Source organism: Aequorivita todarodis (assembly GCF_028561335.1).
GTDB classification, from domain to species: Bacteria; Bacteroidota; Bacteroidia; order Flavobacteriales; family Flavobacteriaceae; genus Aequorivita; species Aequorivita todarodis.
Genome location: NZ_JAQQTG010000009.1, coordinates 1 through 57,671, shown reverse-complemented (window position 1 = coordinate 57,671; position 57,671 = coordinate 1). Strand labels below are relative to the sequence as shown.

The 57,671-nt window shown below is 42.4% G+C and carries 42 protein-coding genes (1 of these 42 running past the window's edge); 35 read left to right on the top strand and 7 right to left on the bottom strand.

Annotated elements, in window-relative coordinates; translation table 11 throughout:
* From POV26_RS04115 to POV26_RS04065, 11 genes are all read left to right on the top strand, one after another.
* Positions 1-193, top strand: partial view of a DNA-directed RNA polymerase subunit alpha gene (locus tag POV26_RS04115; RefSeq protein WP_272855217.1) — the end only. The gene continues 800 nt to the left of window position 1, outside the view; only the last 193 of its 993 coding nucleotides appear in the window; the start codon falls outside the window, past its left edge; the stop codon is at positions 191-193.
* A gap of 65 nt (positions 194-258) precedes the next feature.
* The gene (gene rplQ, locus POV26_RS04110) at positions 259-789 is read left to right on the top strand and encodes a 50S ribosomal protein L17 (protein WP_272855216.1); all 531 of its coding nucleotides are present in this window, start codon (positions 259-261) and stop codon (positions 787-789) included.
* 201 nt (positions 790-990) lie between these two features.
* Positions 991-1,965, top strand: a complete 975-nt coding sequence (locus tag POV26_RS04105; RefSeq protein WP_272855215.1) for a T9SS type A sorting domain-containing protein — start codon at positions 991-993, stop codon at positions 1,963-1,965.
* 162 nt (positions 1,966-2,127) lie between these two features.
* Positions 2,128-3,249 carry a glutamine-hydrolyzing carbamoyl-phosphate synthase small subunit gene (gene carA / locus POV26_RS04100; protein ID WP_272855214.1) on the top strand — a complete coding sequence of 374 codons (1,122 nt, stop codon included), beginning with the start codon at positions 2,128-2,130 and terminating at the stop codon, positions 3,247-3,249.
* Positions 3,250-3,330: 81 nt separating this feature from the next.
* Positions 3,331-4,617, top strand: a complete 1,287-nt coding sequence (gene eno / locus POV26_RS04095) for a phosphopyruvate hydratase (protein WP_272855213.1) — start codon at positions 3,331-3,333, stop codon at positions 4,615-4,617.
* 187 nt (positions 4,618-4,804) lie between these two features.
* The gene (locus POV26_RS04090; RefSeq protein WP_272855212.1) at positions 4,805-6,091 is read left to right on the top strand and encodes a citrate synthase; all 1,287 of its coding nucleotides are present in this window, start codon (positions 4,805-4,807) and stop codon (positions 6,089-6,091) included.
* Between the two features lie 63 nt (positions 6,092-6,154).
* Positions 6,155-7,069 carry a dimethylarginine dimethylaminohydrolase family protein gene (locus POV26_RS04085; protein WP_272855211.1) on the top strand — a complete coding sequence of 305 codons (915 nt, stop codon included), beginning with the start codon at positions 6,155-6,157 and terminating at the stop codon, positions 7,067-7,069.
* Between the two features lie 179 nt (positions 7,070-7,248).
* Positions 7,249-9,438, top strand: a complete 2,190-nt coding sequence (locus tag POV26_RS04080) for a S9 family peptidase (RefSeq protein WP_272855210.1) — start codon at positions 7,249-7,251, stop codon at positions 9,436-9,438.
* 28 nt (positions 9,439-9,466) lie between these two features.
* Entirely contained in the window at positions 9,467-11,035 is a 1,569-nt protein-coding gene (locus POV26_RS04075) for a peptide MFS transporter (RefSeq protein ID WP_272855209.1), read from the top strand.
* Positions 11,036-11,069: 34 nt separating this feature from the next.
* Positions 11,070-12,860, top strand: coding sequence for a peptide MFS transporter (locus POV26_RS04070; RefSeq protein ID WP_272855208.1), 1,791 nt, complete (start codon positions 11,070-11,072; stop codon positions 12,858-12,860).
* A gap of 84 nt (positions 12,861-12,944) precedes the next feature.
* The gene (locus POV26_RS04065; protein ID WP_272855207.1) at positions 12,945-13,478 is read left to right on the top strand and encodes a thioredoxin family protein; all 534 of its coding nucleotides are present in this window, start codon (positions 12,945-12,947) and stop codon (positions 13,476-13,478) included.
* A 27-nt stretch (positions 13,479-13,505) separates the two neighbouring features.
* On the opposite strand, the gene POV26_RS04060 is transcribed toward POV26_RS04065, so the two are convergent.
* The 4 genes from POV26_RS04060 to POV26_RS04045 form a co-directional block, all read right to left on the bottom strand.
* Entirely contained in the window at positions 13,506-15,551 is a 2,046-nt protein-coding gene (locus POV26_RS04060; RefSeq protein WP_272855206.1) for a ComEC/Rec2 family competence protein, read from the bottom strand.
* A gap of 82 nt (positions 15,552-15,633) precedes the next feature.
* On the bottom strand, positions 15,634-16,218 hold the full coding sequence (locus POV26_RS04055; RefSeq protein ID WP_272855205.1) for a C40 family peptidase: 585 nt from the start codon (positions 16,216-16,218) through the stop codon (positions 15,634-15,636).
* A 44-nt stretch (positions 16,219-16,262) separates the two neighbouring features.
* Positions 16,263-17,381 (bottom strand): lipid-A-disaccharide synthase, encoded by a 1,119-nt coding sequence (lpxB, locus tag POV26_RS04050; protein WP_272855204.1) that lies wholly within the window; start codon positions 17,379-17,381, stop codon positions 16,263-16,265.
* A gap of 85 nt (positions 17,382-17,466) precedes the next feature.
* The gene (locus tag POV26_RS04045) at positions 17,467-18,444 is read right to left on the bottom strand and encodes a D-alanine--D-alanine ligase (RefSeq protein ID WP_272855203.1); all 978 of its coding nucleotides are present in this window, start codon (positions 18,442-18,444) and stop codon (positions 17,467-17,469) included.
* A gap of 211 nt (positions 18,445-18,655) precedes the next feature.
* Here POV26_RS04045 and POV26_RS04040 point away from each other — a divergent pair, with 211 nt between their 5' ends.
* Positions 18,656-19,288, top strand: a complete 633-nt coding sequence (locus POV26_RS04040; protein ID WP_272855202.1) for a PASTA domain-containing protein — start codon at positions 18,656-18,658, stop codon at positions 19,286-19,288.
* Complete coding sequence (locus POV26_RS04035; RefSeq protein ID WP_419180005.1) at positions 19,260-20,321, top strand: RluA family pseudouridine synthase; 1,062 nt, start codon at positions 19,260-19,262, stop codon at positions 20,319-20,321. The genes POV26_RS04040 and POV26_RS04035 overlap by 29 nt, the downstream gene beginning before the upstream one ends.
* A gap of 231 nt (positions 20,322-20,552) precedes the next feature.
* Here the strand turns inward: POV26_RS04035 and POV26_RS04030 are convergent, their stop codons facing one another.
* Positions 20,553-22,310 (bottom strand): T9SS type A sorting domain-containing protein, encoded by a 1,758-nt coding sequence (locus POV26_RS04030; protein WP_272855201.1) that lies wholly within the window; start codon positions 22,308-22,310, stop codon positions 20,553-20,555.
* A gap of 162 nt (positions 22,311-22,472) precedes the next feature.
* On the opposite strand from POV26_RS04030, the gene POV26_RS04025 reads away from it, so the two are divergent.
* The 11 genes from POV26_RS04025 (at position 22,473) to POV26_RS03975 (ending at position 36,646) form a co-directional block, all read left to right on the top strand.
* On the top strand, positions 22,473-23,111 hold the full coding sequence (locus POV26_RS04025) for a DUF998 domain-containing protein (RefSeq protein ID WP_272855200.1): 639 nt from the start codon (positions 22,473-22,475) through the stop codon (positions 23,109-23,111).
* A 584-nt stretch (positions 23,112-23,695) separates the two neighbouring features.
* Complete coding sequence (locus POV26_RS04020; protein ID WP_272855199.1) at positions 23,696-25,837, top strand: S46 family peptidase; 2,142 nt, start codon at positions 23,696-23,698, stop codon at positions 25,835-25,837.
* A 146-nt stretch (positions 25,838-25,983) separates the two neighbouring features.
* A complete protein-coding gene (locus POV26_RS04015; protein ID WP_272855198.1) occupies positions 25,984-26,955 on the top strand; it encodes an alpha/beta fold hydrolase in 972 nt (323 codons plus the stop codon).
* A 342-nt stretch (positions 26,956-27,297) separates the two neighbouring features.
* Positions 27,298-28,371, top strand: coding sequence for an AOC03_06830 family ribosome hibernation factor (locus POV26_RS04010; protein ID WP_272855197.1), 1,074 nt, complete (start codon positions 27,298-27,300; stop codon positions 28,369-28,371).
* A 262-nt stretch (positions 28,372-28,633) separates the two neighbouring features.
* The gene (locus tag POV26_RS04005) at positions 28,634-29,515 is read left to right on the top strand and encodes a DUF808 domain-containing protein (protein WP_272855196.1); all 882 of its coding nucleotides are present in this window, start codon (positions 28,634-28,636) and stop codon (positions 29,513-29,515) included.
* Between the two features lie 267 nt (positions 29,516-29,782).
* A complete protein-coding gene (locus POV26_RS04000) occupies positions 29,783-31,003 on the top strand; it encodes a hypothetical protein (protein ID WP_272855195.1) in 1,221 nt (406 codons plus the stop codon).
* A 14-nt stretch (positions 31,004-31,017) separates the two neighbouring features.
* Positions 31,018-31,542 (top strand): hypothetical protein, encoded by a 525-nt coding sequence (locus POV26_RS03995; RefSeq protein ID WP_272855194.1) that lies wholly within the window; start codon positions 31,018-31,020, stop codon positions 31,540-31,542.
* Positions 31,543-31,554: 12 nt separating this feature from the next.
* A complete protein-coding gene (locus POV26_RS03990; protein WP_272855193.1) occupies positions 31,555-32,511 on the top strand; it encodes a DUF6175 family protein in 957 nt (318 codons plus the stop codon).
* Positions 32,512-32,523: 12 nt separating this feature from the next.
* Positions 32,524-33,459, top strand: coding sequence for a hypothetical protein (locus POV26_RS03985; protein ID WP_272855192.1), 936 nt, complete (start codon positions 32,524-32,526; stop codon positions 33,457-33,459).
* Between the two features lie 139 nt (positions 33,460-33,598).
* Positions 33,599-34,138 (top strand): hypothetical protein, encoded by a 540-nt coding sequence (locus POV26_RS03980; RefSeq protein WP_272855191.1) that lies wholly within the window; start codon positions 33,599-33,601, stop codon positions 34,136-34,138.
* 102 nt (positions 34,139-34,240) lie between these two features.
* Positions 34,241-36,646, top strand: coding sequence for a TonB-dependent receptor (locus tag POV26_RS03975; protein WP_272855190.1), 2,406 nt, complete (start codon positions 34,241-34,243; stop codon positions 36,644-36,646).
* Positions 36,647-37,337: 691 nt separating this feature from the next.
* Here POV26_RS03975 and POV26_RS03970 read toward each other — a convergent pair.
* Positions 37,338-37,646, bottom strand: coding sequence for an STAS domain-containing protein (locus tag POV26_RS03970; RefSeq protein WP_272855189.1), 309 nt, complete (start codon positions 37,644-37,646; stop codon positions 37,338-37,340).
* Between the two features lie 367 nt (positions 37,647-38,013).
* Between POV26_RS03970 and POV26_RS03965 the strand changes: the two genes are divergently transcribed.
* The 9 genes from POV26_RS03965 to POV26_RS03925 all read left to right on the top strand — a co-directional run bounded on the left by POV26_RS03965 (position 38,014) and on the right by POV26_RS03925 (position 49,508).
* Positions 38,014-39,651, top strand: a complete 1,638-nt coding sequence (locus tag POV26_RS03965; RefSeq protein WP_272855188.1) for an ABC-F family ATP-binding cassette domain-containing protein — start codon at positions 38,014-38,016, stop codon at positions 39,649-39,651.
* A 110-nt stretch (positions 39,652-39,761) separates the two neighbouring features.
* On the top strand, positions 39,762-40,514 hold the full coding sequence (locus tag POV26_RS03960; protein ID WP_272855187.1) for a DJ-1/PfpI family protein: 753 nt from the start codon (positions 39,762-39,764) through the stop codon (positions 40,512-40,514).
* A gap of 153 nt (positions 40,515-40,667) precedes the next feature.
* Entirely contained in the window at positions 40,668-41,258 is a 591-nt protein-coding gene (locus tag POV26_RS03955) for a DUF4251 domain-containing protein (protein WP_272855186.1), read from the top strand.
* A 247-nt stretch (positions 41,259-41,505) separates the two neighbouring features.
* On the top strand, positions 41,506-44,226 hold the full coding sequence (locus POV26_RS03950; RefSeq protein WP_272855185.1) for a galactose-binding domain-containing protein: 2,721 nt from the start codon (positions 41,506-41,508) through the stop codon (positions 44,224-44,226).
* 200 nt (positions 44,227-44,426) lie between these two features.
* The gene (locus tag POV26_RS03945) at positions 44,427-45,905 is read left to right on the top strand and encodes a potassium/proton antiporter (protein WP_272855184.1); all 1,479 of its coding nucleotides are present in this window, start codon (positions 44,427-44,429) and stop codon (positions 45,903-45,905) included.
* Positions 45,906-45,967: 62 nt separating this feature from the next.
* Positions 45,968-47,209, top strand: a complete 1,242-nt coding sequence (locus tag POV26_RS03940) for an alpha/beta hydrolase (RefSeq protein WP_272855183.1) — start codon at positions 45,968-45,970, stop codon at positions 47,207-47,209.
* A 21-nt stretch (positions 47,210-47,230) separates the two neighbouring features.
* Positions 47,231-47,770, top strand: coding sequence for a DUF3124 domain-containing protein (locus POV26_RS03935; RefSeq protein WP_272855182.1), 540 nt, complete (start codon positions 47,231-47,233; stop codon positions 47,768-47,770).
* 269 nt (positions 47,771-48,039) lie between these two features.
* On the top strand, positions 48,040-48,801 hold the full coding sequence (gene yaaA / locus POV26_RS03930; protein ID WP_272855233.1) for a peroxide stress protein YaaA: 762 nt from the start codon (positions 48,040-48,042) through the stop codon (positions 48,799-48,801).
* A 47-nt stretch (positions 48,802-48,848) separates the two neighbouring features.
* Positions 48,849-49,508, top strand: a complete 660-nt coding sequence (locus POV26_RS03925; protein ID WP_272855181.1) for a uracil-DNA glycosylase family protein — start codon at positions 48,849-48,851, stop codon at positions 49,506-49,508.
* A gap of 142 nt (positions 49,509-49,650) precedes the next feature.
* Here the strand turns inward: POV26_RS03925 and POV26_RS03920 are convergent, their stop codons facing one another.
* A complete protein-coding gene (locus POV26_RS03920) occupies positions 49,651-52,941 on the bottom strand; it encodes a VCBS repeat-containing protein (RefSeq protein WP_272855180.1) in 3,291 nt (1,096 codons plus the stop codon).
* 180 nt (positions 52,942-53,121) lie between these two features.
* Here POV26_RS03920 and POV26_RS03915 point away from each other — a divergent pair, with 180 nt between their 5' ends.
* Together POV26_RS03915 and POV26_RS03910 are read left to right on the top strand one after the other, a co-directional pair.
* Positions 53,122-56,583 carry an HYR domain-containing protein gene (locus tag POV26_RS03915; protein WP_272855179.1) on the top strand — a complete coding sequence of 1,154 codons (3,462 nt, stop codon included), beginning with the start codon at positions 53,122-53,124 and terminating at the stop codon, positions 56,581-56,583.
* A complete protein-coding gene (locus POV26_RS03910; protein WP_272855178.1) occupies positions 56,540-57,670 on the top strand; it encodes a T9SS type A sorting domain-containing protein in 1,131 nt (376 codons plus the stop codon). Before POV26_RS03915 ends, POV26_RS03910 begins: the two co-directional genes overlap by 44 nt.
* The last annotated feature ends 1 nt before the right edge of the window (position 57,671 follow it).

Here is a 57,671-nt window from a genome sequence, read left to right as displayed (position 1 = left end):
GGTTCGTGCGCTAAACTGTTTGAAAGCCGCAGAGGTTGATACTTTGGGAGACCTTGTTTCCTTCAATAAAAACGACTTGATGAAGTTCCGTAACTTCGGTAAAAAATCGCTTACAGAGCTTGAAGAGCTTGTAAACGTGAAAGGCCTAAACTTCGGGATGGATCTTGCAAAATATAAATTAGATAAAGATTAGTTAATACGTCATATTTTGCTCCCCAAAATGGGTTGATGCAAGATGATGATTAAAACAAAAACGTCATGAGACACGGAAAAAAACACAATCACCTCGGTAGAAAAACTGCCCACAGACACTCCATGTTGGCCAATATGGCTTGTTCCCTTGTAGAGCACAAACGCATCAACACCACTGTTGCAAAAGCAAAAGCGTTGAAGCAATTTGTGGAGCCATTGGTAACAAAGTCTAAGGAAGACACCACGCACAACCGTCGTTTGGTTTATGCGAAATTGCGCCAAAAGGATGCAGTTGCGGAACTTTTCAGAACGGTTGCGCCAAAAGTTGGTGACCGTCCGGGAGGTTATACCCGAATCATTAAATTAGGTAACCGTCTAGGTGATAACGCTGATATGGCAATGATAGAGCTTGTTGATTTCAACGAACTTTACAACGCTGGCAAAGCTACCAAGAAGAAATCTACCCGTAGAAGTCGTCGTGGAAGTGGTTCAGGAACTGAAGCTGCCGCTGCTGCGCCCGCTGCAAAAGCCGCTCCAGCAAAACCTACCGAAAAGGCAGGCGGGGCTGAAAAAGAAGCGAAGAAAGAAGAGGAATAAAAAAAATTCTAATTCAATAAATAACAAAGGGATAAGCGTTTTCGTTTATCCCTTTTTTTGTTTCTTATTTTTTGGAATAGTTGCAAATTACTATTATAATAATTACAAAAAAACTTTTTTTTAACTTTCAAATAAAAATTTTCAACACACATTTGCGCGCTATAAATCAAGGGTTTAAAAACTTAAATTTTTTAAAAAATTATGATAAAGAAATTACTAACGCCCATATTTCTGCTTTTTGGAATTTTTATAAATGCGCAGAGCGTTTATAATTTTGAAGCGGAAAACAGTGCATATCAGAATTTAATAGGAAGCACATCGCTCAACAATGGAGAAGTTTGGGACGACCCCGAATACGCCATTCCATTGGGCTTCAATTTTACGATTAGCACACATACTTTTAATACCATATTTATAGTGGAATGGAGTGCGGGCGGTGTTCTCTCCTCAAAAGTTCAAGACAATGGAATTCTCCCACTCTTTGTGCCCATAGGCCAAGATATTGTTAGCAAATATAACAGTAGCGGAATTTCAACATCTCCTTTGTCATATAAAACTGAAGGGTCGGCAGGAAACAGAATCCTGAAAATTGAATGGCAAAATTTAGGCTTTATTGATGATTCTACTCAAAATGATTTTATGAACATACAAATGTGGTTGTATGAAAGTTCAAATATTATCGAATATCGTTATGGGCCAAATTCAATAAATAACCCAAGCGAATCTTTTGAAGGAGGAACAGGACCGGATGTTGGACTGTTAACTTCTTTGGATATTGATAACGATGAATTGTTGGATGTTGGATTTGTTTTAACGGGAAACACAGCAAACCCAACCGTTTTAGTGTTTCAGGCTGGCGATGATTATGATGGAGGAGAACTTCAAGGTGCCATCCCCGATGGAACAGTTTACCGTTTTAGACCACAACCACTTTCCGTTGAAGATTTCTCACAAAATGATTTCCAAATCTATCCAAACCCGGCTTCGGAATATTTGCATATCAAGACCCAATTGAGCAATTACAATTGCAGTATCTACAATTCCCTTGGCCAAAAAGTAAATGCCACTTTATCTGAAAATAAAATTGACATTTCAAACCTTTCCAACGGAATATATTTCCTGAAGATTGAAACCGAAACAGGCGCTGGTACTAAAAAATTCATAAAGCAATCCTAAGGATCAACCCGTTGTATGGTCAGAAGTTTTCAGAAGTAATTCACAAAGGGATAAGCGTTTTCGTTTATCCCTTTTTTTTATACTATTTTTGCAAAGAATTTTAAAAATTTGAAATTGTCACCCTGAGCTTGTCGAAGGGTGAAACCTGAAACCCTTCAAATAATGAAATACCAAACACGAAAAAAAGCACTTATTTTATTGGCAGACGGAACCATTTTCTACGGAAAAGCAGTTGGCGGCAAAGAAGGCTCAGCCTTTGGCGAAGTTTGTTTCAACACCGGAATGACGGGTTACCAAGAAATTTTTACTGATCCTTCCTATTTCGGTCAAATTATGGTTGCCACCAACGCCCACATCGGGAATTACGGCACCAATAAAGACGAAGTAGAATCTGAAGGCATAAAAATAGCAGGCTTGGTGGTGCGCAATTTCAGCTACCATTATTCGCGCCCCGCAGCTGATGATTCCTTGGAAGAATTTTTAAATAGAAACAACCTGCTGGCCATAAGCGATGTGGACACACGCGCCCTGGTAAGCTACATTCGAGACAATGGCGCGATGAACGCTGTTATTTCCACGGAAGTTGACAATATTGAGGGATTGAAAAAACAGTTGGCGGCCGTACCCGATATGAACGGTTTGGAGCTCGCTTCAAAAGTTTCCACAAAAGAGCCCTATTTCTTCGGAAACGAGAACGCCAAATACAAAATCTCCGCTTTGGATTTGGGAATTAAAAAGAACATCCTGCGCAGGCTCGCCGAACGCGATTGCTACATAAAAGTCTTCCCTTTCAATGCAACTTTTTCTGAAATGGAAGCCTTCAATCCCGATGGATATTTCATCTCAAATGGGCCCGGCGATCCCGAGCCGCTGCACAGCGCAATAGAAGTGGTAAAAACTATTTTGGACAAGGAACAGCCTATGTTCGGCATTTGTTTGGGCCACCAAATGCTGGCGCTGGCCAACGGGGTCTCAACCTATAAAATGCACAACGGCCACCGCGGAATCAATCATCCCGTGATGAATTTGATAACCGGCAAGGGCGAAATTACCTCACAAAATCACGGTTTTGCGATTAATAGAGAGGAAGCCGAAGCCAATCCAAATATTGAAATAACCCACCTACACTTGAACGACAACACCGCGGCTGGAATTAGATTGAAAAACAAACCCGCTTTCTCAGTTCAATATCACCCTGAGGCAAGCCCCGGACCGCACGATGCTTCGTATCTTTTTGATGAATTTATCGAAAGTATTGAAAAACATAAACTACAAACCGCTTAAAATTTTCCAGACCCCGAAGGTTTCAAAAACCTTTGGGGTCTTTACAATTAACTATTAACCAATAACTATTAACTTTTACCAATGAGCATCATTATCGACATCAACGCCAGACAAATTTTTGATTCCAGAGGAAACCCAACAATCGAGGTTGACGTAATCACCGAAAACGGTTTTATGGGTCGCGCCGCAGTCCCTTCGGGAGCCTCGACCGGTGAGCACGAGGCAGTGGAGCTTCGCGACGGCGGAAAGGATTATATGGGCAAGGGCGTGTTGAAGGCTGTTGAAAACGTTCACGGCAAAATAGCCGGGACCCTTTTGGGCATTTCTGTTTTTGAACAAGAGTTGATTGATAAAACAATGATCGATTTGGACGGCACGAAGAATAAATCAAAACTCGGGGCCAATGCAATTCTCGGTGTTTCCTTGGCTGCTGCAAAGGCCGCGGCTGCCGAATTGGGTATGCCGTTGTACCGCTACGTAGGCGGGGTGAGCGCCAAAACGCTTCCCGTGCCTATGATGAACATTATAAACGGTGGCTCGCACAGCGATGCGCCCATCGCATTTCAGGAGTTTATGGTGATGCCCGTAAAGGCGAAAAATTTTACGCATGCCATGCAAATGGGTTCCGAAATTTTCCACAACCTTAAAAAAGTATTGCACGACCGCGGATTAAGTACGGCGGTTGGCGACGAAGGCGGTTTCGCACCAACCTTGGACGGAACGGAGGATGCTTTGGAAACCATCGCAAAAGCTACCAAAAAAGCCGGATACAAATTGGGCGACGATGTAATGATTGCCCTGGATTGCGCTGCCGCGGAATTTTATGTGAAGAAGAAATACGACTACACAAAATTTGAAGGCGAAAAAGGGAAAGTACGCACTTCAAAGGAACAGGCAGATTATTTGGCTGAATTGTGCGAAAAATATCCCATCATTTCAATCGAGGACGGCATGGACGAAAACGATTGGGAAGGCTGGAAATATTTGACTGAAAAAATTGGCGATAAAGTGCAATTGGTGGGTGACGATTTGTTTGTAACAAACGTGGAAAGGCTTTCAAAAGGTATTTCAGAAAAAATAGCCAATTCCATTCTTATAAAAGTGAACCAAATAGGAACACTCACCGAAACCATCGCCGCCGTAAATATGGCGCATAATGCCGGTTATACTTCCGTAATGAGCCATCGAAGCGGGGAAACCGAGGACAACACGATTGCCGATTTGGCGGTCGCATTAAACTGTGGCCAAATAAAAACGGGTTCCGCTTCGCGAAGTGATAGAATGGCAAAGTACAATCAATTGCTGCGAATTGAAGAGCAATTGGGCGAAGTTGCCTATTTTCCTCAGCAAAATGCTTTCAAAATATAAAAAGCGGTACTTTTTCGAAAAACCATATCCATTATTTTTTTCTTCGTCTTCTCCGTTTCCCCTTTTGGGGGTTAGGGGGCTCGTATTAAGGATTTTTTAACCTAAGATTCCCGAGAAATGTTAAAAAAATAACTTGAGATTTTGTACTTTTACGTTTCTGAATAAATTAAAAAACACACGATATTTTATGGCAAAGATGGCGACCCTCGAAATAGATGGTAAAAAATACGATTTTCCAATTGTAGAAGGAACTGAAAATGAGTTAGGAATAGATATAAAAAGCCTTCGTGGCGACACGGGCGGGGTTGTTACCTTAGATCCTGGTTACAAAAATACGGGGGCCTGCGAAAGCGCCATCACTTTTTTGGATGGGGAAAAAGGCGTATTGCGCTACCGCGGCTATGCCATTGAAGAACTTGCTGAAAAAGCACATTTCCTGGAGGTTTGTTACCTTCTTATTTTTGGGGAATTGCCAACCAAAACCCAATTGGAGAAATTCCACACCGATATAAAAGCACAATCGCACGTTGATGAGGACGTGAAACGTATCTTGGACGGTTTTCCAAAAGCCGCTCACCCAATGGGCGTGCTGTCTTCCTTGACTTCGGCGCTGGTTGCGTTTAATCCTTCTTCGGTAAACGTGGAAAGCGAAGAAGATATGTACAAGGCCATCGTTAAAATCCTTGGGAAATTCCCTGTTTTGACCGCTTGGACCTATAGAAAACGCATGGGCCTTCCACTGGATTACGGTGGAGATTCCTTGGGCTATGTGGACAATTTTATAAAAATGATGTTCAAAAAACCAAGCGGGGAATACACTACCAACGAAACGGTTTTGGAAGCTTTGGATAAATTATTGATCCTTCACGCAGACCACGAGCAGAACTGTTCCACTTCAACGGTGCGAATCGTCGGCTCCTCACATGCCGGGTTGTTCGTTTCAATTTCTGCGGGAATCGCGGCGCTTTGGGGGCCACTTCACGGAGGGGCAAACCAAGCGGTTATTGAAATGCTTGAAGCTATTAAAGAAGACGGTGGCGACACCAAGAAATTTATGGCAAAGGCAAAAGACAAAAACGATCCGTTCCGATTGATGGGCTTTGGCCATAGGGTTTACAAAAACTTTGACCCACGCGCCAAAATCATTAAAAAAGCGGCGGATGATGTTCTGGAGAACCTAGGAATTGACGACGAAATTTTGGACATCGCAAAAGCGTTGGAAAAAGAAGCACTGGAAGACCAATATTTTGTGGATCGAAAATTATATCCAAACGTAGATTTCTATTCGGGAATTATTTACCGCGCTTTAGGTATTCCTGTTGAAATGTTTACCCCAATGTTCGCCTTGGGCCGCTTGCCGGGCTGGATCGCACAATGGAGAGAGATGCGCCTGAACAAAGAGCCAATAGGCCGTCCGCGCCAGATTTATGTTGGCGAGACCCTAAGGAGCTTTGTGCCCGTGGAAAAACGATAAAAACTTATTTTTAATATATTTGAAAGCACTTCCGTATAGAGGTGCTTTTTCTATATTTGCCCTATGATCCATTTAAACATCAACGACGAAATTTCAAGATTAAGAGCGGTAGTGCTGGGCCGTGCCGATAGCAATGGCCCCGTGCCAAAGCTGGAGGATGCCTACGACCCAAAATCGGCAGAACACATAAATGCCGGCACCTATCCAAAAGATGAGGATATGGTAAAGGAGATGGACGCCGTGGCCGAAGTCTTCAAAAAATATGACGTGAAGGTTTATAGGCCGCATTCCATAAAGGATTATAACCAAATTTTCTCGCGGGACATAGCTTTTGTGATTGAGGATAAATTCATCATTGCAAATATTCTTGAGGACCGTTCCATGGAAATTGAGGCCATTGAGCACGTTATCAAGCAGATTGACCCTTCAAAAATCATAGAATTTCCCGAAAATGCCCATATAGAGGGAGGCGATGTGATGCCTTGGGGCGATTATATTTTTGTGGGTGCTTATTACGGCGAAGATTACCCCAGTTTTATTACCGCCCGTACCAATTTGAAAGCCGTAGCACATCTTCAGAAACTTTTTCCGCATAAAAAGGTAAAATCCTTCAACCTTCGAAAGAGCAATACGGTTGCAGATGAAAACGCGCTGCACCTGGATTGCTGTTTTCAGCCTTTGGGAAGGGGGAAGGCCATCATCCACAAGGAAGGTTTTTTGATTGAAGAAGAATATCAGTGGCTTATAGATTTCTTCGGAAAGGAAAACTGTTTTCACATAACCAAGCGCGAGATGTATGATATGAACAGCAACATCTTCAGTATTTCGCCCGATGTGGTCATTTCAGAAAAGAACTTTACCCGCCTGAATACGTGGCTGCGCGAACAAGGGTTTACGGTTGAAGAGGTCCCGTATGCAGAAATCTCCAAGCAGGAGGGGCTGCTGCGCTGTACGACTATGCCCTTGGTGCGGGATTAAGGTATTTTTTCCGCTTTTAAAAAACGCTATTTTTCGAATTACGGGAAGTGTGAAATTTGTGAGCCATTGTAACTAATTGTTATTGTTATTAAATCGCACTTCAAAGGCTTATTTAACAAAAATTCCGCCCCCTCTTTCACAAAAAATTAGTAAACTTGGCGTATTAAAATTTTAACACTTTGAAAAGATTTAACTCCCTACCTTTTTTACTGCTGTTTTTAACGGCCTTTTCTACCCTTACCGCCCAACAAAAAAACATAACCTTAGAAGATATTTGGAAACCCGGCTCCGGTGTTTTCAAAACCGAAAGGCTCGATGTGCTCCGCTCCCTAAATAATGGAAAGGAATATGCCGTTTTGAATTACGATAGGCAGAACAAGGCCTCAACAGTAGATGTGTATGATTATAAAAGTGGCGAAAAAGTACGCACACTTTTAAACAGTACAGATTTAAAGGGAATAAATTATATTATTTCCTATGAATTCAACAAAGACGAATCCAAGATTCTCTTTTCAACTGAGTTGGAGCAAATATATCGTCGTTCCTCGCTTGGCACCTATTATGTTTACGACGTAAAAACGAAGGATTTCAGCCTTGTTTCAACCCATAAAATACAAGAACCCACTTTCAGCAATGACGGTAGCAAGATAGCGTACGGTTTTCAAAACAACCTTTACATAAAGGATCTGAATTCGGGCGAAACCAAGCAGATTACCACGGACGGTAAAAAGAACAGCATCATCAACGGCATTACCGATTGGGTTTATGAGGAAGAATTCGCCTTTGTCCGCGCTTTTGAATGGAGCGTAAATGGCGATAAACTGGCCTACATAAAATTTGATGAAACCGATGTGCCCGAATATACCATGGATATTTATGGCAATAATTTATATCCTTTTGCCGAAACCTTTAAATATCCTAAGGCCGGCGAAAACAATTCCAAGGTTTCACTTCAGCTGTATGACCTTGGCAGTGGGAAAACTTCCGCAGTAGATCTTTCAAAATACAACAGTTATTACATTCCTCGGTTGCTTTGGACAAAAGACAACAACTTTTTGAGCGTACAATTAACCAATCGCCATCAAAATATATTGGATTTGGTTTTTGTGGATGCTTCCAACAATTCCTCAAAATTGATTTTAGAGGAAAAAGATGCCGCGTATGTTGACGTTACGGACAATCTTACCTTTTTGAACAACAACAGTTTTTTCTGGACCAGCGAAAAAGATGGCTGGAACCACATTTACCAATACGATAAAAACGGAAAGCTTTTGAACCAGGTAACCAAAGGTCCTTGGGAAGTTACCACCTATTACGGTTTTGACCAAAATACGGGACGGGTTTATTACCAAAGTACCGAAAACGGCAGCATCAACCGCGATGTGTATTCCATTTTGCCTTCGGGAAAAAATAAAGTCCGTTTATCCCAAAAAACCGGAACCAATGATGCCGATTTCAGCGCGGATTATAGTTATTATATCGGGTCTTTTTCAGATGCTACAACGCCTTATGTTTTCACGCTTAACGAGGCCAAAACGGGAAACGTGCTGCGCGAGATAAAGAACAACAACGATTTAAAGAACCGATTGGCTTCCTATAAAATTTCGCCAAAGGAATTTTCAACCATAAACATCAATGGCGAAGACTTGAATATGTATGTGATTAAGCCGTTGGATTTTGACGAAACAAAACAATATCCGTTGTTTCTTTTTCAATATTCAGGGCCGGGTTCGCAACAGGTTGCCAATAGTTGGATAGGCACAAATGATTACTGGCACCAAATGCTGGCAAATGAGCAGGGCATTGTCATTGCTTGCGTGGATGGTCGCGGAACAGGTTTTAAGGGAAGGGATTTCAAGAAAATGACCCAAAAGGAATTGGGCAAATATGAAGTGGAAGACCAAATAGCCGTTGCAAAAAAACTGAGCGAACTGCCCTATATTAATGCTTTTAGAACCGGAATTTGGGGCTGGAGCTATGGTGGGTTTATGGCTTCCAATTGCTTGTTTCAGGCGCCCGAGGTTTTTGAAATGGCCATTGCCGTTGCCCCGGTAACAAGCTGGCGTTTTTACGACAGCATCTATACCGAACGCTACATGCAGACCCCGCAGGAAAACCCCTCGGGCTATGACGAAAACTCGCCCCTCTCGCACGTACAGGGATTGGAGGGCAAATTCCTCTTGGTACACGGCAGTGCCGATGACAATGTGCACGTGCAGAACACCATGCGCCTGGTGGAAGCCCTGGTACAGGCCAACAAGCAGTTTGACTGGCGCATTTATCCAGACAAGAACCACGGTATATACGGTGGCAATACCCGCTTGCACCTTTATACCTTAATGACCGACTTCATCAAAAATAATTTATAAAAATCAACACTAACTAATAATAAATCTTATGTCAACAGCTATTAAACAAGCGCACCAAAAAGAACTATTTGGCCAACCGGTAGGTCTCTATATTTTATTTCTAACTGAAATGTGGGAACGTTTTTCCTATTATGGGATGAGAGCACTTCTTGTTTTGTATATGACAGCTTCCGCACTTGGAACGGATGATAGGGGAGTTGGTCTTGGTTGGACTGAAAAGGAGGCTTTGGCACTTTATGGATGGTACACAATGTTAGTGTACGTTATGTCAATTCCAGGAGGAATGATTGCAGATAAACTGTTGGGGCAGAAAAAAGCCGTATTGATAGGAGCCATCATTTTGTGTTTAGGACACGGAGTGCTTGTGCTTACCGATACTTGGGCATTTTATACGGGTCTGGGATTGGTTATTTTGGGAGTAGGATTGTTAAAGCCTAATATTTCAACAATGGTGGGCGGTCTATACAAAGAAGGAGATATAAGAAGAGACAAGGGATTTAGTATTTTTTATATTGGCATAAATACAGGAGCCATGTTGGCAACGCTTGTTATAGGCTTAGTTGTTGCTGAATGGGGCTGGCATGCAGGTTTTGGGCTTGCAGGTGTAGTAATGTTATTGGGGTTAATCAACTATTTGTTCGGGCAAAAATATTTAAAAGAAGTTGGTAATCTCGTCTCAACCAAAGATGATGTAAATGAAATATCCTATGGCCAATTATATTCAAAGTTATTTGTTTCTCCCAAGCAATTGATAATTGGAGTAATTCTTTTGTTGATTTCTGCATATGGGTGGTATGAATTGGGTTGGGCTTATGGCTTATTGTTCCTCTTTTTAACCGCCATAACCGCTTTGTTAATGATGATTTATAAAGAACTGGACTCTCAAGTTTTTAAAGATAGGTTTTTGGTATTATTATTATCCTTTATAATGGTAATCGTGTTTTGGGGTGCATTTGAGCAAGCAGGAGGCCTAATGAACTTATATACGGATTCAAAAACTAACAGGGTTTTATTGGGATGGGAAATCCCTACCGTAATGTTCCAAAGTTTAAACGCGGGCTTTATTATTTTATTTGCTACGCTCGTAGCTTCTATTTGGGCAAAAAGGAAATTAAAAGGCAAAGAAGCGTCGTCCCTTTTCAAAATGGCAGTGGGTATTATTATTATGGGCTTTGGTTTTGTTTTTATGGTTTTTGCAGCAATGCAATTTGAGCAGTCTGGCACATCAAGTATGATATGGTTAGTGCTCGCATATTTTTTCCATACTATTGGAGAACTGTGTCTTTCGCCGGTAGCGCTATCTTTCATCACAAAATTATCACCCATAAAATATGCTTCGCTAATGATGGGAGTTTATTTCGCTGCAACTGGATTGGGAAGTAAGGTGGCTGGAATCGTGGGAGAATCTGCTTCAGATTTTGGAGAATACGCCGTATTCTTGGGCATATTTGTATTTACAATTATAATAGGTTCTCTGTTTATCATCATCCTAAAACCTCTCAAACGTCTTACCCATGGTGCGGAAGACAATGAACGCGAAATGTTGGAGCAGGAACCATATGAACTTGCCGACCCAGATATCAACAAAGCCAACTAATTCCAAAAAAACAATTTAACCAAAAAATATACCGATGAATACCGATATAGAAAATCTTTTTAAGGACAAGGTTTTAGGGCATCCCGCGGGACTTTTTATCCTTTTCTTTACCGAAATGTGGGAGCGGTTTTCCTTTTATGGAATGCGCATCCTTTTGGTGCTCTTTTTGACCGCGCCGTTACTTAGCGACAATCCCGGTTGGGATTGGCCGCGCGAGCATGCATTGGCATTAATCGGTACCTATGCCTCGTTGCTGTATCTAACCCCAATCATTGGTGGTTGGATAGCTGATAAAATTACCGGGTACAGAATGGCTGTGGTTTTGGGCTGTGTCATTATGACCTTGGGCCACGCTTCCATGGCGTTGGAGACAACCGCCTCATTTTATTTGGGGCTCACACTTTTGGTAATTGGAACAGGTTTTTTTAAGCCGAATATTACTTCCATCATTTCAGAAATGTACAAAGGCAAGGAATCCAAAAAAGACGGGGCTTATACCATCTTTTATATGGGCGTGAACGCTGGCGCTTTCTTCGGGATGATGCTTTGCGGTTACTTGGCTGAAAACTACGGTTGGTCCTATGGCTTTGGGCTTGCAGGTGTTTTTATGTTCTTCGGGATGCTTCAATTTTTATTGGCAGGTAAAATATTCGGCGGCATTGGGGCAAAACCTACCAAGGTTCACGAAGTTGAAATACCGCAAAATATAAATGAAAAAGCACCAGAAATACGTGAAGACGGAGTAGAAGTGGCACCCATAAAGCTGAACCCATTCACAATGTTTGACTATGCTTTAATTGTGTTATCGTCTATTGGTGGATTGCTCTATCTTTTCAACGATCCGTTGGAAAAAATTTATGATACATCGCTGGTCCCTTTTGAACTTTGGGGAATGAACGGAACCAATATTGTAGTGCTGGCCGCTTTGGCAATGTTCCTCATTTTGTTGGTTACCCGTATTGCGCGTTATTTACCGATTGTTAGAGATAGACTGATTGCCGTTTCCATCTTTGGGCTCTTTACGGTTTTCTTTTTCGCCTTTTTTGAACAATCCCTTGGCTCCATGACACTTTTTGCGCAGGATTATACAGACAGGGACCTAACAGGAAATTCTGCCATGATTTTCAAAGTTATAGATGCACTGTTAACGACCGTTCCGTTAATTATTATTTCTTGGGTAATTTATTTATTGGTCAAGAAAACACATCATAGAATTGCGCTGTCCAATATAGCTTTGGTAATCGCTTTTATCGGTATCTGGGGGCTTGTAATTTATAGATTGTACGATAAGTTCAATCAAACCGAATTACAAGTGGATGCCACGTGGTTCGGAATATTGAATTCCTTTTTCATTATTACACTTGCTCCTATATTTTCAAAATGGTGGGAGAGTAAGTACAACCCCAGTGCGGCCGTAAAATATGGAATCGGCCTCATACTCTTGGGGCTGGGCTTTGCCATTCTTTCGTATGGCGCATCAGACATTCCTCCGGGAGCGATGACGGCAAAAGTGAGTATGGTTTTCCTTATTTTGGCGTATTTATTACACACAATGGGAGAACTTTGTCTTTCTCCATTGGGGCTGTCCTATTTAAGTAAGTTGGTGCCGGCACGTATGATTGGCTTTATGTTCGGGGTTTGGTACCTGGCCATAGCCGTTGGCCAAAAAGCGGCAAATACAATGGGCGGGATGATCGATAAAATTTCAGCGGAATATTCCATGGGGACTTTCTTTTTGATCTTTACGTTAATCCCCATTGGGGTTGGCGTTATTTCGATGTTGCTGAACCCGGTACTAAAAAAATTAATGCACGGTATTCGTTAATACACAATACATTATATATAAATAGCGTTCCTTTTTTGTGGAACGCTATTTGTTTTATTATTTTAGAATTTTAAAAAGAATTAAATGAGAAATATTTTACTGATTGTTTTTTTATTTACCATTGGCTCTGTTAATTCACAGGAAATTAAGTGGATGACGATGAACGAGGCCATCGCCGCCCAAAAGAAAGAACCCAAAAAGATTTTTATGGACGTTTATACCACTTGGTGCGGCCCCTGCAAGATGCTCGATAAAAACACCTTTAGCGATAAAAAGGTTATTGAATACATCAACAAAAATTATTATGCCGTTAAATTCAATGCTGAAGGGACTGAAGAGATAAATTATCAGGATTTTGTCTATACCAACCCTAATTATGATCCTGCCAGAAAAGGAAGGAATTCACAGCATTTGTTTGCGCATGCTATGAAGGTAACCGCATATCCAACCGTGGTTTTTTTCAGGGAAAACGGAGACCTTATTCAGGCCGTGCCTGGTTATAGAACACCGCAACAGCTTGAAATTTTCCTAAAAATGATCCAAAGCGATGATTATTTGAAAATTACCACAACGGAAGCTTGGGAGGATTATCAAAAAAACTTTAAATACACATTTTAGGATAGCATTTTCGGTTTCATATTCGGGCTATTCTATTGGGAAAGCTCCTTGTTTCGCGGTATAGCGGAACGGGAGCTTTTTTAGTTTGCAGGTTTTTTCCCAGCGGTTTGCATAGGTAAAATAGTTGCTGCCATCGGCAATTATCTGTTTCGGTTTAAGGCTGTCAATAAGCCTGTTGAGGTTTATTTTTGGACTATTGGTAAGTAGAATGGTGTGTATGTTTTTCCGTTTCGGAACAATTCCCAAACTATCCAAAACCAAAATTTTCCTGTTTTTATATTGAAATATTTTTGGCAGCCCTTCTTCGGAATAGGTATCAATATTACTCGCGCTTCGGAATGATTTTATGGGGTATTCCTCGGAAATGTTCTTGGTTGTGTCACTTTTAAAAACCGTTAAGTGCTTTCCGTTTTTATAGCCAATCAAGGTCTGTTTGCTTTTCTGAAAAACGATAAGTTGGTTCGCTGAAGTTCGGAATTCATCATAAATATAGATGGCAATGAAGGCGGAAACGGACAATAGCGAAACAACCAAACGGCGATAATTCAATTTCCTGTCTGCCAGCAGGCACGGTTTCAGAAATAGGGCCAAAGCAATTATCAAAAGATATGCTCCCAAAACTTTCAAAGTTGAAAAAGGGATATTTTTAAAAAGAAATTCATCCTGCACCGCGATCCAATGGATAAAGCCATTCAATCCCTCAATCAGAAAATTATAGCTGGCCGCGAGCCAATTTGGAAGGATTTCGAAAGAAGCTAAAATTACTATCAGAATTCCGCCGCACATCAAAATGGTCAAAAAGGGAAGTACCACAATATTGGTCACCAAAAATAACCCCGGAAACTGATGGAAATAGTAAAGGCTCAATGGCAACACCCCGATCTGTGCGCATAAGGTAACGGCCACTATGGTCCAAATTTTCCGGACGAGCCAATATTTTGAATAGCCAACCTTGTAAAAAAGGGGTTGCAGCCAAACAATAAAGAACACCGCCAAATAGCTCAACTGAAACCCGACCTGAAAAAGCCACAGCGGATTGATGATCAAAAGCGCCAAAAACGAAAGGAATAAGGTGTTTATGGCATTGGTCTCCCGATTGAAAATTTTGGCAACTGCAAAAAAACTGAACATGGTTACCGCCCGCGTCACCGATGGCGAAAGGCCCGAAAGCAACGCAAAGCCCCAGAGCAAAAGCACTATGGAAACGGCTTGAAAATAGCTTCCGAATTTCCACCGGGCAAGGGGTTTCAAAAGAAAAGCGAGTATAGCGTACAGAATCCCGACGTGCAGCCCCGAAACAGCCAAGATGTGGACGGCTCCCGCGGCGGCATATTCGTTGTAAAGGTTTTTGTCAATGTCTTTCTTTTCCCCCAAAACGAGTGCTTGTATTATTGCACGTTCGTCGGTTTTCAGTTTTGTTTTTTGCAGTTTTTCAACGATGCTTGCACGGAAATTTTGCGCAGCTCCAGTTAGTGTCGGGGTGCCGTTTCGGATTTTTAAAATTTCCTTTTCAGAAATTCGCAATTGTGCATAAACGCCCAAAGATTTCATATAATCGGAATAATCAAACTGCTGCGGGTTCAGCGGTTTCTGGATTTGGGTGATTGGGGCGTAAACCAATAAAATTTCATCGACTGAAAATTCTTTCTTCAAAGAATCCTTTGAAACGTGCAGCAATATCTTTCCGTCCGTCGATACCCCGTTTACGGCGCTCACGGCGGCAAAATATTTATAGTTGAATGTATCCGGTTTCAACATCTGTGTGATTTTCAGTTGAAGCAATGCAGGAGTTTCTTCAGCTATACTATTCGAATAATGTCTCGGCTGAAACCACGGCAACCGCATTTGGTAGCTGAAATAACCGACGGCGAAAAAGCAGAGATAGGTGGCAATTCCGAAGTAAACTGTTTGAAAAATTTGGTTGCGCGCCCATATCCAAAGGATAAAAACAAGAAGGAAAAGCATTAGAAGAAAGGGTAGTAGAAAAAAGAAGAATGGGAAGTAATGCGAAGCGAGAATTCCCAAAACCAAAAAACCGGAAAACTTTACAACTACGAAGTTTATGAATTTCATATCCCCAATTTTAAGTGAAACTTAAAATGTACTGGGGAGAAAAGAATTACTTAAAATTAAGGAAATTTGATTAAACGAACAACTAAATAATCCGCCGCACCTCCACAAAAGCTTTTTTCCAGTAATCCTCATCAAGCGATGAAATGATGACCCCGGCCCGGGTCGTGGAGTGGATAAACTTTACCTCACCGCGTTTGGCCTCAACTACCAAACCTACGTGGTTTATAACATTGCGGCTACTGGTCTTAAAAAAAACAAGGTCGCCCTCCTCAATTTCCTTAAGGGAAATCAGGATTCCTTTTTTTGCCATATCCCTCGATATACGGGGCAGGGTGATGTTTTCCTTTTGGAAGGCCGTACATACCAAACCGGAGCAATCCATCCCGGCATCTGTGGTTCCGCCAAATTTGTAGCGCGTGCCCTGAAAGGTTTTAGCATAATCAATGATATCTTTTTTTATTTCTTTGGCACTTGCTTCAGAATTGGCTGGCTCGTTGTTTTTTTCGTCTTCCTTTGCGGTAATTTTGCTGGGGCTAACTTTTCGGGTAGGCTTCGTCTTCCTTTCAGTTTTTCCGATAATGGCCTCTGGAACCTTTCCCGTGTTTTTTGTGCTTCCACACGATATTAGGAATAAAACCAAAAAGGAAAAAAAGAGTAGTTTTCGCATCGATTGGGAATAGGAGATTTAAGGTTAAAAATATAAAATTTTATTTAATTCTCCTTTATTGTGGAATAGATAAGTTTTGCCGTGTTTTCACTGGCGCCTCTTCCGCCGAGGGCTTTTTCCAAATCGTAATAATCCAAAAACATCGTGGCCCTTTTGTAGGGGGCCAATATTTTGGTGAGTTCTTCCTTCAATCTTTTTGTGTTGAAATCGTTTTGGATTAGCTCGGTAACCGCTTCTTTGTTGAGGATTAAATTTACCAAGGAAATATAATTTAGTTTAATAACGCGCTTTGCAATTTCATAGCTCACTCGCCCACCTTTATAGCAAACCACTTGCGGCACCTTAAACAGTGCGGTCTCCAAAGTAGCCGTGCCCGAAGTAACCAGTGCGGCTTCCGAAATGCTCAAAAGATCGTATGTTTTGTTGGTTACAAAATGCACGTTTTTTGTGCTGAGAAAGGTTTCGTAAAACGATTTTTCCTGACTTGGCGCGCCCGCTATAACGAATTGATATTCCTTAAAATCCTTGGCTACGGAAATCATGATTTCCAGCATTTTCCTTATTTCCTGTTTTCGGCTGCCCGGAAGCAATGCTATTACTGGCCTGTCGTCCAAGCCGTTTTCCTTCTTAAAAGTCTTCGGATCAACTTGGGTTCTGTTATAGATGGCGTCAATCAACGGATGGCCCACAAAATGCACGGGGAAGTTGTGCTTTTCTTCGTAAAAATCCTTTTCAAAGGGAAGGATCACATACATCTGGTCCACATCGCGTTTTATGTCCTTGATGCGGCCTTCCTTCCAGGCCCAGATTTGTGGCGAAATGTAATAATGTGTCTTGTAGCCTTTCTGCCGTGCCCATTTCATAATCCGAAAGTTGAAGCCGGGATAATCTATAAAAATGATGACATCGGGATTGTAGGCTTCAATATCCTTTTTGCAGAATTTGATGTTTTTAAAAATAGTTCGCAGATTCATTACAACCTCTGCAAAGCCCATAAAGGCCAGTTCGCGGTAATGCTTTACCTCGGTGCCACCAACCTCGCGCATCAAATCGCCGCCCCAAAAACGGAAATCGGCTTCGGCATCTTCCTTTTTTAAGGCTTTCATCAAGTTGGCTCCGTGCAAATCGCCGGAGGCTTCGCCTGCTATGAGGTAGTATTTCATTGGTCTTGGTTAAAGGGTTGCAGGTTGCAAGTTACAGGTTGTGGTGGTGCAATAAAACTTGCAACTTGTAACCTGAAACTTGCAACTACTTTAGTACATTCTGAATCAATATATCAAAAAACTCCGTCAGCGTCATCCCTGCTTCGCGTACTTGTTTGGGAACGATGCTTTCCGTGGAAAGGCCGGGATTGGTGTTTATTTCCAAGAAAAAGGGTTTTCCGTTTTCAATGATAAAATCGCTTCGGGTTACACCTTTCATATTCAGTAGTTTATAGATACGTTTGGCCTCTTGCTGTACCAATTGGGTTTCTTCTTCCGAAATACGTGCGGGGGTTATTTCCTGTGATTTTCCGAGATATTTTGCCGCATAATCAAAAAATTCGTTTTCCGAGACAATTTCAGTGGCGGGCAGCGCTATGATTTCGTTTCCGTTATTGTAAACGCCAACTGCTATTTCAGCACCCACTAATGCGGTTTCAATAATTATTTCGGAATCTTCGGTAAAAGCCTTTTCAATGGCGGGCATCAGCTCTTCCATTTCGTGGACTTTGCTCACGCCGAAACTGGAGCCGGAACGGTTCGGTTTTACGAAACAGGGCAGCCCCGTTTTCTTTACGATTTCCTCCAAATTGATTTCCGTGCCTTCATTCACATAATACGAATTGGCTGCGCGAACGCCAAAATTCTTCAAAACCGAAAGGCAGTCGCGTTTGTTAAAACTCAGTGCCGCTTGGTAATAATCGGTACTCGTGTGCGGAATTTTCAGCAATTCCCAATAGGCCTGCAAATAGCCATCTTCGCCGGGCGTTCCGTGAATGGTGTTGAAGATGGCATCGGGACGAATGGTTTCGGTGCCGTTGTCAAAACTAAAATCTGCTTTGTTTACGGGGTGTTTGGTGCCATTTTTAGCAGCAAAATACCAGCCTTCCTCCAAAATATGGACGGGATACACTTCATATTTATTTTTATCGAGGGCGTTGCAAACCACTCCGCCACTGTTAAGCGAAATCTCGAACTCACTGGAATAGCCGCCCATAGCCACGGCAATATGCTTTTTACCCATAACAATTTATTAAAATCTACGTTTACAAAAGTATTAAAAATAAGTGCGCTAAAGTTGCAAGTGGTAGTATTCAGTCGCAGTACATAGTAATTTATTTGTATTTTCAAGAAACATATCAAAAAATAAAATTCCCCCTTTGGGGGTTAGGGGGCTTTCAACAAAAGATACTACCTTTGGGTTTTTATATTTTTAAGTAGTAACAAAGAAACGTATGACTTTTTTCCAGTTCGTGTTTTCCAAAGCATTTTTGAAACAGTTGCTCTTGGCCATCGTTGCCTTGCTTGTTTTGGCATTTTTGATATTGTGGTGGCTTCGTTTTAGTACAAACCACAATGAAACGATAGAAGTACCTAACCTCGCAAAAATGTCATTGGACAAAGTAGAGGAGAAGTTGGACGAAATGGACCTGCGCTACGAAATCCTCGATTCGGCAAACTACAATCCGGATTTCCCGAAATATTCGGTAATTGAACAAATTCCGAAACCGGGCAAATTTGTAAAGGAAGACCGCAAACTGTATTTAACCTTAAATCCTTCCGGCTACCGGAAAATTGAGGTGCCCGATGTTTTGGGCCGCACGCGCCGCCAGGCAGAGCCCACACTTTTGGCCATGGGTTTTAAAATTGGAAAAATAAGTTACCGGCCGCACATTAGCGACAACGTTTTGGAACTGCGTTACAAAGGCGAAAAGCTGGAACCGGGCACGCCGCTTCAAAAGACTTCGGTTATTGATTTAATCGTGGGTGATGAATCGTTGAACAGAATTCAATCTGAAGAAGATTCTTCCGAGGAAAACCAAGAGGCGCCTGTTCAAAATGAAGAAGAAAACAATGGCGAATTTTAACGAGGAAGAAATTGACGATACCGACGGCAGTGATGATCTTTACGAACATTACCGCTTTAAGGCAGACAAGGGGCAGGGCGCACTTAGGGTAGATAAATACCTGATGAACCTGATTGAAAAGGCCACGCGAAACAAAATACAAAAAGCCGCTACTGCGGGAAATATCCACGTAAACGGCGTTCCCGTAAAATCAAATTATAAAGTAAAGGGCAATGATGTGGTAACGGTGCTTTTTGAGCATCCGCCGTATGAGTTTCTGTTGGTGCCCGAGAATATTCCAATTGACATCGTTTATGAGGACGATGCAGTTTTAGTAGTGAACAAGCCCGCGGGAATGGTGGTGCATCCCGGTCACGGCAATTACAGCGGAACGCTGATAAATGCGTTGACTTATCACTTTGACAATCTTCCCAATAATAGTAGTAATCGTCCCGGACTTGTTCACAGAATCGACAAAGACACCAGCGGCCTGTTGGTTATTGCCAAAACCGAGGAGGCCATGACCCACCTCGCCAAACAGTTTTTTGACAAAAGCACCGAGCGCGAATACGTAGCCCTTGTTTGGGGAAATGTGGAAGAAGACGAAGGCACCGTTGAAGGCAACATAGGCCGCCACCCCAAAAACCGTTTGCAGAACACCGTTTACGAAAACGATGAAGAGGAGAAGGGAAAGCCAGCCGTTACCCATTATAAAGTTTTGGAAAGGTTGGGCTATGTAACCCTTGTTTCGTGTAGGTTGGAAACAGGGCGTACCCACCAAATCCGGGTGCATATGAAGCACATAGGCCACACCCTTTTCAACGATGAGCGTTACGGTGGCGAAAAGATTTTAAAAGGAACAACCTTTACCAAATACAAACAGTTTGTGGAAAACTGTTTTAAAGTATTGCCACGCCAAGCATTGCACGCCCGAACCTTGGGATTTGTGCATCCAACCACCGGAGAATTTATGCGTTTTGAATCTCCCATTCCCGAAGATATGGAGGCTTGTTTGGAGAAGTGGCGGAATTATTCGCAACATGTGATTGAATAATCCCGATAGCTATCGGGACCAAGTTATAAACACCAAATTCCAAAAAGTTCGGGGAACAACCATTTTTTTAAATTTTTATTACTGTGTGCCGGAAGGGGTTTTTGCGGAAACTGAATTTTAGAGCACCCACCCCGATCGCTAACGCGCCCACCCCTCCCTTGCAGGGCGGGGAGCACTTACTCATTTACTCGGTTCCCGATTATTGAGAATGGAGGTGTGCTAATGTATATCCTAATTCTTCACCCACTTGGCGGTGGAAGTATGCTTTCCATCCGAAACGGTTACGAAATACAACCCACTCTTTAAATGCTTCAGATTAAAAGTAGAAGTTGTTTCCAGATTTCTTTCTTCCGAAAAAACCATCTTTCCATCTATGCTGTAAACCTTCACTTTTGCGTTATGCACTGCAGAAGGGATTGTAAATGTCAAGATTCCTTCCGAAGGGTTTGGAAATATATTTATAGATGAAGCAGTGTCAAACTCTGATATTCCAATAGGGATTTCAAGTTCCACAAGTCCGTCGCGGGTATTGTCGCCTTTATAACCATTGCGTTTTATGGTGTCTGGATTGTATGGAACATTAAGGTTATAAACGCTTACAAAAGTAGAGTCTATTCCTGATCCGAAAGTTTGGGTATAGCTATTTGCAGTAAGGTCTAAAAGGCCATCATTATCAACATCGCCCAAAACAGCTCCGTTTAAGAATGTAAATCCGTGTGGGCGTAAAGGAAATCCGGCTATTTCTCCTGAGCCATCTAAAGAATAAGCGTGAATAAAGCCTTCGCCTGCCGCATCAGTCATTACGCTGGGAAAAATTATATCCAATACATTGTCGTTATTCACATCTGCAATGGAGATTACGCCTTCAGTGCCGCCATATTTTTCTATGGGAAAGTTTGGCAGGTTATTGCCGTCTGGGTCTAGCCCATAAATAACAGGCAATTCTTCGCCGGGTGTTCCGCTAGTGATTCTGTCTGACATAAAGATATCCAAAGTGCCATCAGTATCTATATCCAAAACGGTTGCTGGTGAGTAGGTCCAACCGCTGAGAGCGATGGGCCAGCCAGCTTTGTAACTACCGTCGTGTTCCATAACGTAAAAGCCGGCAGCGTTACCGTGGTTGCTTCCTATTATTTCCAGATCGCCGTCATCATCTAGATCTGCAAGAATAGGGGATTGGTAGGAGTAATTCACATTTGCATCAAAAACAGGGAAGTTTGGAAAAACCGCACCTTGATTATCAAAAATATACATTCCAGCACTGGAGGCGGCAATCACTACGTCATTGTTTTCATCATTGTCAACATCAGCTATGGAGGGAGTGAAAGCTGGTGTAGCGGCAACTTCCACAGGCCAATTGGCATTAAGGGGAGTACCATCCATTTTAATGACGTGAACAAAACCTTGACCGCCAGTTACGCGCTCACCAGTTACAATATCTAAAACACCATCGCCATCTACATCTGCGGCGGCTGGAGCATTTATCATCCAATGGTCGTCAAAATTTAAGGGCCATCCGGGCAGGTCGTTGCCCACAGGGTCTAAAAGATAGACGCGGCCTGCATTGGGTACACCGCCAGTGTTTAGGATGATTTCCAATGTGCCGTCGCCATCCAAATCTACAACCGTGGGTGGGAGAAGGATAGTACCGCTCACGGGTTTTTCCCAAAGTACATCGCCATTGCCTTCTAGAGCATAAAGTGTATTCCATATTCCGTAGAGTATTTCGTCCACACCATCGTTATCTATATCTGCCAAAGTGGTTCCACGACTGTTTTTGAAGTTGGGGTGCGCTGGTTCGCCAAAACGCCAAAGTTGGTCAAATACCTGGTTTTGTTCTGTATTGTAATAGTTTTCAGGTAGTGTAACGGTTTCCACGGAAATAGTGCCGTCTTCATTTAGGCTTGCTTTTTTACCTTGTTGCTGGGCGGTGCCTGTTGTAATTATTCCCAACAGCAAAACCGATAATAGCGTAATTGTCTTTCTCATGAGGTTTGTTTTAAAGGATTGTTTATAAAGTTATTGATTATTATTGGTTTTCACAATATGATTGATATGATGATTGGCTAATGTGAAAAACCAACGCGATATAAATTTATATTTCAAAAATTTGTACATTGTAGGGTGTAGTATTCTAAGAATCAATTGTATATGAAAACAGGCAAAATTTTTGCTCTGGGCGGAATTGCGGGGCCTATAATCTTTATTGTAATGACTGTCATTTGTGGAAGTATGCGATTGGGCTACAGTCATAGCAATCAATTTATAAGTGAATTGGGAGCCACGGGAACGGTAAACTCCCTTTTGATGAACTATGTGGGTTTTATACCTTCGGGAATTTTGATTGCCGTCTTCGGAATTTCAATTTTGACGGAGTTTAAAAAGCAAAAACCCGCAGCCATTGGCTCCATATTGATCATAGTTTTTGGGTTGGGAATCTCCGTTGATGGTCTAGTTTCCTGTGATGTGGGCTGTCCTGTGGCAGGCTCAATGGAAAACCTAATCCACAACACGGTCGCGCCCATTGCTTTTCTATCAGCAATTGCGGGCACAGGTTTACTTGGTTTATCGTTTAAAAAAATGAAAAACTTCTTTGCGCTATGGAAGTATTCTATATTTACGTGCCTTATTTCCTTTGTATTCCTGCTTGCCTTGGTTGCTTCTCTGGAATCCCGGGAGTTTATTGGACTTTGGCAAAGGCTGTTGCTGCTTACTTTATTTTTATGGTGTGGGATTGTAGGGTTTCGGCTCTTAAGAATTAAGAATATAACAGCCGAGGAATATAATTAAGGATAGGAAATAGTATGTAAGTTGAAATACTCGCAAAGCACGTGCTCCCGTATGTGATTTTATTTTTAAGCCAAATATTATGATTCAGGGTGTAGGAAGCGATTTGGTGCTTTACATTGTAAACCCACCCCGCCCTTCGGGCACCCCTCCCTTGCAGGGCGGGGAGCACTTACTTGGGCTTAATCGTTGGCAATAGTTTGCGCTCCTTCCCCTTGAAATTATTTTAATTTAAAGTTCGAAGCCTCTTTAAGGGGAAGCCTGCCTGCCTTTTTTTGGCAGGGTGGCCCCCGAGGATGTAATTCAATTTTAAGCAAAAAGGTAAAATTCGGGGGTCGGAAGGGGTTTTTAGCCTTTTTGGCTTTACCGTGAGGACCCACCCCGCCCTTTGGGCACCCCTCCCTTTCAGGGCGGGGAATACGCACACTCAGTCTTAACAAAAAGTTAAAGTTGCAGCAATCAGTGCTTTTTAGAACGGTTTCAGGCTTTAAAGTAGGGAATCCGATTATATTTGCAAGTTGATGAATTTTACTGCTTTTCGGTAGGTTTTTCAACTCTTATTTTAATTATTAAACTCCCTTTAACCCATGAGAAATTTTATTCTTTCTTTTTTACTTGCTGCGTTCGTGCTGCCCGTACAGGCCAACGAAGGCATGTGGTTTTTAATGCACATTGAACGGTTGAACTACCGCGATATGCAAAAAATGGGGCTACAGCTTACGCCCGAAGAAATTTACAGTGTAAACCATTCCAGCCTTAAGGATGCCATCGTGCAGTTTAACCGTGGGTGTACTGCAGAAATTATATCTGACAGCGGTTTGGTGCTTACCAACCACCATTGCGGCTATAGCCAGATTGCCGAACTTTCTACCGAGGAAAATGACTATCTTACCAACGGCTATTGGGCGGCCAACCATAGTGAGGAGCTAAAACCGAAAAGCCTTTCCGTGCGTTTCTTTGTTAGAATGGACGATGTTTCCAAACGCATCCTAAGCTTGTTGAACGACACTATGACCGAGGCTGAACGCGAAGCGACCATAAACCGTGAAATTGCAAAGATTGAACAGGAAAACAACGAAGGTGGAAAATACACCGTTTCGGTGAAGTCCTTTTATCAAGGCAATGAATTTTACTATTTCGTTTACCAAGATTATAACGATGTGCGTTTGGTGGGCACACCTCCTGCAAGCATTGGAAAATTCGGTGGAGATACCGACAACTGGGAATGGCCAAGACATACGGGCGATTTTTCACTTTTTAGGGTATATGCCGATAAAGACGGAAATCCTGCAGAATATTCGCCAGACAACGTTCCACTAAAACCGAAATACCACCTGACCACAAGTTTGAAAGGCTTTGATGAAGGTGATTTCGCGATGATTATGGGCTATCCGGGAAGGACCAACCGTTGGATGCCGGCCGGAGGTATTGAGCAAAACGTGGATTATGCATATCCCGCGTGGGTAGAAGCTTCAAAAACTTCTATGGATGTGATGAAGAAGTATATGGATAAAGACCAGCAGGTGAAACTTGACTATGCTTCCAGCTATGCTTCAACCGCAAATTATTGGAAGAACCGCCAAGGAATGATTGATGCACTGAAGCAGCACAAAACAGCAGCAAGCAAACGCGCCGATGAAAAAGCTTTCCAGAAATGGGCTTCCAAAAAAGGCAATGAAAAGTATGCGAATGTAATGTCGGTCATCAACAATTATTACAATAAAACAAATGAAAATAGCAGGCACAACAACTATTTGAGTCTGTTGTTGAGAACCCAAATGGCGATTATTCCATACCGTTTGGGCAACGATATTGACTATTATCTGCAACAGAATGAAGCAAAACAGTCGGAATTGAAGCCTAAAATAGATGCCGAAATAGATGATTTTTACGAAGGCCTTTACCTTCCTTTGGAAAAAGATGTTTTGGCGGCACAGCTTAAACTTTATTCCACAAAAGCAAAAAATATTGCGCCTATGGTAGCCGAAGTTGCTGCTGCAAATAACAAAACGGATGCAGGCTGGAACACCTATGTGAGTACTGTTTTTAAGAACAGTATTTTCGAAACAAAGGAAAAAATACTGGCTTTTATGGCAAACCCCAATGCTGCCATTTTACAGAACGATCCGTTGTTTCAGCTTTCAACTGATTTGGTAAAACGGTACCGTTACAAATCTGAGGAAGAAAAGCAATTGGATAACGATTTTGAAAAAGCCTACAGATTGATGGTGCAGGGTATGCGGCTTCAGAATCCCGATAAAAAATACTATCCGGATGCCAACAGCACCCTGCGTTTAACTTACGGAAAAGTGATTGCGCTTCCCGCCGACAAGCGCAATGATGCCGCTAAAAACTATTACACAACCTTAAAAGGCACCGTAGCAAAATACCAGCCAGGGGATGATGAATTTGATATGCCAAAACGACTGATCGATCTGTATGAAAAAAAGGATTTTGGGCAGTATGCGGACAAGGACGGTTATTTACCCGTGAACTTTTTGACCGACAACGACATTACAGGTGGAAATTCCGGTTCCCCAGTATTGAACGGAAAAGGGGAGCTGATTGGCTTGGCCTTTGACGGCAACATTGAAGCCATGGCCGGAGACGTTATCTTTGACGACCAACTGCAGCGCACCATCAATGTTGACATTCGTTATGTGCTGTTTTTGATAGATAAATACGCGGGGGCAAGTCATATTATTGATGAGCTGACTTTATCGAAATAAATTTTAGCAGCGCTATTGTTGCATTTAAAACCCGCACTTCTAAATTTATAGGAATTGTGGGTTTTTAGTTTTTTTAGAATTAGAAATTACGCGTGTTTATGTAGAATTGCCATTGATCACATACATTTTAATCGAAATATTTAAGGATGAAGTATCGTAAACTTTTAAGTCTTATAGTTCTATTGGTCTTTTTTGCTGGCTGTAAGAAGGATGAATACGAAAAGTTTAAAAAAGTACCGGAGTATATTGCTCACCCGGATAGGGCACATAAGCCCTATTTTGATGCTTATGATAAAACACTTCAACTATGGGGCGTTGCTTATGAAGAACTCTATATAACCACTTCAAAGGGAATAGCCCACGTAATCATGAGTGGCCCAAAAGACGGAGTGCCCGTCGTTCTGCTGCACGGAATGTGCGCAAGTTCCACCATGTGGTACCCCAATGCCAAAGCCTTGGCAAAGCAATACCGCATTTTTGCGATCGATTTAATAATTGAACCCGGAAAATCCTATAAAACAGCCGATTTTAAAAATATTGATGAAGTGACCGCTTGGTACGAAGAGCTATTCTGGGCGCTGAAATTAGAATCCTTCCATTTGATTGGAACCTCCCGCGGCGGCTGGCTGGCCACGGATATAGCCCTTAAAAGCAAAAGGGATATTAGAAGTTTAATCCTGTTGAGTCCTGTCCAGACTTTTATGTGGATTCCGCCAAGTACAGACTTGTTAAAAAACATATTCAATATCTTCTATTCCAAGGAAGAAGGTTCTAAACGTACCATGGGAACCTTGTCAAAAGATCCGAGCAAGCTCGATAAAAGGTACTTGGAGCAGTATCGCATTGCTTTGGAAAATGATTCCTTGAACAAATTCACAATACAGATGAAACCTTTCCCCAATAGTTCGTTGCGATCTTTAAAAATGCCCGTCCTTGTTTTGATTGGAGATGACGATATGTTCAATACCGAACACACACTTCGTTTAGTGGAAAGACATATACCAAAAGGTAAGGGGGAGGTTATTGCCAACTCGGGCCATTTTCTATCGGTAGATCAGGCAGCTACCGTCAATAAAAAAATCGTGAATTTTATGAAAAGTATTGACGAGGCCCGGTAATCAATTGTGAACTGCCGTTTCTTGTTCGGTGATGTTTTAATCAATTTTGAAACGATAAAATGGCCAGAAAGTATTTGGAGGATTACAAAGGCATCCATCTTTTTCAGTTTTAGAAATTTCTTTTTTAAAATAAACTCCATTCTGATCTTTATCATAGTTTTTCAGAGATATATTGCGTATCTTAATCATCTTATAATTCGGTTGAAATCTAATTGTGGATAGACCGTTTTAAGAGGTCTTCCGAAGGTTTAAATTATTTAGGAAGACCGGTAAAGTTATTGAACAACAGGCTGTTTTTTGATGCCTGTATCGTATTTGTATATGAACAATTAAAAAAATAAGATGAACATCACATTAAAACAACTCAAAGACATACGTTCGGAAAACTGTATTACCATTATAGCCACTACACACCGAACAAAACCTGACTATCTAAATGATGGTCTGCGTCTTAAGAATCTAATCAAGGAAGCGGAGGATAGATTGATGGCTGATACCAGCAAACGCAATGCAACACATTTGATGGAAAAATTAAATACGCTTGCCGCCGAAATTGACCATAGCCAAAATTTGGAAAGCTTGATGCTTTTTGTGAATGACGAGGTTGCCCAATACACACGTTTGCCGATAAAGGTTGAAGATCGCGTGGTAATTGACGAAACCTTCGCCACCCGCGATTTGGTACGAGCCATGCACTTGGAGACCCATTACTATATTTTGGTTTTGAGCCAGGAGAAAATTAGGTTAATTGAAGCCATGAACGATAAGATTATTCGGGAAATCGGAAATCCATTTCCAATTGAGAATACCCAATTTTTTTCCAAAAATAGGGCTGCCGCAGCAATTGCTTCAAGACAAACCAGTTTGATCGCGGAATATTTCAATCAAGCCGATAAAAAGGTAAATGAGGTTAGAAAAGACAACCCGTTGCCAGTATTGATTTGTGGCCTTGAGGAAAATCACAATGAATACCTGAAAATTGCCGATAACAAACGCAGTATTTTCAACATATTCTTAAATAAGAATAAAATCAATGATACCGCGCATTCCATTGTTGATGAAAGTTGGAAGATTGTGAAGGACTACGTGGTCAAAAAGAATAACGAGCGAAAAGAAGAATTGAAAAAAGCGGTGGGCGAGAACAAATTTCTAAGTGATACCAATGAAATATGGAATGCCATTTCTGAAGGAAGAATACAAACCTTATTTATTGAACAAGGTCTGTTTCAACCGGCGGTCATGAAAAATGGTGAAATTCAATATGTTTCCGATGAAGAGAGAAATGACACAGGAGTAATCGATGACATCTACGACGAAATGATTGAGGCCAATATGGATTTTGGGGGCGATGTTGTTTTCCTTCCGAAAGGAGAATTGACAAAGTTTAATGGATTTGGTGCAATAACGCGGTATTAAAGATTAATTTTCCGTTTTACACAACCAGTTTTACCTTTTAGGTTGAAGGTAAAGCTGGTTTTTTAATTGCTTATATTTCAGGCCTTCCCTTGCAAAATTTTGAGCCGTTGCTTAAGAAATGGCATTTGAGCACTTTTAAATTGGGCCTTGCGAAAACAGCATTTGGAAGTAGTTTTTTCCGAGCCATATAATTCGCTGCTATAAATTAAACTTCTTCAAGGCAACTTGTTTATTTTTGCTCAAAATTTATAGTAAAAAACGTATGGCATCAGGATTTTTCGCAATACTGGACGACATAGCCGCACTGATGGACGATGTGGCAATGATGAGCAAAGTGGCTGCGAAAAAAACAGCGGGAATTTTGGGGGATGATTTGGCGGTGAACGCCGAAAAAGCTTCGGGCTTTGCTTCTTCACGCGAAATACCCGTCCTGTTGGCCATTACAAAAGGTTCGTTCCTAAACAAACTTATCATCCTTCCAATAGCTTTTTTGCTGAGTGCCTTTCTGCCAGTGGCCGTAACCGTGGTTTTAATTCTTGGGGGGCTTTATTTGGCCTATGAAGGCGCAGAAAAAATACAAGAGTTCTTTTTTCCGCATACACATTCCGAAGATTCAGTTGTGGACGAAGGGCTTACTGAAAGTGAAATTTTGGCGATTGAAAAGGTACGTGTAAAATCTGCCATAGTAACCGATTTCATCCTTTCCCTGGAAATTGTGATTATCGCTTTGGGAACTGTTGTTAAGGAGCCTATCGGCACCCAAATTATAGTGGTGAGCATTATTGCTATTTTGGCCACGATAGGCGTTTACGGCATCGTGATGCTGATTGTACGTATGGATGAGGCGGGTTATAATTTGATAAAGCGCAGCAAAAAAGAAAAGGGGTTTTTAAAAATCCTGGGCACTTTTTTGGTGCAAGCGCTTCCAAAGGTAATAAAGAGCCTCAGCGTTATTGGTACTATAGCCCTAATTTTGGTTTCGGGGGGAATTTTTGTCCATAATGTTGATTTCTTTCACCATTTTTTGCCGCAACTGCCTTCCTTTATTTTGGAATTTGTTGTGGGGCTGGTGGTTGGGTTTGTTTGTTTAGTGACCGTGATGGCCTCCAAAAAGCTATGGAGGTTGCTTAAAATGGCAAGCTAAATTATGATAGTAGAAGCCATTAATATGTTCGTTTAAAAAATCGAATCCTTTTTTAGGGCCATGGGAACGATTGGAATGGCTTATTTCTAATAAATAGTTTTCACCAATACTTTTTTCAAATAATTACTTCTTCCAATTAGGTAGTAATCAGCACACTATTGAATAGATTACGATTTTTTTATCCGCTTTACGGTTTTCCGTAATCATTAGTATGAAGATTTTCGTAATATTGGAACTTTAAAAAAAATACTAACCAAATTATCTATTATGAAAAGACTACTTACGCTCGCCATATTTTTTGGCGCCAGTTCCGTTATTTTTGGTCAAGATGCGGCCAATCTGAACAATTACAAAAGAAGCTCCCTGTACACTTTTATGGTTTCCGACCTGCAACAAGAGCACAGCCAGACGATTCAGGAAGCGTTTATCAATTACCCAATTCCCGACAAATTCAACGATCACAACGCTGAGTTGCGTACCCTGCCTAAATTGGTTGATGAAAGTTTGTCGAAAAAGGAAATCAACGAACTCCAAAAAGATTCCATTACCCAATTTCTGGCCAACAATGCCATAGCAAAGACCATGGTGGCCAAATGGTTCAACAGAAGTGAGGCAGGAGGATTCAATATGGATTTGGTTGCGGCACGGGGTTCCTATAGCGCTTCCGATATCGATATTAAAATAGCAAAACAGAGCGAGCGTGGCTTGGCTATGGTTGCCGATGCTGGCGAAGAGCTTTTAAAGAACACTTTTGTTGTGGTCAACAATTTTAAGTACACTAACAAAGAAGAAGTTGCAAAAAAAGCAACTGGATTGTTGTCGGCAGTTTCCTCAGCAGCTTCTGCAGCAGGAGCAGGCGGTGTTAGTTTGGCGGCCGATGCGACAAGTGTGGGAGTTGGTGTAGTTGGAAAGGGGTACGTAATCAAAACAGACGCACATTTGTACAGACTTGTTTGGGATGAGGAAACTGCGGCTATTTTCTACAACGATTATTGGACCGAAGATGCATCACTGGATCCAGAAAAAGTTGCAGCCTTTGAAAATTCAAGTATCTTTAAACTTGAATATATTGGAACTGAGACCGCTTGGGCCGATTTGCAGAGCACTGCATTTACAAAAAAATCTGATGACGAATTGATAGCTATTGCCACCAAAAAAGCTGGGGATGCCGTTATTGCCAAACTGCAAAGAGCCTATGAAGTTTTCCGGACCAAAACTCCATTGCTAAGCGGCGATCCTATTTCTGCAAAAATTGGCTTGAAAGAAGGTTTGGAGAAAGGCGATAAATACGAAGTTTTGGAACAGGTAATAAACAAAGAAGGAAAAACCGAATACAATAAGGTGGGTGTCATCAAAGTAGAAAAAAATATGATTTGGGACAATCGCTATATGGCTGATGAAGAAAATACTTCTGAGCTTGAATATACCACATTCAGTGGGTCGAAAAACAAATATTACGCAGGAATGCTAATTAGACAAATAAACTAAAACAACTAACATTTATGAAACCATCTTATTTATTTACAACTATTTTATTTGTGCTTGTCGCCAGTTTTAGCGCACAGGCACAATGGAAAAAGGAAAAGGCGAAGGAAGATACTAAAATCTGGCGCTATGACATAGAGTGCGAAGGCATTGCAAAACAAGGCGCCAAGTTGGTAAAAGTTTGGTCGTATTCCAAAAATCCCAAACACGCCATTTCAAGTGCAATGCGCAATGCAGTGCACGGAATTATCTTTAAAGGGTATGCCGGCGGCGGCCAAGGATGCACCTCTTTTCAACCATTGGTAAAAGATCCCTCTATAGAAGCGGAGCACCAAGCGTTTTTTGATGCTTTTTTTGCCGAAGGTGGCGAGTACTTAAAATATGTTTCCGCCGCAACCGATGGCAGTATTGCCCCTGGAGACCGGTTGAAGGTAAGTAAGCGCGAATATAAAATAGCGGCCGTGGTTACCGTAATGAGCGACCAATTGCGAAAAAGACTCGAAAAAGAAAATATTATCAAATCCCTGACCAGCGGGTTCTAAAAATAGATACAAATGAAACAACCAAAATTAATACTTTGCCTGTTGGCATTTTTTAGCATTACCATCGCCTTCAGTCAGGCCAAAAAACCGACTTTAATGGTAGTGCCAAGCGATGCCTGGTGCATTCAGAACGGATATGCGATGACCTTTGAAAACCAAGGCTCTACTGAAAAGATTGCCGATTACAAACGCGCCTTTCAGGAAAATCCTGAGGTTTTGCAGGTTATAAGCCAAATAAACGGCATGATGGCGGATCGCGGTTTTCCACTGAAAAACATGGAATCTGTAATAAAAACAATATCATCAAACAGTGCCGAGGACAATTTGAGACAATCCAAGGAATCTGGGTCGGATATAGCCGAAAGCCCCATTGATGAATTCAAAAAAGCTGCCAAAGCCGATATAATCATCCAACTTACTTGGACGGTAAACAAGACCGGACCAAAAAAATCCATCAACTTTAACCTTCAGGGGTTAGATTCCTATACAGATAAACAAATTGCTACGGCAACAGGTACCGGGGCTCCTTCGTTTTCTGCGGAAACTCCTGTGCTCCTTTCAGAAGCAGTACTTTCGCATATGGACAATTTTACGGCTTCATTGCAATCGCATTTTGACGATATGTTCGAAAACGGACGTGAAATAATCGTCCGCATCCAAAAATGGGACGACTGGGACGGTGATCTTGAAACCGAATACGGCGGTGGTGACGAACTTGGTTTCGTTATTGAGGACTGGCTTCAGAACAATACGGTTAAAGGCCGCTTCAACACTACAGATATGACCGAGAATATGGCGCTTTTTGAACAAGTCAGAATTCCGTTATACAATGAACAGGGAAATGCCATCGACGCAAGAAGATATGTGAGGGATTTGAGCAAGTTCTTGAGCAGCGCCCCTTACAATATACCCAACAAACTGGTCATGAAAGGACTGGGAAGGGCAACGATTATTTTAGGAGGAAAATAAAAAAACCACATTATGAAAAAATTATTTTTTACAATCTGTTTACTGCTTGCTGTCGTCCTAGGAACGGCACAGAACAGCAGTTCCAATATTGCATTGGGAACATACATTCCCTATGAAATGGCAGAAGTGCCTGCAGCTGCCAGACAAATCCTGGAAACCAAACTGGGACAAATGGTTACTAAAAACGGCATCAGCGATGTTTCCTATAATTCACGTTTCATTATTACTCCGAATGTTTCGGTAATGAACAAGGATGTAATAGGATCAGCGCCACCAAAAATTGCACTTAACCTTGATATAACACTCTATATTGGTGATGGTGTAAATGGTACACTTTACACCAGTAAGAGCTTTAATGTGAAAGGTGTGGGCTCCAACGAGACCAAAGCCTACATTGCGGCCATCAAAAATATGAGGACCAATGGCGAGGATGTGCAGCTGTTTGTTACTGAGGGAAAACAAAAGATCATTGATTTCTTCAACGACAACTGCGAGCTGATCCAAAAAGAGGCCAATACCTTGGCTAACCAAAATCGTTTTGAAGAAGCTTTGGGATTATTGGTAAACGTTCCGGTCAGTAGCACCTGTTATGACAAAGTTGGAAAAAGTTTAAAAACCATGTACCAAAAAACCATAGACCGCGATTGCGAAATGCAACTGGCAGAGGCTACCGCTATTTGGACTGCAAACCAAGATCTGGCTGCCGCTAATGAAGCCGGGGCCATTTTGGCGAGCATTGAACCTTCTTCCTCTTGTTATCCAAAGGTAAAATCACTTTTTTCCAAAATTGAAAGTAGGGTAAAGACACTTAGCGACCGTCCGTGGGAATACAAACTGAAAGTATTGGACGCGAACATTGAAATTGCCAAAGGAGCGCAAAGCGTGCTGATGGCCTATGCCAAAAACCAACCCAATACCGTTATGTATAATATACGGGGCTGGTATTGATTTTTGAAATTTTATTATTATAAACAAAGGGCCATTCTGTAACATAGGATGGTCTTTTTTTTTGAAGAACAAAAAAGATTAAAATGGACACGCAATTACTTTCAATTTTACGACATTTGGACTATCCTTAATTTTTCCATTGAAAGAAAGAATAATCGCCATATCGCTATTGCTTATTTTGGTTGCACCAGTTGCAACACTGTATCTTTATATGCAATTTGAAAAATCCGCTCTCAAACGCGAAATAAAATGGAAGATGATCGCCGGAATGGATCAGGAGGAATTGGTGCTTCTGAAGTTTTCAAAAAAGGATGCAGAAACCAAACTGCGCTGGGAACATGCCAAAGAGTTTGAATACAAGGGGCAGATGTACGATATTGTTTCCGCAGAAATAAGAGGCGATTCAATTTTTTACCGTTGCTGGTGGGATTACGAAGAAACCAATCTGAACAAGAAACTTAAAAAACTGGTTGCTTCTGCCTTTGATCGAGATGAGGATACCCAAAAAGCCAAAAAAAACCTTCACAAGTATTTATGGTCTTTTTTCTGCACAGCCCCGTTTAGTTGGCAGGCCACACCGCTGCAAAAAGCAGGAATAGCTTATCAGGATACGATGCATAGCACTATTTTCAATTCCGTTCTTATCTCGCCACTCACGCCTCCTCCCAGGCTACGTTAACATTTATATAGATCAAAACCTTATACAGTTGTCATCAACAAATGGCAACTTGGACTATTGTGTTCTTTCAGGACACGTTAACTATAAAAGCAAAGAATAAAAATGAAAAAACTATTCATACTTTGGATGTTGTTCGGTTTTGTGGGCGGTATTTATGGCCAGACCATAACCATCACGGAGCAACAGACCAACGAACCCATAGATTTGGCAACGCTTACAAATGCAAAATCCAACCTTTATGCCACGACCAACTCCAAGGGACAGGCAGATATTTCAGCATTTAAAAATGTGGAAAGGATTGAAATACGAAGCCTGGGTTATAAAACGCTGATAACAAGTTATGCGGAATTGGAAGAGGAAGGGTTTAAAATTTCACTTGAAACTTCCAATCTCAGCTTAGATGAAGTGGTCATTTCTGGCTCGCGTTGGCGACAGAGCAGCGATGATGTGCCCTCAAAAATCATTTCCATTTCAGCAAAAGAGGTGGCCCTGCAAAACCCACAGACAGCGGCAGATCTTTTAAGTGCTTCGGGGAAAGTGTTTATCCAAAAGAGCCAGCAGGGCGGAGGCAGCCCAATGATCCGCGGTTTTGCGACAAACAGGCTGTTGTATTCCGTGGACGGAGTGCGCATGAACACGGCCATCTTCCGCTCGGGGAACCTTCAGAATGTTATCAATCTGGATCCCTTCGCCATAGAAAGTACGGAAGTGCTTTTTGGTCCCGGTTCCGTAATTTATGGCAGCGACGCCATTGGCGGAGTGATGAGTTTCCAAACTCTTACGCCGCAACTTTCCTTGACGGACAAACCTTTAATTACAGGAAAGGCCAGTGCGCGCTATTCCTCTGCCAATAAGGAAAAAACGGGCCATTTTGACGTGAACCTGGGTTTTAAAAAGTGGGCGTTCGTTACCAGTATCAGTTCGTGGGATTACGATAATCTTCGCCAAGGAAGTCACGGTCCCGAAGATTATATTAAGGATTATTACGTGGAAAGACAGGACAGCGCAGATGTTGTAATAACGCAGAAAGACAAATTGTTGCAGATTCCTTCGGCATATTCGCAGATAAATATGATGCAAAAAATACGCTTTCAACCAACTGAAAATTGGGATTTTCAATACGGGTTCCACTTCTCGGAAACCTCTCCCTATGGAAGATATGACAGGCACCAACGAGTTCGCAATGGATTGCCCCGTTATGCCGAATGGGACTACGGCCCACAAATATGGATGATGAACACCCTGAATATAAATTATACGGCCAACAATTCAGTTTTTGATCAAATGAGTTTGCGCCTGGCACACCAATGGTTTGAAGAAAGCAGAATTGACCGAACTTTCAACAAAACCGAGCGCAGCACACAAAACGAAGAAGTGGGCGCCTATTCCTTTAATCTCGATTTTATAAAGGCAACAGGTGAAAAAAATACTTTTTTCTACGGCGTGGAATATGTGTTGAACGACGTAAATTCCAAAGGGGAACTGACCGATATTTCTACAGGTATTTCAGAGGTTGGCCCTGCCCGCTATCCGCAATCCAAGTGGCAGTCTTTGGCGGCCTATGTTACCGATGAATATAAAGTAGCGGATAAATTCACCCTGAGTGCAGGTGCGCGCTATAACCTTGTTATGTTGGATTCTGAATTTGACACTACCTTTTATCCCTTTCCATTTACCGAGGCAAACTTGAGCAAAGGTGCGCTTACCGGAAGCCTTGGAGGGGTTTATCGCCCCACTGAATCTTGGGTGGTAAGCGCAAACTTGGGCAGTGCCTTTAGAGCGCCCAATGTTGATGATGTGGGAAAGGTGTTCGACTCTGAGCCCGGAAGTGTGGTAGTTCCAAATCCTGATCTAAAACCCGAATATGCCTATAATGCAGATTTGGGGGTCGCCAAGATTTTTGCAGGTATTGTAAAAGTTGATATCACGGGCTATTACACAACATTGAAAGATGCCATGGTGCGGCGGGATTATAAACTGAACGGACAGGACAGCATTGTGTACCAAGGTGAAATGAGCCGGGTACAAGCAATCCAAAATGCTGCCGTTGCCCATGTTTATGGAGTGCAGGCTGGCGTTGAGGTGAAGCTGCCAAAAGGTTTTGGCTTTTCCACGGATGTGAATTTTCAAAAAGGCGAAGAGGAACTGGACAATGGAGACACTAGCCCATCGCGCCACGCTTCCCCGTTTTTTGGTGTTTCACGCTTAAATTACAAAGCGAACAAATTAAGTATGGAACTGAACCTGAACTATCAAGGAAAACGCGGTTTTGAGGATCTGCCGGAAGGTGAAAAAGGAAAAACCGAAATCTATGCCTTGGACGAAAATGGAAACCCCTATTCGCCGGCTTGGTACACGCTTAACTATAAAGCACTGTACAAGCTCACCGATACCTTTGATGTGGGCGGGGGCATTGAGAACCTGACAGACCAACGTTACCGACCATACAGCTCGGGGATTTCGGGTGCCGGAAGAAATTTTATTCTCGCCTTGACGGCGCATTTTTAGAGGCTAAAACGTACAATCCAGTATGTTTTGAACAAGGGGTTGTCGGTTTTTAGATTTTTATTATATTTGAACTGAGCCACTGGCTTATTTCTCCCCAATTAATTTGATAAAACCCGCGCTTTAGGAGTGCGGGTTTTTGATTTTTCTTTGTAAAGCTTTCTTGCTTTTAACAGAAATAGAAAAAGGGCCGGTCCTAAAAATTTGGCACGGACACGGCCCTTCTTCGTCATCAAACCAACTATTCAAAAACAAAAACTATACGCGCGATTTGCGTTTTTTCATCTTTTTTTCTTCCAGTTTTCTCAATATTTTTTCCTGTTTCAATGCCTTTGCATCTTTAGAGGAGGTTCTAAGGTTTCTTCCTTTAGCCATGATACAATTCTTTAAAATTTAGAAAGTTGACATCCCGGTTCCCTTTTCAGATTAAACCATATAGCGAGCTGGCAACACCAAAAGTTTTGGTGTTTGGGGTGGATGTACGCTTAAAAAAAGGGAAACCGTTACGGCACACTCGCGGGTGCGCCTTAATTCGGGAAGATGATTTTCAGTTTAAAGAATGCAACCAAAGATTTCCGTAATCCGGTTAGGTTACAATTGCTCTTACAAAATGAATAAAAACCAAGCATAGCGGCAATTATTGATTACTTGGTAAACATATCCAATTATTGTGTGAAAAGCAAATAAAACAGCCTTAAAAAGCTGTTCTTGGAAGCTTACTTGAATAATGGATGCCAGCGTACGAAAAAACAAGTTTCACAATTTCATTTTCCTTGCAGAACAGGATAATCCGTTTGTTGTTTTCCCTTGCTTTTTCCGAAGCGATGTAAAGCATATATGCCCCGGCAACATCAATTTTTTCAAGTGGGTCCAAATCTACAATCAACGATTGGGTCCGATCCAATGCAGATTCTATTTTGAATTGGACTTCCGATAAGTTTCCACTGTAAAGCCTTCCCTCTAATCGAAATAAATGATTGTTTAAAAAACGGTGAAATGGCATACTAATGTGATTTTAAATTAAGGATCACATAGGTTTTGCGTAGGAATTTAAGGGCGAATTTAATTCAGGGAGTATTTCGAAGTGTGAATTTACAAAATGAATCTGAATTTAAAGCCGTAAAACCTGTGCGAAGATAGCTACCAAACCCGTAAAAAATTGAAGTTTTATTCCTTCAAAATTCATCGAACAACTTCCTTTCAATTAATTTTTAATCCACTTCTTTTTAATAGTTTTGCAGCCTTAAAAAAAGACCTAAGACGAAAAGATTTAAAACGTAAGACAGAAAAAGCGGGCTGATTGTTTCGAAACAGTTGTCTTACCTCTTATGTCCTAAGGTCCTAATTCATTTATAATAACACATTAAAGCATGATTTCAATAGACGGTTTGGCAGTTGAGTTTAGTGGCGATACCCTTTTCAGCGATGTTTCCTTTGTTGTGAACGAAAACGATAAAATAGCCCTAATGGGGAAAAACGGCGCGGGAAAAAGTACGATGATGAAGATAATAGCCGGCGAGCAGACTCCCACCCGCGGCAACGTGCGAGCGCCAAAAGATGCCGTGATTGCATACCTGCCGCAGCATTTGTTGACAGATGATAGTTGCACCGTTTTTGAGGAAGCCTCCAAGGCTTTTAAGCAGATTTTTGAAATGCGTGACGAAATGGACCGGTTGAACAAAGAACTGGAAACCCGCACCGATTATGAAAGCGATGCCTATATGAACGTCATTTCCAAAGTAGCGGAGCTCGGAGAGAAATATTACGCCTTGGAAGAAATAAACTACGAGGCCGAAGTAGAGAAAGCCCTGCGAGGCCTTGGTTTCAAACGCAGCGACCTGCACCGCCAAACCAGTGAATTCAGCGGGGGATGGCGCATGCGGATTGAATTGGCAAAACTGCTGCTTCAAAAACCGGATTTGATCTTGCTGGATGAGCCCACAAACCACGTGGATATTGAATCGGTGATTTGGCTGGAAGATTTCCTGTTGAATAAAGCAAAGGCCGTGATCGTGATTTCGCACGACAGGGCTTTTATTGACAATATCACCAACCGGACCATTGAAGTTACCATGGGCCGTATTTACGATTACAAAGCCAATTATAGCCACTATTTGCAATTGCGCGCCGATAGAAGATCGCATCAAATAAAAGCGTACGAAGAACAACAGAAATTCATAGCGGAAACACAGCAATTTATAGAGCGTTTTAAGGGAACGTATTCCAAGACCAATCAAGTGAATTCGCGGGAAAAGATGCTGGAGAAACTTCAAATTATTGAAATTGATGAGATCGACACTTCAGCCTTGGCACTCCGTTTTCCGCCCGCACAGCGCAGTGGCGATTATCCGGTTGTTGCGGAAGGGCTTACAAAGAAATACGGTGACCATGTGGTTTTTAAGGATGCCAATATGAGTATTTCACGAGGCGAAAAAGTGAGTTTTGTAGGGAGAAACGGCGAAGGAAAATCCACGATGATAAAAGCCATTATGGGCGAGATTGATTTTGAGGGAAAATGTACTTTGGGCCACAATGCCAAGGTTGGCTATTTCGCCCAAAACCAAGCCGCGCTTTTGGATAAGGAACTCACCGTTTTCCAGACCGTAGATGAGGTTGCCAAGGGCGAAATCCGCACCCAAATAAAAAATATTCTTGGCCGGTTTATGTTCAGCGGAGACGATATTGACAAAAAAGTCGGTTTACTTTCGGGAGGGGAACGGACCCGTTTGGCGATGGTAAAACTATTGCTGGAACCCGTAAACGTCTTGATTCTCGATGAGCCTACGAACCACTTGGATTTAAAATCGAAAGATGTGCTGAAAGAAGCCCTGCTTCAGTTTGATGGCACTTTGATTCTGGTTTCGCACGACCGCGATTTCCTTCAGGGCCTTTCAGAAAAAGTTTTCGAATTTAAGGACAAACGGGTTATTGAACATTTTGAAACCATAGACGATTTCCTTCAGCGCAATAGAATTGAAAATTTGAAGGAGATTGATTTGAAGGCATAGTCGATGAGTCGATTAGTTTTGAGGTTTGGGCGTTTAGGTGTTTTTAACGCTTGTTTATGAATGGATCTGCCGTGTAAACTGTAATTTTAAATCCTCAAAATATAATTCTCATGAAAAAATTAAGCATCCCGTTTATCGTCCTTTCCCTTATTCTTGTGGGCTGCATTTCAAACACCGATAAATCTACCGGTCCAGAATCGAGCCCGGCAGACCCAGAAGTGGTTGCGGCAATGGAGCGGGAAGCCCTAAAACCCCTGAACGACAGCTTGCCAATTATTGGTCTGTTAATGTACAATGGCGTTTTGACCACCGAAGTTACCGCCACTACCGACGTTTTTACAAAACCGACAGAAAGTGGAAAACAGCTGTTCAATGTAATAACTATTGCAGAAACCTCTGATCCAATTGTAAGCGAGGAAGGTTTAAAAATAGTTCCCGATTATACCTTTGAAAATTGCCCAAAATTAGACGTGCTTTTTGTGCCCAGTGCCTATGATATGTACGCCCAGGTCCATAATAAGAAAATTGTGGACTTTATAAAGCAGCAGAACGAAAACACAAAATATACCGTGAGCAATTGTGCCGGTGCACAACTCATCGGCGCGAGCGGAATTGCCGATGGGAAAAAAATTGTGACCTACATTGGCGGGGGAGAGCAGCTTCAAAAAGACTATCCAAACCTAAAAGTTCAAGATGATAGCGTAGTTAGATATGTGGAGGACGGCAAGTTTCTCTCGTCCAACGGAAATCTAATCAGCTATGTTTCCGCATTGAATCTATTGAAAAAAATGGCAGGGCAGGAGCAGGTTGATTTTGTGGAATCTTACCTTTATTTGAAAGAATTGCAGGACTGGAAACCGTAATTTTTTTTCAGTGTTCAGTGTTCAGTTGGCCCGCTTTTAAGGTGCGCAATTCGATGAATATTCCTTTGCGTTTTTTGTGGTCGATAGTTAACGGAAACATTCGTTTTTCGGCACGGACCTTGATTTAATTTCTTTCAAAAAAAATAATGAATTATGAAACGTCCGTTAACAAATTGTAAACCAGATGAATATATGTTAGGGCATTCCATCTTTCTATTTCTCAAATATTTTATACCGATGAAAATACAAAGTCTTTTAGTCATTGCATTATTTTGTTTTACACTTGGAAATGCTTCGGCACAAGAGAAGGATTTAAAAGTGAACGCAAACCAAGTAACTGAAAATAGCAGCAACATTGAACGATTGTTGAATTCCAAGTCCTTTGAATTTATTGCCAACACTGCATTTCCCACGGGTGGAACGCCTAAAAATTTAGTGGGAAGTGGTTATTCCGTAACCTTTTCGCCAGAGAAGATTGTAAGTAACCTTCCCTTTTACGGAAGAGCCTATAGCGGAATGGCTTCGGGGCCAGACAAGGGGATGCGTTTTCAAGGAAAGCCTGAAAATTTTACGATTGCGAAGAATAAGGAATACCAAGTAAACACAATTGTAAACGAGAACGGGAATACCTATGGAATAACGTTGTCCGTGAGTGATTCGGGATATGCTTCGCTTTCCATCAGCAGTAATGCTCGTGGTACTATTAATTTCCAAGGGGAAATTTTGCCCTATAGAAAAGATTGAACATTTCTCATTAAAAAAACGTATAACGGTTATTACCAGTCCTTTAAATGCGTCGAGGATTTGATATTTATAAAAAGCCACACACAATAGGGTAAGATAATTTTTATTACCTTTACCGCCTATCCCCCATTCTGACTTTTTTAACAAAAAAGTTGGGTGGGGCTTTTTTATTAGGGTATAAAACAACACACGAATTAAATATTTCTTTCCTTTAACCAATAGGAAAGATTTTGAAATATAATTGACCATGAAAACTATAAGCAAATTTGTATTTATAATTGGACTGATTGCATTTGTCGGTTTCCCAAGTTTGACTGCACAAACTACCAGTGTATATGTTTCGGCCCATCCTGATGATTGGCAATTATTTATGAATCCGAATGCCTACAACAGTATAAAAGGCACCAATGAAAAAGTGGTTTTTATACATACCACTGCGGGAGATGCCGGGAATGGCATTACAAACAACTATTATTTGGCGCGAGAAGAGGGCAGTTTACGCGCAATTAGGTTTATGTCCAATACTTTTACCAACCAAGGCGCGCCCGGCACAAATATGAATCAAACTACGGTAAACGTAAATGGGCATCAAATTTTAAAATTAAGCTATAGAAATGCAGTAATCTATTTTCTGCGATTGCCTGATGGGAATTATAGAGGGACCGGATATTCGGGCACAAACGACCAGAGCTTACAAAAATTATACAATGGTTCCATTCCTTCCATTTCGGCAATTGATGGCACTGCTACCTATTCTTCATTGGCAGATTTGGAAAATACGCTGAAATCCATTGTTCAAACAGAATCCATCGGGAACATAAAGTTTAATTTGGCCGATCATGATGCTTCAATAAATCCCGATGACCATTCAGACCATGTTCATTCTTCCCTCATAATGCAGGATGTTGCCAATAGCATTGGAGGGGTAACCTTGAATTTGTATAGCGAATATGATACCGCCATTCGGCCGGTAAATGTTTTCAATAATGATTTTATGGTTAATGCCGGGACCTGGGGTGCTACTGCTTCGGGTATTTCGGATAATTCATTTTTCAGCACTTGGGACAATGACCACAATGTATGGTTGTATAGGCAATATTTCAGAACGGTTCCCGCAAATAACTATCCGATAGCTTCGGTCGTTGCCACTGATGCCAATGCCGGGGAGAATCCCTTGGATACGGGCACCTTCACTGTAAGTTTAAATGCAGTAAATACTGGCGGCCCAATTGTAGTAAATTATACCATAAGTGGCACGGCAACGCCCGGGGCTGATTATACTTCCCTCCCGGGAACAGTAACCATAGCCACTGGGCAGCAAAGCAAAACCATTACGGTTACCCCAATTGATGATACGGAGGTGGAACCACTCGAAACCGTTGTCCTTACCTTGGCTTCGGGCACTGGTTATAATGTTGGTTCTCCTGCAACTGCAACGGTAAACATTAGTAGTGAGGACGTTATTCCCCCTGGAACAAACATTGCGCTTTTAAAACCTACCACAGCATCGAACGGATTTTCTACAAAGGATAAGGCCGTTGATGGTAACTATTCCAAAAGCAACTATTGGCAGGGAATTCCATACCCCCAATGGTGGCAGGTGGATCTTGGGAATGAGTTTGACATCAGCAAATTGGTAGTCATAACTTATTATGGCAATAATCGCTACTATCAATATGACATTCAAGCTTCCACAGACGGAAACAATTGGACAACCGTGGTTGATTTTAATGCAAATACGACCCCAGCTACGAGCCAGGGAAATACGTTTAACCTCAATAACCCGAAAGCCCGTTATTTAAGAGTAAATATGAATTACAATTCCGCGAATTTTGGCGTGCATATCATCGAGTTTGAGGCTTATGGGGTTTTGTCCGGTTCCAATAATCCCCAAGCAACCATAACTGCAACAGATGCATCGGCTGCCGAGAATCCGTTGGACAATGGAACTTTTACGGTAAGTCTCGATGCAGTAAACAACAACGGCCCGCTTACGGTAAATTATACCGTGGGAGGTACAGCTTCTTCGGGTTCTGATTATACGGCCCTTTCGGGAACTGTAACCATCCCCAATGGGCAGCAGAGTGGCACCATAACGGTAATTCCTGTTGATGATACAGAGGTGGAGCCTGTTGAAACCGTAATCCTAACACTTTCATCGGGTGCCGGTTATACGGTGGGTACGCCTTTTAGTGCCACTGTAAATATTATAAGTGACGACCTTGCACCACCTAGTGGAAATCTGGCTTTAAACAAACCAACCTCTTCCTCCAGTGGTTCCGAAACAGCGAGCTCTAAGGCGGTTGATGGTATATATACAATAGATAATTGGTGGGGGGCCAGTCCTTTCCCACAATGGTGGAGCGTGGATTTGGGGGCTGAATACGATCTTAGCCAATTGGTTGTTTTTAACTATTATGACGGTAGCAGGTATTATCAATACGATATTCAAGGGTCGCTGGACGGGACAACTTGGACAACTTTGGTCGATTTCAATGCAAACACAACACCCGCAACTAACCAAGGAAACTCCTTTAACCTCAACAACCCCTCAGCGCGTTATTTACGGGTAAATATGAATTACAATTCAGCGAATATAGGGGTGCATATCATTGAATTTGAAGCCTATGGAACATTGACCCAAAATTCTGGAAGAAACGCTTCCAATCAAACAAATTCGTCAGTGGGAAAATTAAGTGAAGCGTCGAAAAAATATGCTCTATCGGTTTATCCCAATCCGAGCAAGTATGGAAACCCTATAAAAGTGGGCCTTCAGTTGCCCGAAGACCGGCGCGCTTCAGTAGCGATTTTTGACATACAAGGAAAAATGATCGCAAACAAGGAATTCGACCTCAAAAAAGGGGCAAACGAAGTTGAAATGCCCACTGATTACTTTTCCGCGGGAATGCTTATTGTTAAGGTGGACATTCAGGGTGAAATAATGACCAAAAAGGTTTTCCTCGAATAAGACGGCACTCCTTTTATTTCAATGCCCGTTGGCAGTTCAATTTTGTAAGTTGCCATTGCTTGCAAAATTTAGGCTTATTTGTGAATCGGGCACTCGTATTTTTTGGAAATGTTTCCTTTGAATTTAAAAAGCAAATTGCGGTTATTTTTAAAAACTAAAATTCGTATTTTGCGAGTATGCGAATTTAAACCGAAAAGCTATTGAATTTAACCATTGAAAACATTCTGCTTGTTGGTTCCATCCTACTTTTAATAAGTATTATTGCGGGCAAAACCTCCTATAAATTCGGTGTTCCCACTTTAGTGCTTTTCTTGGGAATTGGAATGCTTGCAGGTGAAGATGGCATAGGCGGCATCAGCTTTAACGATCCGCAGCTCGCACAATTGATAGGCATAATTTCATTGAACTTTATCCTTTTTTCAGGCGGCCTTGATACTGACTGGAAAGCGGTAAAGCCCATTATGAAAGAAGGTTTCGCGCTTTCCACCCTTGGGGTTTTATTGACGGCTGTAGGCCTGGGGACCTTTGTTTATTACGTTACCGATTTTACCATTTATGAAAGTTTGCTCTTGGGAAGTATTGTTTCTTCTACCGATGCGGCCGCAGTGTTTTCCATTTTGCGTTCCAAAAATCTTGCGCTCCGCACTAATTTACGCCCTACCCTGGAAATGGAAAGTGGTAGCAACGACCCCATGGCGTATGTGCTGACCATTGCCTTTTTGGGGTTGGTAATCAACCAGGACAAAGGGCTGGCCTCGATGATTCCGTTGTTTTTTCAGCAAATGATTATTGGAACCATAGCTGGTTTTGGCTTTGGCAAACTCAGCAAGATTATTATCAATAAAATAAATTTAGATTTTGAAGGGCTATACCCGGTGCTCGTAATTGCGTTGATGTTCATCACCTTTTCAGTAACCGATTTTGTGGGCGGCAATGGATTTTTGGCAATTTATATTTGCGCACTCTTTTTGGGCAACCAATACCTGATTCACAAAAAAACCATCCTTAAAATGTATGACGGTCTGGCGTGGCTTATGCAGATTGTACTCTTCCTGACCTTGGGACTTTTGGTGTTTCCTTCGCAAATTGTTCCTGTAATTGGCATCGGGCTCCTAATATCGCTGTTCTTGATTTTTGTGGCGCGCCCTGCTGCGGTTTTTATAAGCTTGATTCCCTTCAGAATGAAATTGCGCAGGCGGTTTTACATTTCGTGGGTGGGCTTGCGGGGTGCTGTGCCCATCGTATTTGCAACCTATCCGTTATTGGCCGGAATTGATAAGGCGAATATGATATTCAACATCGTGTTTTTCATTTCCCTTACCTCCATTTTAATTCAGGGAACTACGCTTTCCATAGTTGCAAAATGGCTAAAAGTAAGTATTCCCGCTGCCGAGAAAATCAGGACACCTTCAGAAAAGTTTTTGGAGGAACATCCCAAAACCGAAATGCGGGAGATTGGCATTGCAAGCGGAAACAAAGTTGTGGGCAAAAAAATTGTGGAGATTGAATTCCCCAAAACCGCCATTATCGCAATGATAAAAAGAGATGAAAAATACATTACCCCCAATGGAAGCACTGTAATTAATGCCGATGACGTGCTAATAGTACTTTCGGAAAATAAAAAGGGAATAAAAAAAGTGTACAAGGCTTTGAACATTCTGGAATTTTCAGCCGCATAACCTTACAGGAATAGATTCATAAAAATGAATTATATTCGTAGCAGCCACTAGTTCAGGGAACCATGAAAAATCAAAAATTGCTATTGCTTCTGGTAATGTTTTGTTCGGCAATTGTTTTTGCCCAGGATATTTCCATCGGAAAACGGGACAAGGTTTATTCTGAAATACTGCAACAGGACAGGGAATTCTCGGTATATCTTCCCCCTTCATATAATACCTCCATAAACCAAAAGTATCCCGTGCTATATATTTTGGACGGCGATTATAACTTTCAGTACGTAGCTGGCTTTTTGGAACTGCAGGGTGCGATAAGTGAACTTATTCCCGAAATGATTTTGGTGGCCCTTTCGGGAAAGGGAACCAAGGAATACCGCAGAAACTGCAAGCCCAGTATTGAAGGCGTGGAAGATAGCGGCAATGCGGAGGAAATGGCAGGTTTTTTTGAAAAGGAATTGATTCCCTACGTAAATAAAAACTACAAAACGGCAGATTATAAAATCTTGGGCGGCCATTCCGTTGGCGGAATATTTGTCATCAATACCGCCATCAACCATCCCAACCTTTTTAATGATTACATCGCCATCAGCCCCGCGCTGTGGTGGGCAGACAATGCAATGGAGGATGTGCTAAAAAACACTTGGGGCAAAACCGGAAGCACCCCCGCGAGCGTGTATATTTCGCTTGCCAATGAAAAAGGAATGGGCGTGGTCGAATTCCTGAAAAAAGTGCCCAAAAGCATTATGGACAAAAACGTGACGTTTAAAGAGTTTCCCGATGAAACCCACAACTCGGTGGGGCTTCCAACCTATAAATGGGCCTTGGGCGAAATTTTTAAAAACTGGTATTTGGACAAGCTGTATTTTTCCGATGCCGAAGAATTAAAAACCCATTATGCCGAAGTGCAAAAGCAGTATGGCAATATTTTTAACAGTGCTCCTTCGGTAATAGGCTACACAAATTATATTTTAAGAAAAAACGATAAAGAGCGAAAAAAGGTTGCCGATGCTTTTAAGATTATAAGCCCGGATGCTTATGTACTGTTCAATAATGCCCAAGCCGGCGACCTTATGGAAGGGAAAAAATATGAGGAGGCCGAACAGCTTTTAAACGAGGCATTGGCGGTAAACCCGAACAATTTTGACACGTACCACGTTTTGGCCAAAGTTAAATTAGCAAAAAACAACGCAGCTGAAGCAAATGAAGCCATTGACAAAGCGATGCACTTGGCAAACCAACATCAGGCACGCCAATGGCAAATCAACGAATTGCTGGAAACAAAAGCCGAAATCAATAAAAAGCAGTAGTTTTAAAGGGAGTATTTAACAATGGGAAAATTATTTAAAATATCACAGATTGCAGCATTCCTTTTCCTTGTCGGAATATTTGTATCCTGCGAGGATGAAAAGGAAATTAGCTCCTACAGCCCCAACCATTGGGAGGACCATTATGTGGGGCCTAAAATCTCGGCATTCATACAGGATTCCCTGCAAACCGGAAAAACGTACTTAAGCGTTTACTCACACATCTATAGTATCTCATTAAAAAAGACCCAGAATCTTACCGCAATGATAAGTCTTCGAAATGTGAGCGATACGGATACTATTTACATCTCAAAAGCAGATTATTATGGCACCAACGGCGATTTGATACGCCGCTATTTTAAAAAAACCATTTACCTAAAACCTTTGGAGACCGTGGAAATAGTAATAGATGAAACCGACAACCACGGCGGAAGCGGCGCCAATTTTATTTTTGAATGGATTACGGCGCCCAACACTCCCGAGCCTCTTTTTGAGGCAATTATGACTTCACTTCGCGGCGCACAGGGATTGAGTTTTACCACAATCGGAAGAAGGATTGATTGAAAATACGAAATGCGAAGTACGAAATGCGAAGTGCGAATGAAGCGGGGAAAACGATGCGGAAAGTTCAATGGAAAATTTACAAGCAACCTCTTCTGGCAGCTCAGGGTATTTTTTTGACTTCATTTGTAAAAGCCATGTTTCAAATCGCAAATCCCATCCCGATAGCTATCGGGACCCAAATTCCAAATTCCACATCGCAAATCCCATCCCGATCTATCGGGGCCCAAATCCCGATTCTTTTCATTATTTTTGAAGCAAAGAAGCATTTAATGAAAATAGTAATTTCCCCAGCAAAAACGCTGGATTTTGAATCCAAACTTCCCACTGGCCGCGGCACCCAACCCCGATTTTTGGAAGAGGCCGAAATGATAAACAACAAGCTGGAGCGCAAAAGCAAAAAGGCCATTGGCAAACTAATGGACATCAGCGATAAATTGGCAGCGCTTAATTACCAGCGCTACAAAGAATTCAATACCCCCTTCACAAAACAGAATGCCCGGCCTGCGGTGTATGCCTTTGCCGGCGATGTTTACACGGGACTGGATGCGTATTCCATTCCTTCGGAAAAAATAGATCTTTTGCAAGATTCGTTGCGAATACTTTCGGGAATGTACGGGCTGTTGCGCCCGTTGGACTTAATTCAGCCCTATCGGTTGGAAATGGGGACCAAGCTTCCCGTAAACCGAAAAAAGGATCTGTATGCTTTTTGGAAAAAAACACTCACCAAAACCTTGAACGACGAACTGAAAGAGGACGAACTTTTCCTAAACCTTGCAAGCGTGGAATATTTTAGTGCCATTGACGAAAAGAAACTGAAGGTTCCGGTAATTTCGCCTGTTTTCAAGGATTTCAAAAATGGCGAGCTTAAAATAATTTCCTTCTTTGCCAAAAAAGCGCGCGGCAGTATGAGTCGTTTTGCAATTGATAAAAATGTAAAAACCTTGGATGAACTGAAAGCTTTTGATTATGACGGCTATGGTTTTAGTGAAAAATATACCGAGAAGGAGCAGGAGCCAGTTTTTATTCGGTAAAAACGAAACTGAAATCGTCAATCATAAATCGCAAATCGACATTCCCTTTGTTCCACCACGTTCACCCATACCCGCCGTATATTCCCAACACCGCAACCAAGCTGATTGTCGGAACCCTTCCGCCGCCGCGTTTCACAACTGGGGAATTAAAGGAAGGCGATGTGGATTTTTGCTACGGCAGCCGCGACGGGCAGCTGTGGCCAATTTTGGACAAAATATTCGACTTAAATTTAAAGTTTGAAACGACTGCTGAAGCTATTCTCCAGCGCGAGAATTTTCTCATAAAAAGAGGCATCGGCATTTGCGATATGGTCGCTTCCGCAAAGCGCGAAAAGGTAGATGCCTCGGACATCGGGATGTTGGAAGTGGAACTGCGCGATCTGGTTGCCATCCTTCAGCAAAACCCTAAAATTGATACCCTCCTTTTTACTGGTGGAAACAGTAAAAATGGGCCCGAATATTTCTTCCGAAGAAAATTAAAAGAGTACGATATTTCGCTCCAATTGGTATCCAACAAAGTGCCGCGCATCCATAAATTTCTGATGCCAAATAGTGGTAGAACTGTAAAAACCGTTTCCTTGATTGCGCCCTCGGGAGCGGCAAATAGGGCGGTGGGAAGTCTTACTGCCTATAAAAAAATGAAGGCCGAATTTCCCAAAAAAACCACCATCGATTTTCGGGTGGAGCAGTACAGGCCATTTTTCTGAACATTAATATTGAGGTCCTGTTACAGTATAATTTGCGATTTTGATTTCAACCTATTTTTTGCCCAAACCCTAAAAGGAACTGGTTTGAAATCATCATTTTATATTGAAAACTCCACCCCAAAGGGAGGCCGGAAGGCAAAATCTACGATTTAAAATTGAAAATTTGCAAGGGCGCATTATTGCTTACAACCATATACATTTCCTTCCCGTTTATTTTAATGGCCTTCATATTTTTTGAATCGCTGGCTATAAACGGCACATATTCTCTGGAAAAATTAAAACTGCCTTTGCCGTCGCCCAGCAGCACATACCCGTAATTGCTGTCATAACGTATGGTTTCCACTTCGGCATCATAAATGGCGCCAATGCCCATAATATCCATATTTCCATCGTTGTTGAAATCGCGGGAAACGAAGGAAAGGGTAGGGCCCAACTGGGCTTCGTTTGGCAATCTTTTCACCTTGAATTTTCCGCCGCCCAGGTTTTCGGCATACATACTTTCAAAATCATGGCAGGTTAGTTTAAAGGCTTCCTTAAGTTCTTCCTCCCCGTAAATACCGTTCATGTCCAAGTTGGAAAATTCCTTATAGCTTTTTATTTTATCGAGCAGAAATGGATTCTGTTGGCTGCTGCATTCCTTGCCGCGAACGGGAACAAGCCTGCCGTCGTTTATTTTGCTCATCGCCACATCAAAACTGCCGTTGCTGTCAAAATCCTTGGCATAAATGAAAAGCGGTTTTTCCGCGGAAGGATGGAATTTATTGTTTCCGCCTATGTTTCCAAAAACATAATCTTCGTCGCCATCTCCATCAAAATCTGCGGCAGTTACCGTGAACCACCAGCCTTCGGTATTTTCAAGCCCGGCAATGTTTTCATTTTTGGTGAACTTTCCGTTGTTGTTGTTAAAAATGGTTGGAGCCATCCACTCTCCGGTTACCAAAAGATCAAGGTCTTTATCGTTGTCATAATCGGTAAAGACAGCTTCGGAAACCATCCCGATTTCTTTAAGTGAAGGATTTTCTTCGGTTGCATCTATAAAGTTTCCGTTCTCGTTTTTAAGCAGATAGGAGCGTGGCGGAAGCGGATATTTTTTGGGAACCACATTGCCACCAACAAACAAATCGATATCGCCATCGCCGTCAAAATCTGCGGCCGCAATGCTTTTGCTGGAAACGAGCATAGGTGGCAAAGCTTCTTTTTTATAAGTAAAATTGCCTTTGCCGTCATTTACAAAAAGCCTATCCTGTAAGAGTGGGCTCTTTTCATCCAGTTCATAACCAGCGCTTGCCACATATAGGTCTTGGTCGCCATCGCCATCGGCATCAAAAAAGAGTGCGTTTGCGTCTTCGTATTTTGCGTTGTTTTTCCAAAGTGCTTCATTTGTTTTTGAAAAACTGCCATCCGTTTTTTGAATGTACAAAGCGGCTTCGGCTCCGGCGGCATTTCCCACGAAAAAGTCTTCCAAGCCATCGCCGTTAACATCTGCGACCGCAAGGCCACTGCCTTTGGTGGATTGTTTCTGGGGAATAAGAAGTTGCAGTGTAAAATCGTCAAAATCGTTCTCTTTCTGCACATAGTCAATCCCAATACTCGCAGGGTCCAAGCTCACTTTTTTGGAAATGGGATTTTGATACGCAACGGTTCCCGCAGTGGCGGTGCTATAATCCAAATTGTACATTTTGTTACTCGCCGGGCTGTTGAGTTTTGAAATTTTTCCATCGGGCCATTGCACGACCACTTCGTCAACCTTATCATTCTTGCCAAGCCCAAAATGAAGTACATCGGTAACGGAAGATTGAAAACCGCGGGCGAGATACAACTGCTGAAATTGTATGGTATCTGCTTTTTTCACATACACTTTTGCGCCAATCCCCAAGGAATTATTGCTTGGGCCTTTCAGTTTTACTTGTAGAAAATTATTGTTGGCATTGTTTCGGTATAGCCCTACTTCATCGTCTATATTGTTGACTATTAAATCCAAATCGCCGTCGTTGTCGAGATCGGCATAGGCTGCTCCGTTTGAGAAAGTTGGGTCTTCCATTCCCCATTCCTCCATCTTTTTGGAAAAAGTAAGGTCGCCATTGTTTTTATAGATATAATTGTTCAGTTTTTGGGAGGGTAGCATAGCTTGTACTGCTTCCAGGGTCATCTGTTCCTTATTGGCCATTTTTTTCTTCATCTCGGTCCTGAAATCCTGATTGGTATAATCTTTTATAACGCCGTTGGTAATAAAAATATCCTTCATCCCGTCATTGTCAAAATCTGCGATGAGCGGCGCCCAGCTCCAGTCGCTTTTGGCAACTCCGCTGAGAAGTGCGGTTTCATTGAATTTTCCGTTGCCTTTGTTGTAATGGAGCATATTGGCCATATAGGGATGGTTGTAACCAATGGCCACCATTTTGTAGAAATTTTCGGTATCCATTGAAGCCATATTCTGTTTGCTGCGCTTGTAGTTTTCCGCAGTCATATCTACGGTTAAAAGATCTGGGAGAAGATCGTTGTTGAGATCGGCATAGTCTGAACCCATACTATAAAAAGAAATGTGGTCTATACGGCTGTTTATTTCGTTTTTGAAGCTGCCATCTTTTTGGTTGATGTACAACTGGTCCGGTTCCAGAAAATCGTTGGAAACATAAATATCGTCCCAGCCATCGTTGTTAAAATCGCCCACGGCCGCGGCCAAGCCCCAAGTTTTGTTGTATAACCTTGCTTCGCCGGTTACTTTTGTGAAAGTAGTGCCGTCATTTCGGTATAATTGGTCGCTGGTAATCTCTTCAATCTGGCTTTGAATCTCGGCGCTTATGGTCGTGTTGTTTTTGAAATCGTAGCGGTAGTTTACAACATATAGGTCCAAGTCGCCATCTTTATCATAGTCTAACTGGTATGCTTGGGTGGAATAACCGGGGTCGTCCAGGCCCCACTTTTTGGCTTCTTCTTTAAAAGTACCGTCTTTTTGGTTTATGAACAGTAGGTTTCTTCTTGCGTTATCGTCCTTTACAGATCCTGCTTTGCACACATAGATATCCAACCAGCCATCGTTGTTGATGTCCAGCATGCTAGCTCCGGTGGAAAAGCCTTTGTAGTCTTCCGCTTTTGAAGTAGTTGTAATATCTTCAAAAACGAGATTGCCTTTGTTTCTGTACAATTTATTGGGGCCCATACTGGAAACAAAATAAAGATCCTGCAACCCGTCATTGTCAATATCGCCCACAGCCACGCCACCACCTACATAGATATAGGTATAATTTAAAAAGTTAAAATCTACATCTTCCTTTATTACATTTTTGAAATTCAATTGCGAAGTTTCAGAAGTGATTTTTGAATATAAGGTAGTCGCGCTATCGGTATATTCCGTGGCATTTTCCTTTTTTGAAGGCTGTGAGCAGGAAAATAAAAACATTGAAAAAATGAGGCTTACAATGAGTGTCTTCATAATGAATTGTATTAACTGACTAAAAAACAGGCGTTTAAAATAACAGAAAAAAATATTTTTTGGGTTAGTTGAATTAATTACTAAATATATAAAATTTTAGTTCAGGGAATTATTTGTACTTTAAGATAAATTACAGTATTTTTAACGACATTTTAACTATTAATTTTAAATTATCAATTTATGAGAAAAATTACCTTTTTAATCTTAACGTTTTTCATTTGCGCAGTTGGGCTCGCCCAGCCTGCCAATGATTTATGTGCGAATGCCATAACCATTACGGGGGATGGTGTAATTCCGGGTACATCGGTTGGAGCAACAACCGATACGGCGCCATTTTGTGGCACTTCAATTTCATCTCCAGGGGTTTGGTACACTTTTACTGATACTTCTGGAACAGGAAGTGTAGTAGATTTGAGCCTTTGTACCGGTACAGCTTATGACACTAAGCTTTCCGTATATACAGGAAGTTGTGGTTCATTAACCTGTGTTGCAGGGAATGATGATTCCTGTGGACTTCAGAGTGCTGTGAATTTCACATCAGACGGTTCTTCTACATATTATGTATTGGTTCATGCCTTTGGTGGTGCTACAGGTGCTTTTGAACTTACCGTAAGCGGTTTTCCAGCTGGTGCTCCAGGTGGCGACATCAACGAATGTGCTACAGACACACCAATAACATTTGACCCACCCTACGACATTAGCTCGACCCTCAACGTTACGGAAACTGGCGTTATCGGTACAGCCAGTGGCGACTATCATTTTGATGATGTAATACTAAACGCTCAAGACGGATGGGTTGGAGACCTTGAGATTACCTTGATTGCTCCTTCATCTTCCACACTTGTGCTTACTTCTGGAAATGGAGGCTCAAGCGGATTGGACACTGCTGCGACTTTAACATTTACGGATAGCTCAAGTAATGCCGTAACTAGTTGGACAGGTGGCGCCCCGGCTGCAGATTACTTGCCAGAAGGCGGCCTGTTAAATACTTTTTTTGCAGGTGAAGCCGTGAATGGGGCTTGGACTTTAAGGATTGTTGATTTTGGAGGTTTTGCCGATGGTGGATCCTTAAACTCTTTCTGTCTTAATATGTCTTTGATAACCGTTGTTGGTAATGCACCAACCATCGCTTGTCCGGCAGATATTACAATAGATAATGCTGCGGGCACCTGTGGTGCAGTAGCAAACTTTGCCGGCGTTGCCTTTGATGTTGAAGATGGTAACATATCTGGTAATATTATTGCTACTCCTCCAAGCGGAAGTACTTTCCCTGTGGGTGATACTACGGTTGAACTTTCCGTAACCGATAGCGATGGCAACACCGTAACCTGCTCGTTTATGGTTACCGTGGTTGACAACGAAGCCCCTGTGGCAGTCTGCCAAGACCTTACCGTGGATCTTGATCCGGTAACGGGAATGGCAACAATTACGGGCGCTGATGTGGACAATGGTTCTACGGACAACTGTGGCATCGCCTCTATGACCTTGGATGTATCTTCGTTCGATTGCTCGATGACCGGTGCAAATACAGTAACACTTACTGTTACCGATAACGCTGGCAATTCATCAACCTGTACTTCTACCGTTACCGTTCAGGACGTTACCGCTCCCGAGGTATTCTGTGTAGGCGGTTTTGGAGTATTTACCGAATCAGAGGATTTTGAAGCTGGTCTTCCATCGGGCTGGTCAACCGTAGTGAATACGGGAACCTGCGACTGGATGAACAGCAGCGATATGCCTACCGGGGACGATTTCCCGAGCCTGGCAATGATATTTGACGATGACGACTGTGGTGCTGGTGCACCAGCGAGCAACGTATCGCTTCTTTCTGCGGTATATGACCTTACCGCGGCTTCCAACGTAACCGTTGGCTACGACGTGGCCTTCCAGGAATCCGGGACACAGACCTTTACGGTTGAGGTGTTCGACGGTACGGCTTGGCAACAAATTGCATTATACGATGAAGATTTAGATCCAGATATCCAGACAGAGTCAATTGATGTTTCCGCTTATGTGAATGCGGCATTCCAAGTGCGTTGGACCTATGATGACAACGGAGGTGAATGGGGCTGGGGCGCTGGCGTTGACAACTTCCTGTTGAGCTATGAGGCTGCCTCAGGCGGAGGCCTTGACGTTTACCTTGATGCAAACGGAATGGCAAGCGTAGATCCCAACGACCTTGTTTCAGGTGTTAACGAAGCTTGTGGATATACAATTACCGCTGGCGGTGTTGGTGGAGGAACTGCTGGTTCTTTAAGCACCTTCTTTATAGGAACAAATGGTGGTGCTTCAGGTTGGACAGTAATGTACGACGTAACTGTAGGCCCAGCTGATATTCAAGTAACTGAACTAGACATTAATACTACAAGTACAACGGCGTTTGATTTAGACCTATATGTTCTTACAGGAACTTATGTAGGTAATGAAACCAACGCAGCTGCTTGGGGTGCTGTTGCCGCCTCTGGTTCTGGAGTCGGTGCGGGTACGGATTTGCCTAGTAATGTTGTTCTGGATGTGCCTGTAGTACTTTCAGCAAATACCACTTACGGTTTTGCGGTAGTAACAACCGGTGTTGGACAACGTTATACAAACGGTGATGGTACAAACCAAAACTTCTCGAATGCGGATATGTCAATGTCTCTGGGAACTGCTGTAGCCGGATTGTTTTCTGGATCAGTATTTACTCCTCGTGTTTGGAACGGTACCGTTCATTATGAAACTATTGCTAGTTCTGGTCTAGAATTTACCTGTGCCGATCTTGGCGAAAACCTTGTTGAGGTTACCGTTACAGACGACAGTGGAAACTCTGCTACCTGTATGGCAGTTGTGAATGTTATCGATAATATTTCTCCCGTGATCACTTGTGGCCCTGCCAATACGACGACTACGGAAACAGAAGATTTTGAAGGTGCTTCCATTCCTGCCGGATGGTCAACAGACATTGCTGCAGGTTCACAGGATTGGACATTCGGATCTGGCGTTATGCCGGGCGGCCCAGCGTTCGCTACAAACGCGGCGATCTTTGATGATGATGCCGCCGGTAGTGGACAAGTGAACAACGCGACCCTTATCTCTCCGGTTTATGATATAAGCGGCGCCGATTCTGCCTCCCTTTCCTTTGATTATTCATTGCAGGAATTTGCGGGCGACGGTACCCTTACCGTTGAGGTTTATGACGGTGCCGCTTGGCAACAGATATTGTTTGTTGATGTGGACACCCCTCCTACCAATTCAGGAAACCTGGATATGCTTGCCTATCTGAATGCCGACTTCCAAGTGCGCTTTACCTACGATGACGAAGGTGGCTGGGCCTGGGGCGCCGGTGTGGACAACTTCACATTGAGCTACGAGACCATTCCAACAGGCAACGTTGTGGAAATCGAGCTCGGTCCTGACGGGACTACCACCGTTGACCCATATAGCCTACTCTCCAACATAGACGAGGCCTGTGGGATCAGTACCATCGCCGTAGATGTCCCAACGGTAAGCTGTGCGGATATCGGGGCAACCATAATGATTACCGTGTTTGTAAGTGATACCAGTGGCAATATTGCCTCTTGCGTTGCAGAGGTGAGCGTGGTTGACAGACTCNGGCGTTATGCCGGGCGGCCCAGCGTTCGCTACAAACGCGGCGATCTTTGATGATGATGCCGCCGGTAGTGGACAAGTGAACAACGCGACCCTTATCTCTCCGGTTTATGATATAAGCGGCGCCGATTCCGCCTCCCTTTCCTTTGATTATTCATTGCAGGAATTTGCGGGCGACGGTACCCTTACCGTTGAGGTTTATGACGGTGCCGCTTGGCAACAGATATTGTTTGTTGATGTGGATACCCCTCCTACCAATTCAGGAAACCTGGATATGCTTGCCTATCTGAATGCCGACTTCCAAGTGCGCTTTACCTACGATGACGAAGGTGGCTGGGCCTGGGGCGCCGGTGTGGACAACTTCACATTGAGCTACGAGACCATTCCAACAGGCAACGTTGTGGAAATCGAGCTCGGTCCTGACGGGACTACCGCCGTTGACCCATATAGCCTACTCTCCAACATAGACGAGGCCTGTGGGATCAGTACCATCGCCGTAGATGTCCCAACGGTAAGCTGTGCGGATATCGGGGCAACGATAATGATTACCGTGTTTGTAAGTGATACCAGTGGCAATATTGCCTCTTGCGTTGCAGAGGTGAGCGTGGTTGACAGACTTGCTCCGGAACTTACCTGCCCAGCAGATCAAACTGTTGACCCGGGAGCCGGTAACCTGTTCTACATCTTGCCCGATTACTTCGCAACTGGCGAGGCGACCGCGGACGACAACTGTACGGATCCCGTGACTATCCTGTCCCAAGATCCAGCTCCGGGCACTCCATTGCCTGATGGCACTTACACCATCACGATGGGCGCTACCGACGAGTATGGAAATACTTCGACCTGTACTTTTGAACTTACTGTTCTAACTACTATTGGAGTGGCCGAGAACTCATTGGACAAAGGTTTGGCGCTATACCCCAACCCAGCGGACAATGTGGTCAACCTTATGAACAAGACCGACATTTCCCTTGAGAAGATGATGATCTATGATATAAACGGAAAACTGGTAAGCCAGACAGACCTTCGCGCAATGCAGGGCGTGAAGACAGTAGATGTTTCATCGCTTGCTTCTGGAGTTTATATGGTACAGATTATTGGTGACAGCGCAAGCACTGTGAAACGCTTGATTAAAGAGTAAT

Excerpts from the sequence above, each read along its gene's own strand:
- rplQ (WP_272855216.1), top strand. The coding sequence starts at position 259 with ATGAGACACGGAAAAAAACACAATCACCTCGGTAGAAAAACTGCCCAC.
- POV26_RS04105 (WP_272855215.1), top strand. The coding sequence starts at position 991 with ATGATAAAGAAATTACTAACGCCCATATTTCTGCTTTTTGGAATTTTT.
- carA (WP_272855214.1), top strand. The coding sequence starts at position 2,128 with ATGAAATACCAAACACGAAAAAAAGCACTTATTTTATTGGCAGACGGA.
- eno (WP_272855213.1), top strand. The coding sequence starts at position 3,331 with ATGAGCATCATTATCGACATCAACGCCAGACAAATTTTTGATTCCAGA.
- POV26_RS04090 (WP_272855212.1), top strand. The coding sequence starts at position 4,805 with ATGGCAAAGATGGCGACCCTCGAAATAGATGGTAAAAAATACGATTTT.
- POV26_RS04085 (WP_272855211.1), top strand. The coding sequence starts at position 6,155 with ATGATCCATTTAAACATCAACGACGAAATTTCAAGATTAAGAGCGGTA.
- POV26_RS04075 (WP_272855209.1), top strand. The coding sequence starts at position 9,467 with ATGTCAACAGCTATTAAACAAGCGCACCAAAAAGAACTATTTGGCCAA.
- POV26_RS04070 (WP_272855208.1), top strand. The coding sequence starts at position 11,070 with ATGAATACCGATATAGAAAATCTTTTTAAGGACAAGGTTTTAGGGCAT.
- POV26_RS04065 (WP_272855207.1), top strand. The coding sequence starts at position 12,945 with ATGAGAAATATTTTACTGATTGTTTTTTTATTTACCATTGGCTCTGTT.
- POV26_RS04060 (WP_272855206.1), bottom strand. The coding sequence starts at position 15,551 with ATGAAATTCATAAACTTCGTAGTTGTAAAGTTTTCCGGTTTTTTGGTT.
- POV26_RS04055 (WP_272855205.1), bottom strand. The coding sequence starts at position 16,218 with ATGCGAAAACTACTCTTTTTTTCCTTTTTGGTTTTATTCCTAATATCG.
- lpxB (WP_272855204.1), bottom strand. The coding sequence starts at position 17,381 with ATGAAATACTACCTCATAGCAGGCGAAGCCTCCGGCGATTTGCACGGA.
- POV26_RS04045 (WP_272855203.1), bottom strand. The coding sequence starts at position 18,444 with ATGGGTAAAAAGCATATTGCCGTGGCTATGGGCGGCTATTCCAGTGAG.
- POV26_RS04040 (WP_272855202.1), top strand. The coding sequence starts at position 18,656 with ATGACTTTTTTCCAGTTCGTGTTTTCCAAAGCATTTTTGAAACAGTTG.
- POV26_RS04035 (WP_419180005.1), top strand. The coding sequence starts at position 19,260 with ATGAAGAAGAAAACAATGGCGAATTTTAACGAGGAAGAAATTGACGAT.
- POV26_RS04030 (WP_272855201.1), bottom strand. The coding sequence starts at position 22,310 with ATGAGAAAGACAATTACGCTATTATCGGTTTTGCTGTTGGGAATAATT.
- POV26_RS04025 (WP_272855200.1), top strand. The coding sequence starts at position 22,473 with ATGAAAACAGGCAAAATTTTTGCTCTGGGCGGAATTGCGGGGCCTATA.
- POV26_RS04020 (WP_272855199.1), top strand. The coding sequence starts at position 23,696 with ATGAGAAATTTTATTCTTTCTTTTTTACTTGCTGCGTTCGTGCTGCCC.
- POV26_RS04015 (WP_272855198.1), top strand. The coding sequence starts at position 25,984 with ATGAAGTATCGTAAACTTTTAAGTCTTATAGTTCTATTGGTCTTTTTT.
- POV26_RS04010 (WP_272855197.1), top strand. The coding sequence starts at position 27,298 with ATGAACATCACATTAAAACAACTCAAAGACATACGTTCGGAAAACTGT.
- POV26_RS04005 (WP_272855196.1), top strand. The coding sequence starts at position 28,634 with ATGGCATCAGGATTTTTCGCAATACTGGACGACATAGCCGCACTGATG.
- POV26_RS04000 (WP_272855195.1), top strand. The coding sequence starts at position 29,783 with ATGAAAAGACTACTTACGCTCGCCATATTTTTTGGCGCCAGTTCCGTT.
- POV26_RS03995 (WP_272855194.1), top strand. The coding sequence starts at position 31,018 with ATGAAACCATCTTATTTATTTACAACTATTTTATTTGTGCTTGTCGCC.
- POV26_RS03990 (WP_272855193.1), top strand. The coding sequence starts at position 31,555 with ATGAAACAACCAAAATTAATACTTTGCCTGTTGGCATTTTTTAGCATT.
- POV26_RS03985 (WP_272855192.1), top strand. The coding sequence starts at position 32,524 with ATGAAAAAATTATTTTTTACAATCTGTTTACTGCTTGCTGTCGTCCTA.
- POV26_RS03975 (WP_272855190.1), top strand. The coding sequence starts at position 34,241 with ATGAAAAAACTATTCATACTTTGGATGTTGTTCGGTTTTGTGGGCGGT.
- POV26_RS03970 (WP_272855189.1), bottom strand. The coding sequence starts at position 37,646 with ATGCCATTTCACCGTTTTTTAAACAATCATTTATTTCGATTAGAGGGA.
- POV26_RS03965 (WP_272855188.1), top strand. The coding sequence starts at position 38,014 with ATGATTTCAATAGACGGTTTGGCAGTTGAGTTTAGTGGCGATACCCTT.
- POV26_RS03960 (WP_272855187.1), top strand. The coding sequence starts at position 39,762 with ATGAAAAAATTAAGCATCCCGTTTATCGTCCTTTCCCTTATTCTTGTG.
- POV26_RS03955 (WP_272855186.1), top strand. The coding sequence starts at position 40,668 with ATGAAACGTCCGTTAACAAATTGTAAACCAGATGAATATATGTTAGGG.
- POV26_RS03950 (WP_272855185.1), top strand. The coding sequence starts at position 41,506 with ATGAAAACTATAAGCAAATTTGTATTTATAATTGGACTGATTGCATTT.
- POV26_RS03940 (WP_272855183.1), top strand. The coding sequence starts at position 45,968 with ATGAAAAATCAAAAATTGCTATTGCTTCTGGTAATGTTTTGTTCGGCA.
- POV26_RS03935 (WP_272855182.1), top strand. The coding sequence starts at position 47,231 with ATGGGAAAATTATTTAAAATATCACAGATTGCAGCATTCCTTTTCCTT.
- yaaA (WP_272855233.1), top strand. The coding sequence starts at position 48,040 with ATGAAAATAGTAATTTCCCCAGCAAAAACGCTGGATTTTGAATCCAAA.
- POV26_RS03920 (WP_272855180.1), bottom strand. The coding sequence starts at position 52,941 with ATGAAGACACTCATTGTAAGCCTCATTTTTTCAATGTTTTTATTTTCC.
- POV26_RS03910 (WP_272855178.1), top strand. The coding sequence starts at position 56,540 with ATGCCGGGCGGCCCAGCGTTCGCTACAAACGCGGCGATCTTTGATGAT.